Origin of the sequence: Rhizobium sp. BK512, assembly GCF_014194915.1 — a bacterium.
Lineage (GTDB): Bacteria > Pseudomonadota > Alphaproteobacteria > Rhizobiales > Rhizobiaceae > Rhizobium.
Window position 1 is genome coordinate 1 of record NZ_JACIAS010000009.1, and the last position, 57,671, is coordinate 57,671.

47 protein-coding genes and 8 pseudogenes (1 of these 55 running past the window's edge) are annotated in these 57,671 nt (G+C 59.2%); 30 read left to right on the forward strand and 25 right to left on the reverse strand.

Annotated features, from left to right (window positions below; all coding sequences use genetic code 11):
* Positions 1 to 95: 95 nt before the first annotated feature.
* From FHX06_RS27490 to FHX06_RS27500, 3 genes and pseudogenes are all read left to right on the forward strand, one after another.
* A pseudogene (locus tag FHX06_RS27490) lies at positions 96 to 578 on the forward strand (chloride channel protein); the annotation flags it as partial.
* Positions 579 to 596: 18 nt separating this feature from the next.
* Complete coding sequence (locus FHX06_RS27495) at positions 597 to 794, forward strand: hypothetical protein (protein WP_183881486.1); 198 nt, start codon at positions 597 to 599, stop codon at positions 792 to 794.
* Positions 795 to 851: 57 nt separating this feature from the next.
* Entirely contained in the window at positions 852 to 1,238 is a 387-nt protein-coding gene (locus FHX06_RS27500) for a GFA family protein (protein WP_183881753.1), read from the forward strand.
* Positions 1,239 to 2,081: 843 nt separating this feature from the next.
* On the opposite strand, the gene FHX06_RS27505 is transcribed toward FHX06_RS27500, so the two are convergent.
* Positions 2,082 to 3,353 (reverse strand): DUF2254 domain-containing protein, encoded by a 1,272-nt coding sequence (locus tag FHX06_RS27505; RefSeq protein ID WP_183881488.1) that lies wholly within the window; start codon positions 3,351 to 3,353, stop codon positions 2,082 to 2,084.
* A 99-nt stretch (positions 3,354 to 3,452) separates the two neighbouring features.
* Entirely contained in the window at positions 3,453 to 3,698 is a 246-nt protein-coding gene (locus FHX06_RS27510) for a hypothetical protein (RefSeq protein ID WP_210300649.1), read from the reverse strand.
* Positions 3,699 to 3,863: 165 nt separating this feature from the next.
* On the opposite strand from FHX06_RS27510, the gene FHX06_RS27515 reads away from it, so the two are divergent.
* Both FHX06_RS27515 and FHX06_RS27520 read left to right on the forward strand, forming a co-directional pair.
* On the forward strand, positions 3,864 to 4,304 hold the full coding sequence (locus tag FHX06_RS27515) for a MarR family winged helix-turn-helix transcriptional regulator (RefSeq protein WP_183881490.1): 441 nt from the start codon (positions 3,864 to 3,866) through the stop codon (positions 4,302 to 4,304).
* An 88-nt stretch (positions 4,305 to 4,392) separates the two neighbouring features.
* Positions 4,393 to 4,809: a hypothetical protein gene (locus FHX06_RS27520; protein WP_183881492.1), complete on the forward strand. Its 417-nt coding sequence runs from the start codon at positions 4,393 to 4,395 to the stop codon at positions 4,807 to 4,809.
* Between the two features lie 326 nt (positions 4,810 to 5,135).
* Here the strand turns inward: FHX06_RS27520 and FHX06_RS27525 are convergent, their stop codons facing one another.
* Positions 5,136 to 5,624, reverse strand: coding sequence for an invasion associated locus B family protein (locus FHX06_RS27525; protein ID WP_183881494.1), 489 nt, complete (start codon positions 5,622 to 5,624; stop codon positions 5,136 to 5,138).
* Between the two features lie 635 nt (positions 5,625 to 6,259).
* Here FHX06_RS27525 and FHX06_RS27530 point away from each other — a divergent pair.
* Both FHX06_RS27530 and FHX06_RS27535 read left to right on the forward strand, forming a co-directional pair.
* The gene (locus tag FHX06_RS27530) at positions 6,260 to 8,161 is read left to right on the forward strand and encodes a potassium transporter Kup (RefSeq protein ID WP_183881496.1); all 1,902 of its coding nucleotides are present in this window, start codon (positions 6,260 to 6,262) and stop codon (positions 8,159 to 8,161) included.
* A gap of 45 nt (positions 8,162 to 8,206) precedes the next feature.
* Positions 8,207 to 9,456 (forward strand): annotated as a pseudogene (locus tag FHX06_RS27535) (cation:proton antiporter).
* A gap of 735 nt (positions 9,457 to 10,191) precedes the next feature.
* Here FHX06_RS27535 and FHX06_RS27540 read toward each other — a convergent pair.
* Together FHX06_RS27540 and FHX06_RS27545 are read right to left on the reverse strand one after the other, a co-directional pair.
* Positions 10,192 to 10,491 carry a hypothetical protein gene (locus FHX06_RS27540; protein WP_183881497.1) on the reverse strand — a complete coding sequence of 100 codons (300 nt, stop codon included), beginning with the start codon at positions 10,489 to 10,491 and terminating at the stop codon, positions 10,192 to 10,194.
* Positions 10,492 to 10,515: 24 nt separating this feature from the next.
* Complete coding sequence (locus tag FHX06_RS27545) at positions 10,516 to 10,917, reverse strand: response regulator (protein ID WP_183881499.1); 402 nt, start codon at positions 10,915 to 10,917, stop codon at positions 10,516 to 10,518.
* Positions 10,918 to 11,007: 90 nt separating this feature from the next.
* On the opposite strand from FHX06_RS27545, the gene FHX06_RS36090 reads away from it, so the two are divergent.
* Together FHX06_RS36090 and FHX06_RS27550 are read left to right on the forward strand one after the other, a co-directional pair.
* Entirely contained in the window at positions 11,008 to 11,139 is a 132-nt protein-coding gene (locus FHX06_RS36090; RefSeq protein WP_281413453.1) for a hypothetical protein, read from the forward strand.
* A 417-nt stretch (positions 11,140 to 11,556) separates the two neighbouring features.
* A pseudogene (locus FHX06_RS27550) lies at positions 11,557 to 12,083 on the forward strand (glutaredoxin); the annotation flags it as partial.
* A gap of 27 nt (positions 12,084 to 12,110) precedes the next feature.
* Here FHX06_RS27550 and FHX06_RS27555 read toward each other — a convergent pair.
* The 5 genes and pseudogenes from FHX06_RS27555 to FHX06_RS27575 all read right to left on the reverse strand — a co-directional run bounded on the left by FHX06_RS27555 (position 12,111) and on the right by FHX06_RS27575 (position 15,309).
* On the reverse strand, positions 12,111 to 12,275 hold the full coding sequence (locus FHX06_RS27555; RefSeq protein ID WP_183881503.1) for a hypothetical protein: 165 nt from the start codon (positions 12,273 to 12,275) through the stop codon (positions 12,111 to 12,113).
* Positions 12,276 to 12,420: 145 nt separating this feature from the next.
* A complete protein-coding gene (locus tag FHX06_RS27560) occupies positions 12,421 to 13,311 on the reverse strand; it encodes a LysR family transcriptional regulator (RefSeq protein ID WP_183881505.1) in 891 nt (296 codons plus the stop codon).
* 521 nt (positions 13,312 to 13,832) lie between these two features.
* A pseudogene (locus FHX06_RS27565) lies at positions 13,833 to 14,038 on the reverse strand (hypothetical protein).
* Positions 14,038 to 14,268 (reverse strand): type II toxin-antitoxin system VapB family antitoxin, encoded by a 231-nt coding sequence (gene vapB / locus FHX06_RS27570; RefSeq protein ID WP_183881507.1) that lies wholly within the window; start codon positions 14,266 to 14,268, stop codon positions 14,038 to 14,040. The pseudogene FHX06_RS27565 and the gene vapB overlap by 1 nt, the downstream one beginning before the upstream one ends.
* Before the next feature lie 351 nt (positions 14,269 to 14,619).
* Positions 14,620 to 15,309, reverse strand: coding sequence for a GntR family transcriptional regulator (locus FHX06_RS27575; protein ID WP_183881509.1), 690 nt, complete (start codon positions 15,307 to 15,309; stop codon positions 14,620 to 14,622).
* A gap of 175 nt (positions 15,310 to 15,484) precedes the next feature.
* On the opposite strand from FHX06_RS27575, the gene FHX06_RS27580 reads away from it, so the two are divergent.
* The 7 genes and pseudogenes from FHX06_RS27580 to FHX06_RS27610 form a co-directional block, all read left to right on the forward strand.
* Complete coding sequence (locus FHX06_RS27580) at positions 15,485 to 16,516, forward strand: 4-hydroxythreonine-4-phosphate dehydrogenase PdxA (protein WP_183881511.1); 1,032 nt, start codon at positions 15,485 to 15,487, stop codon at positions 16,514 to 16,516.
* Between the two features lie 70 nt (positions 16,517 to 16,586).
* Complete coding sequence (locus FHX06_RS27585) at positions 16,587 to 17,576, forward strand: tripartite tricarboxylate transporter substrate binding protein (RefSeq protein ID WP_183881513.1); 990 nt, start codon at positions 16,587 to 16,589, stop codon at positions 17,574 to 17,576.
* Positions 17,577 to 17,641: 65 nt separating this feature from the next.
* On the forward strand, positions 17,642 to 18,142 hold the full coding sequence (locus FHX06_RS27590) for a tripartite tricarboxylate transporter TctB family protein (RefSeq protein WP_183881515.1): 501 nt from the start codon (positions 17,642 to 17,644) through the stop codon (positions 18,140 to 18,142).
* A gap of 33 nt (positions 18,143 to 18,175) precedes the next feature.
* Positions 18,176 to 19,723 carry a tripartite tricarboxylate transporter permease gene (locus FHX06_RS27595; RefSeq protein ID WP_246715651.1) on the forward strand — a complete coding sequence of 516 codons (1,548 nt, stop codon included), beginning with the start codon at positions 18,176 to 18,178 and terminating at the stop codon, positions 19,721 to 19,723.
* 50 nt (positions 19,724 to 19,773) lie between these two features.
* The gene (locus FHX06_RS27600; RefSeq protein ID WP_183881517.1) at positions 19,774 to 20,727 is read left to right on the forward strand and encodes a sugar phosphate isomerase/epimerase family protein; all 954 of its coding nucleotides are present in this window, start codon (positions 19,774 to 19,776) and stop codon (positions 20,725 to 20,727) included.
* Positions 20,724 to 22,439 (forward strand): dihydroxyacetone kinase family protein, encoded by a 1,716-nt coding sequence (locus tag FHX06_RS27605; RefSeq protein WP_183881519.1) that lies wholly within the window; start codon positions 20,724 to 20,726, stop codon positions 22,437 to 22,439. The genes FHX06_RS27600 and FHX06_RS27605 overlap by 4 nt, the downstream gene beginning before the upstream one ends.
* A 124-nt stretch (positions 22,440 to 22,563) precedes the next feature.
* Positions 22,564 to 23,598, forward strand: a pseudogene (locus FHX06_RS27610) (methyl-accepting chemotaxis protein); the annotation flags it as partial.
* A 689-nt stretch (positions 23,599 to 24,287) separates the two neighbouring features.
* On the opposite strand, the pseudogene FHX06_RS27615 reads toward FHX06_RS27610, so the two are convergent.
* Positions 24,288 to 25,267, reverse strand: a pseudogene (locus FHX06_RS27615) (zinc-dependent alcohol dehydrogenase family protein).
* A gap of 131 nt (positions 25,268 to 25,398) precedes the next feature.
* Here FHX06_RS27615 and FHX06_RS27620 point away from each other — a divergent pair.
* The 5 genes and pseudogenes from FHX06_RS27620 to FHX06_RS27640 form a co-directional block, all read left to right on the forward strand.
* Positions 25,399 to 25,785 (forward strand): annotated as a pseudogene (locus FHX06_RS27620) (DUF4010 domain-containing protein); the annotation flags it as partial.
* Complete coding sequence (locus FHX06_RS27625; protein ID WP_246715652.1) at positions 25,782 to 26,327, forward strand: host attachment family protein; 546 nt, start codon at positions 25,782 to 25,784, stop codon at positions 26,325 to 26,327. The pseudogene FHX06_RS27620 and the gene FHX06_RS27625, both read left to right, overlap by 4 nt.
* 547 nt (positions 26,328 to 26,874) lie before the next feature.
* The gene (locus FHX06_RS27630) at positions 26,875 to 27,903 is read left to right on the forward strand and encodes an HlyD family secretion protein (protein WP_183881521.1); all 1,029 of its coding nucleotides are present in this window, start codon (positions 26,875 to 26,877) and stop codon (positions 27,901 to 27,903) included.
* Positions 27,900 to 30,614, forward strand: a complete 2,715-nt coding sequence (gene rbbA / locus FHX06_RS27635) for a ribosome-associated ATPase/putative transporter RbbA (RefSeq protein WP_183881523.1) — start codon at positions 27,900 to 27,902, stop codon at positions 30,612 to 30,614. Before FHX06_RS27630 ends, rbbA begins: the two co-directional genes overlap by 4 nt.
* Position 30,615: 1 nt before the next feature.
* Positions 30,616 to 31,737, forward strand: a complete 1,122-nt coding sequence (locus FHX06_RS27640) for an ABC transporter permease (RefSeq protein WP_183881525.1) — start codon at positions 30,616 to 30,618, stop codon at positions 31,735 to 31,737.
* A gap of 470 nt (positions 31,738 to 32,207) precedes the next feature.
* Here FHX06_RS27640 and FHX06_RS27645 read toward each other — a convergent pair whose 3' ends face one another.
* Both FHX06_RS27645 and FHX06_RS27650 read right to left on the reverse strand, forming a co-directional pair.
* Entirely contained in the window at positions 32,208 to 32,906 is a 699-nt protein-coding gene (locus tag FHX06_RS27645; protein WP_183881527.1) for a nucleotidyl transferase AbiEii/AbiGii toxin family protein, read from the reverse strand.
* Between the two features lie 11 nt (positions 32,907 to 32,917).
* Complete coding sequence (locus FHX06_RS27650) at positions 32,918 to 33,181, reverse strand: hypothetical protein (protein WP_029616580.1); 264 nt, start codon at positions 33,179 to 33,181, stop codon at positions 32,918 to 32,920.
* A gap of 619 nt (positions 33,182 to 33,800) precedes the next feature.
* On the opposite strand from FHX06_RS27650, the gene FHX06_RS27655 reads away from it, so the two are divergent.
* From FHX06_RS27655 to FHX06_RS27665, 3 genes are all read left to right on the forward strand, one after another.
* Positions 33,801 to 34,775, forward strand: a complete 975-nt coding sequence (locus tag FHX06_RS27655) for an alpha/beta fold hydrolase (protein ID WP_183881529.1) — start codon at positions 33,801 to 33,803, stop codon at positions 34,773 to 34,775.
* A 246-nt stretch (positions 34,776 to 35,021) separates the two neighbouring features.
* Positions 35,022 to 35,279 (forward strand): hypothetical protein, encoded by a 258-nt coding sequence (locus FHX06_RS35695; protein WP_246715653.1) that lies wholly within the window; start codon positions 35,022 to 35,024, stop codon positions 35,277 to 35,279.
* A 169-nt stretch (positions 35,280 to 35,448) separates the two neighbouring features.
* Positions 35,449 to 36,156, forward strand: a complete 708-nt coding sequence (locus FHX06_RS27665) for an isochorismatase family protein (RefSeq protein WP_183881531.1) — start codon at positions 35,449 to 35,451, stop codon at positions 36,154 to 36,156.
* A 28-nt stretch (positions 36,157 to 36,184) separates the two neighbouring features.
* Here the strand turns inward: FHX06_RS27665 and FHX06_RS27670 are convergent, their stop codons facing one another.
* The 8 genes from FHX06_RS27670 to paoA all read right to left on the reverse strand — a co-directional run bounded on the left by FHX06_RS27670 (position 36,185) and on the right by paoA (position 45,384).
* Positions 36,185 to 38,893 (reverse strand): ATP-binding protein, encoded by a 2,709-nt coding sequence (locus tag FHX06_RS27670; RefSeq protein ID WP_183881533.1) that lies wholly within the window; start codon positions 38,891 to 38,893, stop codon positions 36,185 to 36,187.
* Between the two features lie 161 nt (positions 38,894 to 39,054).
* The gene (locus FHX06_RS27675; protein ID WP_183881535.1) at positions 39,055 to 39,426 is read right to left on the reverse strand and encodes a hypothetical protein; all 372 of its coding nucleotides are present in this window, start codon (positions 39,424 to 39,426) and stop codon (positions 39,055 to 39,057) included.
* Positions 39,423 to 39,869: a hypothetical protein gene (locus tag FHX06_RS27680; protein WP_312866596.1), complete on the reverse strand. Its 447-nt coding sequence runs from the start codon at positions 39,867 to 39,869 to the stop codon at positions 39,423 to 39,425. The genes FHX06_RS27675 and FHX06_RS27680 overlap by 4 nt, the downstream gene beginning before the upstream one ends.
* A 169-nt stretch (positions 39,870 to 40,038) precedes the next feature.
* Positions 40,039 to 40,683, reverse strand: a complete 645-nt coding sequence (locus tag FHX06_RS27685; protein ID WP_183881537.1) for an NTP transferase domain-containing protein — start codon at positions 40,681 to 40,683, stop codon at positions 40,039 to 40,041.
* On the reverse strand, positions 40,680 to 41,588 hold the full coding sequence (locus FHX06_RS27690; protein ID WP_183881539.1) for an XdhC family protein: 909 nt from the start codon (positions 41,586 to 41,588) through the stop codon (positions 40,680 to 40,682). Before FHX06_RS27690 ends, FHX06_RS27685 begins: the two co-directional genes overlap by 4 nt.
* Before the next feature lie 9 nt (positions 41,589 to 41,597).
* Positions 41,598 to 43,796: an aldehyde oxidoreductase molybdenum-binding subunit PaoC gene (gene paoC / locus FHX06_RS27695; protein WP_183881541.1), complete on the reverse strand. Its 2,199-nt coding sequence runs from the start codon at positions 43,794 to 43,796 to the stop codon at positions 41,598 to 41,600.
* Between the two features lie 2 nt (positions 43,797 to 43,798).
* Positions 43,799 to 44,749: an FAD binding domain-containing protein gene (locus FHX06_RS27700; RefSeq protein ID WP_183881543.1), complete on the reverse strand. Its 951-nt coding sequence runs from the start codon at positions 44,747 to 44,749 to the stop codon at positions 43,799 to 43,801.
* Positions 44,746 to 45,384 (reverse strand): aldehyde dehydrogenase iron-sulfur subunit PaoA, encoded by a 639-nt coding sequence (gene paoA, locus FHX06_RS27705; RefSeq protein WP_029616577.1) that lies wholly within the window; start codon positions 45,382 to 45,384, stop codon positions 44,746 to 44,748. Before paoA ends, FHX06_RS27700 begins: the two co-directional genes overlap by 4 nt.
* A gap of 265 nt (positions 45,385 to 45,649) precedes the next feature.
* Between paoA and FHX06_RS27710 the strand changes: the two genes are divergently transcribed.
* Positions 45,650 to 46,090: an NAD(P)H-binding protein gene (locus FHX06_RS27710; RefSeq protein WP_183881545.1), complete on the forward strand. Its 441-nt coding sequence runs from the start codon at positions 45,650 to 45,652 to the stop codon at positions 46,088 to 46,090.
* A gap of 277 nt (positions 46,091 to 46,367) precedes the next feature.
* Here FHX06_RS27710 and FHX06_RS27715 read toward each other — a convergent pair whose 3' ends face one another.
* From FHX06_RS27715 to FHX06_RS27725, 3 genes are all read right to left on the reverse strand, one after another.
* Positions 46,368 to 47,462, reverse strand: a complete 1,095-nt coding sequence (locus FHX06_RS27715) for a GSU2403 family nucleotidyltransferase fold protein (protein WP_183881548.1) — start codon at positions 47,460 to 47,462, stop codon at positions 46,368 to 46,370.
* Positions 47,463 to 47,646: 184 nt separating this feature from the next.
* Complete coding sequence (locus tag FHX06_RS27720) at positions 47,647 to 48,630, reverse strand: sensor histidine kinase (RefSeq protein ID WP_183881550.1); 984 nt, start codon at positions 48,628 to 48,630, stop codon at positions 47,647 to 47,649.
* 421 nt (positions 48,631 to 49,051) lie between these two features.
* Positions 49,052 to 49,396, reverse strand: coding sequence for a hypothetical protein (locus tag FHX06_RS27725; protein ID WP_183881552.1), 345 nt, complete (start codon positions 49,394 to 49,396; stop codon positions 49,052 to 49,054).
* Between the two features lie 541 nt (positions 49,397 to 49,937).
* Between FHX06_RS27725 and FHX06_RS27735 the strand changes: the two are divergent.
* A pseudogene (locus FHX06_RS27735) lies at positions 49,938 to 50,012 on the forward strand (NIPSNAP family protein); the annotation flags it as partial.
* Between the two features lie 488 nt (positions 50,013 to 50,500).
* Positions 50,501 to 50,917, forward strand: a complete 417-nt coding sequence (locus FHX06_RS27740; protein ID WP_183881554.1) for a DUF4112 domain-containing protein — start codon at positions 50,501 to 50,503, stop codon at positions 50,915 to 50,917.
* A gap of 438 nt (positions 50,918 to 51,355) precedes the next feature.
* On the opposite strand, the gene FHX06_RS27745 is transcribed toward FHX06_RS27740, so the two are convergent.
* A complete protein-coding gene (locus tag FHX06_RS27745) occupies positions 51,356 to 52,246 on the reverse strand; it encodes a LysR family transcriptional regulator (protein ID WP_183881556.1) in 891 nt (296 codons plus the stop codon).
* Between the two features lie 118 nt (positions 52,247 to 52,364).
* Between FHX06_RS27745 and FHX06_RS27750 the strand changes: the two genes are divergently transcribed.
* From FHX06_RS27750 to FHX06_RS27760, 3 genes are all read left to right on the forward strand, one after another.
* Positions 52,365 to 52,613 (forward strand): helix-turn-helix transcriptional regulator, encoded by a 249-nt coding sequence (locus FHX06_RS27750; RefSeq protein WP_183881558.1) that lies wholly within the window; start codon positions 52,365 to 52,367, stop codon positions 52,611 to 52,613.
* A 1,983-nt stretch (positions 52,614 to 54,596) separates the two neighbouring features.
* Positions 54,597 to 55,589 carry a hypothetical protein gene (locus FHX06_RS27755; RefSeq protein ID WP_183881560.1) on the forward strand — a complete coding sequence of 331 codons (993 nt, stop codon included), beginning with the start codon at positions 54,597 to 54,599 and terminating at the stop codon, positions 55,587 to 55,589.
* Positions 55,590 to 55,592: 3 nt separating this feature from the next.
* Positions 55,593 to 57,671: the 5' portion of a hypothetical protein gene (locus FHX06_RS27760; RefSeq protein WP_183881562.1), read on the forward strand. Its footprint extends 951 nt past the window's final position; only the first 2,079 of its 3,030 coding nucleotides appear in the window; the start codon lies at positions 55,593 to 55,595; its stop codon lies beyond the right edge, outside the window.

Consider the following 57,671-nt stretch of genomic DNA (forward strand, 5'->3'; position numbering starts at 1 on the left):
GCCCCCGCTGAAACCACAGGGGATGATTGAAACATGGGTCAATTCTCAGTGATATTTTCCCGCAATCCCGGGTCAGCTCTCAGTGCAAATCAACAGCAGTCATCGGCGTCGCATCCGGCGGCACGACCTTCGGCACCGGCTACGAGCAGGCCCGAGGTGCGGTCGAAGGCAACGCCCTGCCCATGCTGTTTTTTGTGGAGAAGCTTGCGGCCAGCTTCCTGTCGATGTTGTCAGGCATTCCGGGCGGCATCTTCGCGCCGTCGCTTGCCGTCGGCGCCGGTTTCGGCAGCACGGTCGGCTCTCTGCTCGGCACCAGCATTGCGCTCGCCGCGATCCTGGGCATGGCAGGCTATTTCGCGGGCGTGGTGCAGGCGCCGATGACGGCCTTCGTCATCATTCTCGAAATGACAGGCGACCACCAGGCCGTCATCCCGATCATGGCGGTCTCGATGATCGGCTACGTGACCTCTCGTATCCTTTCACGCGAGCCGCTTTACCACGGTCTGTCACGGGTCTTCATCGCAGCGGCGATCCGGGCGCGCCGTGCCGCGGAAAAGCCGGACTTAACTCGAACCTGACACAGACGATCCACGCCCATGCGCGACTATCTCACTGACCGGTATTCTACTCGCCGCGAGCATGACGGCTCCTGGACAATCTTCGATCTGTTCACCGGGCTCACCGCGGAGTATCAAGGACGTCCGACAATCCTGATGGACGATGACGGATCGAAGTCCCTGTGCATCGTCATGAATGCCCTCGACAAGCAACGACGGCGACAGACCTCGAAATAGTGCTCGCAGTGGATTAGGAGCGACGCAGGCCATATGGAGGAGCACACCATAGCGACAGTGAAACGAGACGCATGGTGTTCCTGCGGCCAGCTTTCTATCACGTCCAACGGAGACCCGATCAAGATCTCCGCCTGCCACTGCCGGGAATGCCAGCGACGCACGGGCAGTGCATTCGGGGTGGCGGTCTTCTTCGATAGGGAAAAGGTATCAGCTTCCGGAACCTCGAATAGTTACACAAGAACTGGCGACAGCGGGAAATCGATCCAGTTCAGGTTCTGTCCTGACTGCGGGTCGACGGTTTTCTGGATGCCGGAGTTCCGGGAAGATCTCGTCGCGGTCGCACTGGGTTGTTTTAACGATCCGTCCTCCCTTGTTCCGACGCAAAGCGTCTACGAGGAAAGTCGAATGAGTTGGGTGGGGCTCGATCTGCGCGTTGGAGGCTGACACTCCAGCGAGCCTTAACCGATGCTTTCACCTGCCCAGCTTCCCGGCAGCACACACCGCTCGCGGGATTGTCACTTCCCCCACGTCCAAAAATAAGTTAATATCACAACATGATATTTTCCGCCGCAGCGTTAGGCCTGAAGGTCATTGGGTTTGTAAGCCCCGCCTTCCATCGTCGACCGGGCGCCCAAAGGACGGACGCCCGTGAGCTGGTGGCTGTGAGCCTTCTGCTTGACCAGTGGTGCATGCAATCGGCGGTCAACCGAAGCGATCCGATGGCTTACGCCACAATTGCAAGGATCGTGGCGCTCCGAAAGTCCGGCAAAACCATCGAAGAGGTGTGGTCCGAAATCGCTTCGGACGCTGCGAGGGGCGCCGAAAACAGCGACAAGGGGGAATGAATGCATAGATTAGACCTGGTGGATAGGCGAACCGCATCGTCTTATCCGGGGCACGTCATAGTCGTCGCGGGCGACGATGTCAGGACAACCGGCGAACTCGCAATCAGAGGCCAACCTCATCAAGGCGAAGCCGAACCACTCGAAGCTGCAATCCATCACGCCCTCCTGGTACGGCAGCGAGACGGGTTGCCGGTTGCGGTGCAAGACGATCTGGGACTGTGGCCTTCAAGGCTCGGAGAACTTGTTCCCTGGACGCCTTAGCAATGTAGGCGGTGCCGCTCAAAACGGACCGGCTTGCGAGATGACGCCCGTCAGTGAACCGTCGCCGAGAGGCGCGCTCGTCGTGCTCGACTGCGTAATAGCACGATCGGTCGATGGCGCTCGACAGTAGCAGGAAATATCATGTCTCGCTCTCAAGTTCCAACCTCCCTTGCTCCGCCACTCAACTGTATTTACCGTCAGCGGTGATTTTTGCAGCAGCGGCCCGCAGCCTCTCCATGTCGGCCTCAACCTGCATCACCCTCCCCGCACGATCGAGCGCCTCCTTCGAATGGCGTACGGCGTTTGCATGAAACTCCGGGCCCAGCGTTGAAAGAGTTGCTAAAGTCTTCTGGAGTCGAAGCCCGACCTCGACGAGGCCGGCGCCGTCGCGGGCAATCGGCGTGAACAGGTCGTCGAACAGGTCGGCTGCCTCAAGTGTCGCGACATGGAGCCGGGGATAGGGGATTTCGTCAGGCTCTTCGCTGCCCGAGTCATGCCAGCAGAAAAGAATTCGCATCGCGCGGGAGATCACGTCGATGGCGGTTCCCGGATCGTTGACAGCAGGAGACAGGGCGCGCGATGCGATCTCAGTCAATACCGACGCTCCGAACCGCGGGTCCTGATCGAAGGAGCGGACGTCGCCGATCGAAAAGCAGGCCGCGGCCCGATTGAGAACGTCCTCGCCAACAGCTCCACGCAGCCATCCGAGCGGTCCGGCGGGCGAGGCCAGCTTGCCAGGTATCGCCACGATCACCAGATCGCAATCCTTCTCCTCGACAATTTTCGCCAATGCCGACGCGTCGACATGCTGCACGTAGCCGATCTCGTCTGAGAAAAACGGCGTATCGGCGGTCCTGGGCGCGAGGCTGTCTCGGTCGAGCGCCTTCCCGCCGAAGTTCGGGGATTTCCGCCAGGCTTTGACGGCGTCGAGCGTCGCCTCCTCCACACGGCGCGTCGTCTCTGTCACCCGTCCTAGCCGGGACAGGTGGTCGATCCAACTCAAAAGCGTCACCACGATGAGCACGATGACGCCGATCGTAACGACGAAGAGCACCAGCCGCCCCTGCTCGCCATAGGCCCCCGTCGTCAGGGCGACGATGCCGACAAGACTGAACAGAAACGAGCCGACGAAAGTCGCCAGCACGTTCTGCGTCGTGCTGTCCTCCATGACAAGACGGGTCGCGCGCGGCGTTACGTTGCTCGTTGCTGCAGAGTAAGCCGAGACCATCGTGCTGAGCGAGAAGGTCGTGACGGTGAGCATGCTCGAAGCGATGATGCCGAGGATATTGTCGACGGAGTCGGCGCCGATCTTCGTCGACAAGTCCGCCGGGATGTAGGGCGTAACGACGATCGCCAGCAGGGCGGTAGCAACCGCTGCGATGGAGAACAGGGTCGCCCTGAACCAGATGCGCCGCGCCAGAACCGATATCGACCAAATCAAGCGCGAGCTCATGGCGTCCCCTTCTTCCGAGACAGGGTCAGATAGCTTCAGAAGATCGAAAGACAATCGCTCGGATACTTCGGGCCTGAAATTGAGCTGGAAAGAACCATTTCAGCGGCGCGGCGTTGCGCGGCGGCGCTTATCCAAGGCGTTTACGACGTCGCAGAGGCTATCGGCGACGCCCTTGTCCAACCCATCGAGAAAACGTCCGACATAATCTGCCGGCCAGCCGGTGAAGACGTCGGACACCGTCCAGGTGCCATCCCCTTCGACCCGTATGCCGAAACGATCGGTCTCGTATGGCTGTGTTCCAGACCTGCTCTTGCCAACCACGATGTAATTTTTTCTCGACGTCACGAAATAGGCACAGTCTTTTTGCCACCATCAGGAGAATATGGTCCGCGAGTGATCGTTCGACGCCGGTGCTTTGCACCGTCTCCCGCATCGGTCGCACTCGCAAACCGCTCTTCTGGCGTGGTTTGTCATTTATATCACATCATGACATTTTGGAAGGACTAATGAATGCCCCGATCGGGACGCCGGACTTCCGGCCTGGCTGACGAAGTCTATGAAGGACTTGCAGGCTTCCGGCTTGCCATGCGGCGGTTCCTGTCGTTCAGCGAGGCGGCGCTCGCCGAGGCTGGCGTGACCTCCCAACAGTATCAGGTTCTTCTTGTCGTCCGGACGGCGCCCGGCCGCCAGATCAAGCTTCGCGATCTCGCAGAACAGATGCTGATGCATCACCATGGCGCGGTGCAGCTCGTTGACCGCATGTGTTCGGCGGGTCTTGCGGAGCGGATACCCGCCGAGGACGACAAGCGAAGCGTGCTGATTGGCATGACGACGAAAGGAGAGAAGGTTCTTGAAGCTCTGGCGAAGGTCCATGTCGACGGCATGCTCAAGAATGAACCGCTTCTGGCCGAATCCCTCTCGCGACTGCGACAGGTGACCGAGCTCGCTTGACCGTGGTCACCATTTTTTGATTGTGGCGTGATTGACCTCCGCCCTCAACTTTGTATCATTCCGTGATATAAACCAGAGGAGAACAGCTATGGAAAATGGCGAAAGTGGCTGGTCGGGATACCGGCCTTCCAAGACTCTTTGGGGTTGGTCGATTGTTGGCGCTTCGGCGTTGACGATGGTGCTCGGCTTCACCTGGGGCGGCTGGACGACATCAGGCAGGGCGAACGTCATGACCGAGATTGCCGTCCGCAACGCCAAGGCGGATCTGGTCGCAAGCATCTGCGTCCATAACTTTGTTACTGCGAACGACGCTGAGCACAATCTTAAAGCGCTCCAGACAAAGTCCTCATGGCAGCGCGACGACTTCATCACCGAAGGTGGCTGGGCGAAGATCGCGGGGATCGACGGAACCGTCGCGAACGCGGCCGACGCTTGCGCCGACCAGCTCGTAAAAATGAAGGAACTGCCGCAGTCGGGAGGAGATGCGCCAGTCACCGACAGCTAGAGCTCAGGTCGGACGTGATGAGATGTCCGGTCCGCGCGAGGCCCGCCCGAAATGATTTCGGGCGGGCCACTTTTTTGAGAGAACGCCTACCTTTCGGCGACTATAGCCTCTTGCAGCACGAACAGTATATTCAATCCGGCTACGATGTCAGGAGCCTGCGGTGACCCTACGGTGTCGGCCGACACGAAGCAGAGCGCCTTGGCAGTTCGGGAACTTCAAGCACGAACTGGACCTGCTATTTTCGGGCAAGGGTAACCTCGTCGCCCGTCCTGGCGAACTCGCGATTCCCGATAACGAAGCAGCGTTCGGGATCGGTTGGCCCTGCTTCACTTGCAGCGAGCGACCCGCTCCAAAGCAGCCGTGACCCCTGACAGAGAATAGTCGTAGGTGGTGAGCGTTCCTCTTGCAGACGTCGCCTGCAAGGTCATCCGGCTCCCGGATCGAAGGGCGTCGATGAGGACAGGTTCCCGCGCGGCGTCGGCAACCCAGGCGGTATTGTCCTTTACGAACATCTTGAACGTCTTCTCGCCGACTGAAACCCGCACCGGCGAACCGGCCTGCACTGCGTAGCCGAAGATCGCCTCTGGCTCGTTGCCGCCGCCTTTCTCCGCTGGCGCGATCAGGAAGTAGTTTTTCCTGTGATCGACGTCGGAGGGTCTGGCTTCCTTGGGCACCGACAGCGCGTAGCAGACGGGCTTTCCATCTCTTTTGAAGGAGTAGACACCCCAGTCGCCTGTCTGGGAGACCATTTTCGCCGCAGCGTGGGCGGAAAGAGGGATCGACATTGCGACAAAGAGGCCGGCGAGCGTCTTCATTGTTTTCCTTTCCTCAAGTCAAATCAGGATTCGCGGCGAACCATCGATGGAGGGCTGCTCGCTCGCTTTCCACGCAGAAACCGGACCTCTTCGGAGGTGACGCTCCCATTCAGGATGACCCCTTCCCAGATCCTATTGCCGAGCTGGCAGGTGACCAGTAACCCGTCGCTCCCGACCGCGTCCGCGGTGGAAACTGAAACGAGGTTCTGCAGGCGATATCGCTGGAACTCCTTGGTGGAGAGGCCCAGGCGATCCGCTAGGATCTCATCACTCGGCAGATGCCGGGGTATGATTGGATCTGACACCAAGGCGGCAAGCTCCGGTCACAGCAATATCATGTCGTGATATAAATCAAAGAGCGCCAGCGGTTCAACCCCTTTTACCACAACTGGTTCCAATAACCCCCTGCGCACAGCGAGCACCGCGATTGCTAAGTCGGAAAGTCCTATTTAAACATCATGCCATGATGCTAATCATGTCAGGGCGATGCTTGCTCAGCGAGGGAATTCCGTTTTCCACCCGGCCTTTTGGAACCCGCGACTGGGACTTGCAGTTGATTCGAGATCGAAGAGCTTCGACTACTTCGCCGGAGCGTCGCCTCTTTCCCTTCCTCCATATACTCGAGAGCACAGCCTTTGACACACGCTCAACTGCGATCCGACGATCCTGAACTGGAGCACCAAAGCAGCAGCGGCTTGCCCGCGCTCGTGCTTGCCGCCTTGGGTGTCGTCTACGGCGACATCGGAACCAGCCCGCTTTACGCCTTCCGGGAAGCGTTGCATGCCACGGCAGGACAAGGCACGCACCACGACAACGTGCTTGGCATTCTCTCGCTGATCGTCTGGGCGCTGACGATCGTCGTAACCATCAAGTACGTCACCTTCGTGCTAAAGGCCGACAACCGTGGCGAAGGTGGAACGCTTTCCCTCATGACGCTGGCGCGCGAAAGCCTGCGTGGCCGGCCGGTCTGGGTTCTCGTGCTGGGGGTCGCCGGGGCGTCCCTCTTCCTGGGCGACGCGATCATAACACCGGCGATCTCGGTTCTCTCGGCGGTGGAAGGCATACAAGTCGTCGCTCCAGCACTCTCGTCGTGGATCGTTTCCATCACATTGACGATCATCGCGGTTCTGTTTTTCGTCCAACGATTTGGCACAGGTGGCGTGGCGGCCGTCTTCGGCCCGGTCATGGCCCTATGGTTCGTCGTCCTGGGCATCAGCGGCGCCATTCACATCCTGGACGAACCCGCGATCCTTTGGGCGGTGAACCCCGCGCATGCGCTGCGCTATGCAGCGAGCAACGTTGGAATAACTGTTACGGTTCTGGGCGCGGTCTTCCTCGCCGTCACGGGCGCGGAGGCCCTGTATGTCGATCTCGGTCACTTCGGCCGTAGACCGATCGTCACTGCGTGGTTTGTGCTCGTCTTTCCGTGTTTGCTTCTTAACTACTTCGGGCAAGGCGCGTTCGTGCTCGCCAATCCAGAGATGGCAGAACATCCTTTCTTCGGAATGCACCCCGACTGGGCAAAGGTGCCGATGGTCTGTCTTGCGACCGCAGCAACGGTCATTGCGAGCCAGGCAGTGATTTCGGGGGCCTATTCGCTTGTACGTCAGGCAATGCACCTCAATCTGCTGCCCCGCCTCCAAATCCTGCATACGTCGGAGACCCATTCCGGCCAGATCTTCATGCCGCAGGTGAACGCCTTCCTCTTCGTGTTCGTGGTCGCGCTCGTCCTCTACTTCCGCAGCTCAAGCGGCCTCTCCGCAGCCTATGGGATAGCCGTGACAGGCGAGATACTCATCACGTCGGTGCTTCTTTATGTCGTGATGCTGCGCATCTGGGGCTGGACGCCGGTGCGTGCCGCGGCGGTCACCGTGCCACTGTTCCTGATCGACGCCGGTTTCTTTGCGTCCAACGTCGCCAAGTTTGCGGACGGGGGCTGGGTGCCGGTAACTGTCGCCTGTACTATGGGACTGGTCATGCAGACCTGGATGTCGGGCCGTCGGCTTCTGACCGCTCGCACGAAGGCAGACGAAATACCGCTGGCATCGATCATCGACAGTCTGGCACGCAAGAAGCCGCCGACCGTTCCGGGAACGGCGATCTTTCTGACCAGCGATGTCGAGGGGGCTCCGACCGCACTGCTCCATAGTCTGAAACATTACAAGGTGCTGCACGAGCAGAACGTGATATTGAGCGTCGTCACGGCCACCACGCCCTTCGTCCCCGACGACGAGAAGATCTTCCTGGAAAGCTTCAATCCGCTGTTCAGCCGGCTGATTATCACTTTCGGCTTCATGGAGACGCCGAACATACCGAAAGCGCTCGTGCTCGTCAGGAAGCTGGGACTGAAATTCGACATCATGTCGACGTCGTTCTTCCTGTCCAGACGCACGATCCTTCCTTCGAGGAAGGGCGGCATGCCGTTCTGGCAGGATCGGCTGTTCATCGCCCTTGCCCAGAACGCTGGAAATGCGACAGACTATTTCAGCCTCCCGACCGGCCGGGTCGTCGAACTCGGCCTTCAAACGACGATCTGACGCCGTCGCACAGCTTTGTCGCCAACCTGAGAAAGCTCACATCCTTTGTCCGTGTTTGATCTTATTTCATTGCTGATGGTCCTGACGGCCGGCTTCTCTTGGATTAATAGGCGCTATCTTGGCCTGCCTCCTTCGATCGGCGTCCTCGTCATGGGACTGGCGGCTTCCACCGTGCTCGTGCTGCTGGAACTCGCCCTTCCGACTGTGGAGCTTTACGAACAGCTAGGCGACCTGGTCAGGAGGGTCGACTTCCAGACGACGGTCATGAACGGTATGTTGGCGTTCTTGCTTTTTGCCGGATCGCTTCATGTCGACTTCGCCGCTCTTCGTTCGCGCCTCGCGGTCGTGGGCGCGATGGCGGTCGCCGGCACGATGGTCTCGACCGCTATCGTCGGCGCCTGCGTCTGGGGACTAGCCCGAGCGACTGGGACCGACCTTCCTCTCGTATGGGCGCTCGTATTTGGCGCGCTCGTCAGCCCGACCGACCCTGTCGCTGTGCTGGCGACGCTCAAGGCGGCGAAGGTTCCGCCGGAGCTGGAAACGGACATGGCCGGCGAGTCCTTGTTCAACGACGGCGTCGGTGTCGTGCTGTTTACCGCCTTGCTGACAATTGCGTCCAACGGTGCAGGCGAGGAGATCGGCGCGGCGAAGGTTTCCGAGCTCTTTCTCGTGGAAGCCGTCGGCGGCGGCCTGCTGGGGCTGGTCTGCGGCTACGCGGGATATCGCGCCATGCGGGCGATCGACGACTTTCCCGTCGAAGTTCTTATCTCTATCGCGCTGGCGATGGGGTGCTATTCACTTGCGACAGCGCTCTATATGAGCGGACCAATCGCCGTCGTGGTTGCCGGGATTCTCGTCGGAACCGCGGCCCGAAGGATGCCCTGAGCGACACGACCCAGCGCTACCTGTTCGGCTTCTGGACCCTGGTCGATCAAATGCTCAATTCAATCCTCTTCCTGTTGATCGGCCTCGAAGTTGTCGTGCTTCGCTTCGATCCGACGTACCTTCCGGTTTCGCTCCTGGCGATCCCGGTTGCCGTCGGCGCGCGGTTCGTCGCCACGGGATCGGCGGTCGCAACACTCAAGCGCTGGTACAGTTTCCAGCGCGGCACGATCGCGGTGCTGGTCTGGGGTGGCCTGCGCGGAGGCATATCCATCGCGCTGGCACTTTCGCTTCCAGAGACTGAATGGAAGCCGCTCCTTCTTTCCGCAACCTATTGCGTGGTCGTCTTCTCGATACTTTTTCAGGGCCTTACGCTAGGGCGCCTGGCGAAGCACGTGCTGAAGCGGGACTAGGTGAACGGCTTGGCGACTTTCGACCTGGCGATCGCAGCCGAGCGAGTGGCGACTGTCTCCAAGCGCCCGCCGTGATAAGGCTGGCTAGGCAACTCCGGTAGGCCGCCCGCCCAGGGAACTTGCAGAACTCTTGATGGGCAAATCAATTATTGAAGACATTCGTTTGCCAGGCGCCGACGTCCCACGCAACGGTGGTGAAGACACCTGAAAAGTTGGCAGCGATTAAAACTTGACCAGTATTCGACCATCCAATACATCACGGGATGACATTTCTACGGACCCAATCGTGCAGAGAGATACTCGCATTGTTTTGGCGGCGGTTATTGGAACCGTGCTGGTCTGTGGCATCTGTTTCGTCTTTTGGATCTGGCACGAACCGTATCGTCTGAACTGGGACTTACCAGCGGAGACGCGCTCGAATGAATGAGCGCAGAATGCCGCAAATTTCGTCCGGTCAATCCTAGATTTCTCGATCGATTGGCGTCATGCGATGCCTGTATAGCGTTCATCACTACTCGAGCGGGCTGCTTATTGTCGCGAGCAGTTTTTTGGTGATCATCTCTTTCGCTACTCTTCTCGGCGTATGGTTAGGTCGCTCGGGCACGGCTGGCCAGTGAGGTAACGACGCATGAACCGCGAAACGGACTATGGCACGATCGGCATTGCCGCGATCCTTGGGACCGGTGTCCTCGTATGGATCGTGGCAATGACATTTTGAACGAGCGAGGCTTCCGTCTATCGTTCGGATTCCAAGCGCTGCAACACGTTCAAGACCTCCTTCGCCATAAGATGTGCCGCCACTAGGACTGCGGTCGAGAGCGGCCGTCCGTCGCGCGCATCGCGCGAAATCCTCAGGAGACCGATCAACTCGATCGGATTGTCTATGAAGCCGTCGAGAATCTCCTCTATCTCCTGCGGAAACGAAGGACCCATCCCGACGGCGAGCTGTCCCTTTTCATCGAGCACTCCCCGATCGATGAGTATGGTTTCGATCCGACCGACCCAAAGGCCTAGTTCGGCGCGCATGTCTTTCATCGGCCTACCCCCGCCCTTGTCAGCTCAGTCGAACAGCCGCAATCCCCCGGGGGGAATGCCACGACCGCCTTTTCGGAAGTCCTGGAGATAGGTCAGGACCTTGCCTATCATCGGCGGATGAACTGGCTTGGATATCACGCCCACGACGCCCGGAAGTCCAGCTTTAAGGACCTCGGGATTGCCCGTCACCATCACGACCGCCAACCCGAACTCGCTTGCCAGATAATGTCCAACTCTGGGACCCGTCGCACCGTCTCGAAGATTGACATCGACAAGCGCGATGTCGCTGAACGGGGCGAGCGCCCGAGCGGTCTCGAAACTATCGGCGACGCCGGACGTCTCGTAGCCGAAGCTCGTCACTATGTCGCGAAGATCGGCGGCCAGGATGGCGTCGTCCTCCACGATCAGTATTTTGTCGGCTGTCATCGCCCCTCCTTCTTTTGTTCAGCCTGCATTCAGGATTGACAATATGGTCGAACCGTTAAAGAATGTCATCACATGATACAAAAGGATGACATGATGACCAAGACGGCTTTGATTTCGATGCTATTCGCAGGCTACGTCGCCATCATGTTCGCCGTTGCGTCGATCCCCGGAGAAGCGCCCGGGGTCGTTTCACAAATGCAGACCCAGCACGCGGTCAATTGAGGCCGACGGGATGGACGTAAAGCTTTTTCTCACCGGAGCAGCCATCATGTGTGCGGGCATCTATGGCGGATCGGTTTATGTCCTGTTCTATCTGTGAGCCATCTTCATCATAACGTGATATAAATTTTGCGGATCGCGGAACCGCAAAGGCGCCTCTCCATTATCTCTTGATAACGGGAGTACGGAGATGCAGCCTACCCTCATCAGGCAGAACCATTCCTACGTCGCGCGTGGCGGATGCAATTGCAGATATGTCGCGAGGATCGATCGCGGGGTCGTCGACTACACCATGAGAGTCATCGGCGTTTCCTTTACCCGGTCGGAGACTTTGGATGAGTTCGCGCGATGGGCCTACGAAGATGCGGAACTTTTGATCCAACGTAAGTCGACCCGTAGCATGGGGACGTCATGATGCTCATGGCGACGCCGGTCAAGAAGGCTGTCATCTACCGCATGGTTATGAAGGATCACATCTGTCCGTTCGGTCTCAAGTCGCTCGACCTGCTGCAACGCGAAGGATACCAGGTCGAGGACCACTGGCTCAGGACCCGTGAAGAAACGGTTCGTTTCCAGGCCGACCAGGGCGTCGATACCACCCCGCAGACTTTCATCGACGGCAGACGCGTCGGTGGGTACGATGACCTTCGAGGTTTCTTCGGTGATCCTTTGCAAGATCCGGACGCCACTTCCTACGTGCCAGTCGTGGCAGTGTTTGCGATGACCGCGTTGATGGCGACGACCGCAGGCTACGCTGCCGGGACGCTGGTATCGTTTCGCACGGTCGAGTGGTTCGTCGCCTTCAGCATGTGCGTGTTGGCTGCGCTGAAGCTCCGCGACCTGGAGAGTTCACGAACATGTTCCTCGGCTACGACCTCCTGGCTCGGCGCTGGGTTCGCTATGCCTATCTCTGCTCCTACGTTGTGCACGCTGCTCTGGCTGGCCTACCCCTTGCGTCGGCAAACTGAGCCAGACTAGTGCTTTCGTTGGTCGCCGTCGCGCGCCGCTTGCAGCAGGTTCTCGGCCTGACGGATTGCCTCGTCGATGCGTTCGACCACCCTGCCATGCACCGGGTTTTTCTCGGCAATCGGTCGCGCAGACCTCAAATACTGAAGAATGAGTTCCAATCGTTCCTGCATGTCATCTCCATGCGAATGGAAACCGGATTGGAGCGTAGCATTTCGGTGCATTACATTGACCCTATGCTTTCGAGGGTGCCGCCAGTATCATGCACACCCAATTGGGCAGTCAAAAAACGAATCGCCTGCATAGTGGTCGCCGCCCTCACCTGCCCGGCCGCACCAGCGACCGCGCGATGTCGATGATGTCGTCACGCGACGCGGTCGGATCTTCCCGGTTCCAGGCAACACCGAGCCCGATCTTGAAGTCGACACCCCTCACCTTCTTCAGCTCAAAGCCGCGGTTCGGCAGATCCTGCGTCCATTCCGGCACGAAGCCGATCCCAAGACCGGCTGAGACCAGCGACACCAGCGAGAAGGTGTCGTCGCAGGTGTAGGTAACATTGTCGGTCAGATCGTGCTCTTCGAACTTCTCGGCGAAATACTGTTCGCTGTAGGAACGGTTCTGGCGGGAAAATGAGATTATCTTCTCCCCTCTCAGATCCTCAAGATCGATCTCGCTCTTCAACGACAGCGCGCTCTCCTTGGCCACTGCCAGCAGATAGCGCTCATGGGCAATCGAGAAGAAGCGCAGCGAGCCGATATTCTCGACTGGCCGGATGAAGCCGAGATTGATGCGGCCTGCCTCGATATGTCGAATGATGTCATCGGTGGTGCCGCTTTCGATATGCATGCGGATATCGGGATACTTCCTGCCGATGCGCGACAGAAAGGATGGCAGCACGCCGATCGTTGCCGGATAGACCGTGCCGATCGCAATCTTGCGCGTCATCTTGCCGGCGATCGATCGCACGATCTCCTTCGACAGTTCCAGCTCGCTGATCATCCTGACCGAGCGCTCGTAGAAGGAGGCCCCTGCCCGCGTCAGCTCCACCCGCCTGGTCGTTCGAAGCAACAGCTGCACTCCAAGCTCCTTCTCGAGCGCCAGGATCGCATCCGACAGGCCTGACTGGGTGATGTTCACCTTGGCTGCCGCACGACCGAAATGCAGCTCTTCGGCCACCGCGACGAAGTAGGATAGCTGGCGTAGTTCCATGCAATTCACTCCGACGGTGGCTAAAGGCATAGATCAACAAACCGGACGCAATACGCCCAGTGAGCCACGCGATCATTGATGGAATCACGAATACAGTGTATCTATAACAATACAGGCGATACGTCAATACCCTGTATCGAAATAAATATGAGGTCTTCGTGAATCCTGCTCAAGCCAGAGCTGCGCGTGCGATGCTAAAGCTTGGCGTCCGGGAAGTCGCCGAGTTAGCGAAGGTAACCGCCAATACGGTGAGCCGCGTCGAGCAGGACGACATGGGGCCGCGCGGTCCACAGCCAGTGACGATCGAGGCCATTAAACGAGTCTATCAAGAGCGCGGCATCATATTTCTCGATGAGGGAGCGTCTCCTGACGGCGGCAGAGGGGTACGCCTCGAAAAGTAGGCTCTCGATTGTAGGGATGGCCCCTTGAAGAGATGTGAGCCGGAAACCCGCTAATCTTCTCTGATATTCGGACGCATCAGTTCGCGCGCTTATTGGGGCGCACAACGACATATTACCAACCTAGGCTGTCCAATCCTCAACACGCAGACCGGGTACGCGGTCAAACTCGCGCCTGTTATTTGTCACGGTGATCAGTCCGCGAGAGCGTGCGAAATTGAGCTTATGCACAGCTGACCGTGATGGCGATTGAACGCATCTCGCACCTGCTGCGGCTTGTTCTTGATGGTGAAAATACAGATGTTGGTATCAAGCATGTATCTAAGCATTAGAATGATTCACGCTCTTGCCGGGCCGGCTGATCACGTTCACCCATAAAATCGGATGTCACCTCGGCTCCTTCGAACCAACTATCCCAGATTTCACCAGCAGGCGCTATGATCCGGGTGCGTCCAACCGCTACGATATCGACACGCTTAACATCATCAGGCAGTGCAACTGCTTTTGGCAACCGAATGGCTTGGCTACGATTGCTTTGAAATACCGCACCCTGTTCCATCAAATCCTTCTACGGAATATACGTCTGGCATATCCCGCAGAGTATCTTTCGGAATTGGATATGTCAATGGGATATACACAGAGATGACTACAGAGAGTGTGTCCCCTCTCGCCTTGATGCGATCTGAACTACCGGCCCGTGACCGAACTCAGGCAAGTGGTTGATAGAGTGCGTTTGGTGCAGAGGAGGTTTTACTTAGGGAAATATGGCAACTCAGGAATACTCCTGTGAACGACATCAACGTATGGCGATCAAGCTGCACATACCGGACCTGTCTCAATCAAATCGAGATCGGCGTAGCATCGTCGCTGGCGGACGCCAGTCAGGGTGATTGCCACCGTCAGCACACGGCTAAAGCACGTCCCGCACCCTATCCCATGCATTGAAGAGGTGCCGGCCTAGCACTTCCGACAGACGACTCTGATCGCGGGCTTCCAGCGCTTTTATCATTTCCTCATGCTCGCCGACGGCAGAAGCCCATTTTTCGGGGCCCTCATGGCCGATGAAACGAATGCGCTTCAGCCGGGTCTGCAGCATGATATGAATATCCGCCAGCGAGGCGTTTTGCGACAGCTTGACGATCGCCGAGTGGATATCCTGATTGAGCTTGTAATATCGTAGCCGATCGCCAGCCTTGTAACAATCGATCATCTCGTCATGGAGGGCGCGGACGCCGGCGATATCGTTGTCGCTGGCCACCTCGCAGGCGAGCTTGCCGGCAAGCTCTTCCAGGGAGCGGAGAACGGTCAGCATATCCTTCACATCCTTCGCGCTGAACCGCTTGACAACGGCGCCACGGCTCGGAACCAGCTCAACCAGGCCCTCGCTCGCCAGATATTTGATCGCTTCGCGCAGGGGCGTGCGGGAAACGCCGAGCTGCTCTCCGAGCTGACCCTCATGCAGGCGCGTGCCCGGCTCCAGATCACCCTCGATGATCATGTCGCGCAGACGGTTGACGAGCGTGTCGTGCAGCGCCGTGCGGGGGATCGGGCCGGATGCGGAACCGTCTGGCCGGCGTTGCAAAGCTGAAGTCTCGTCCATGTCTCTAAAACCTGTCCCTTCCCGGATCCGCGCTGAATCGGCGCAGTTGAAGAACCATGAGCCCTGGCCGGATTAGGGTCAACAAAAAATGCTGCATACAAAATACAAAAGACTTGATGCAGAATTTTGAATGGCCTATGACAGATTTCGAGATAGCAAGCGGAGGACTTTACCAATGAATCAGAGCGCCGACGACGTGCGCCCCGTAATCGCGTTGGCCATGGGGGACCCGGCCGGCATCAGCCCCGAACTGACGGCACGCCTTCTCGCCATGGACGACATTCGCGATGCAGCCCATCTCGTCGTCATTGGCGATCGCCGGATTCTCGACGAGGGTGCCGCTTGCGCTGGTCTGGAGCTTCGTCTGGCATCCGCGTCGCTTGAGAATTTCGAACGCTCCGGAACGGAGCGGCATGTGTTCATCGATCTCGGCCATCTCGACCCGGCCGATGTTCAGCGCGGCGAGGCAACGCTTGCCGGCGGTACCTTCGCCACCCGCAACTTCCGCACCGCCCTCGAACTTGCAAATGCAGGCCGCGCCGAAGCCGTTTGTTTCACGCCCTTCAACAAGCAGGCGATGCGCTACGCTTATCCGGGTTATGACGACGAAATCCGCTTTGTTGCCGATGTCATCAACTTCACCGGCAAGGTTCGTGAGTTCAACGTTCTGGAAAAAGTCTGGAACGCCCGCGTTTCCTCGCACATCCCGCTGAAGGACGTCGCGGCGCATCTCTCGGTTGACGGCATTCTCGCTGAAATCGAGCTGACCCGTCAGTGCCTGATCGCAGCCGGCCATACCAGCCCGCGTATCGCCGTCGCAGGCCTCAACCCGCATGCCGGCGACGGCGGTAGTTTCGGCATGGAAGAAATCGATATCATCGAGCCGGCCGTGCAGTTCGCTCGCCAGCGTGGTTGGGAAGTCGAGGGCCCGTTCCCGGCCGACACCGTTTTCCTGCGTGCGCTCAAGGAAGGTTATCACGCCGTCCTCACCATGTATCACGACCAAGGCCAGATCGCGATGAAACTCATGGGCTTCGACAAGGGCGTCACCATGATGGGCGGCCTGCCCTTCGCGCTCTGCACCCCTGCCCATGGCACTGCCTATGACATCGCCGGCAAGGGCATCGCCGATGCCGGCGCAAGCCGCGAAGCCGTGCTGCTTGCAGCTCGCATGGCGAAGAGGAGTGCGGCTCAGGCTGCAGCCTGAATTCTATCGATTTCTGTCGCTGCCGGCGTGGTTGAGGGCCGCGCCGTTCATTCAAAACGGAGGAGTGAAAATGAAAAGCCCACTATCCATCGCGTGCATCATGGCGGCCGCTTTCGGCATTGCCGCCCCGGCCATGGCTTTCGAGCCGAACCGTCCCGTCGAATTTGTTGTCACAGCTGGCCCAGGCGGCGGCACGGACATCTTTGCCCGCACCATCCAAGCGATCATCGGCAAGTATGAGCTGATGAAGGCTCCGGTCGTTGTCACGAACAAGGGCAGCGCCGGCGGCGCCGAAGGGTTCGTCTATACTGCCGGTTACAATGGCGATGCCTATAAGCTCGCATTTGGAACCAACAATGCCTACCTGCTGCCGATCCGCGCGAAGGTCCCCTACAAGTCTGAAAACCTGGTCCCGGTCGCCTCACTCGCTGCCGACGAATTCATCCTCTGGGTAAACGGCAAGTCCGAATTCAAAACGGCCGCCGATTTCGTCGCAAAGGCCAAGGAAACGGCCGACATGAAAGTTGGCGGTAGCCAGTCCAAGGACGTCGACCAGATCCTCACCTCGATGATCAACGACGCAACCGGCACCAAGCTCGGCTACATCCCCTTCAAGAGCGGCGGCGAGGCAGCCGTCCAGCTCGCCGGCGAACACATTGCCGCCAACGTCAACAACCCGAGTGAAAACCTCGGCCAGTGGCAGGCCGGCATGGTCAAGCCGCTCTGCGTCTTCAAGGCTGAAAAGCTAAAGAGCGACGCCAAGGTTGCCGGTGACAAGGGGTGGAGCGATATCGCCACCTGCAAGGACAGCGGTATCGCAATCGACAATTACTCCATGCCCCGCACCGTCTGGCTGCCCGAAGGCGTCGATCAGGACGTCATCGATTTCTACGCCGGCGTGCTGAAGAAGGTTTCCGAGACACCGGAGTGGGCAAAATACCTCGCCGACTCCTCCCAGTCCGCAAACTTCATGAGCGGAACCCAGTTGACGGACTTCATCAAGAAGGACGAGGCTTCGGTTTCGCAAGTTCTGAAGCGCGAAGGCTGGCTGGCAAACTGAACCTCCTCCCAAGGTTCTGCGGGCGCCATGACGGCGCCCGCTTCCCCATCGGAAAGGGTTGAACGATGAGCGAGAGCAGCAACACGGGCGTGACCCGCTTCTCCATGGAAATTGCCGTCGCGCTTCTGACTGGCGCCTTCGGCGTCGCCGTCTGCGTCGGCTCGCGCGAAGCCGGCATGGGCTGGACGGAAATGGGGCCGGATGCGGGTTACTTCCCGTTCTACATCGGCCTCCTGATCATTCTCGGCAGCGTCGCCAATCTGGTGAGTGCTTTCCTCAAGCATCGCGGCACGGGCACCATCTTCGTGGAGACGGCCCGCTTCAAGGCTGTTCTTAGCTTTCTTCTTCCGCTTGTCGCCTTCGCGGCGATCTCCACGTTTCTTGGCCTCTATATCGGCACAGCGCTCTACATAGCCGGCGCCATGACGCTGCAGGGCAAATACAAATGGTGGATCGGCCTACCGACTGGCGTTGCAGTCTCGGCTCTCTTCTTCGTCATCTTCGAAATCGGCTTCAAGGTCCCGCTCCTGAAAGGTCCGGTCGAAGCGTGGTTCGGGATTTACTGATCCCGCCGGCTTCAAGTCTTTAGGAGGAAAGACATGGAAAACATTGGTCTCCTGATGGACGGCTTCGGCCACATCCTCAGCTTCAATCACATTCTTCTGATGATGCTCGGCGTTACGCTCGGAATTCTCGTCGGCGTGCTGCCCGGTTTGGGCGCTCCGAATGGCGTTTCGCTGCTTCTGCCCCTCACCTTTTCAATGGACCCCATCTCGGCGATCATCCTTCTTTCGTGCATGTATTGGGGAGCGCTTTTCGGCGGCTCGACCACGTCGATCCTCTTCAATATCCCGGGCGAGCCGTCGTCCGTCGCGACGACCTTCGACGGGTATCCGATGGCCAAATCCGGCCAGGCGAGCCGTGCGCTAACGCTTGCCTTCGTTTCCGCCGGCATCGGCGCTCTGGCTGGCGTGGTGATGATTACTCTGCTCTCCGGCTGGGTTGCGAATTTCGCGCTGCGCTTTTCCTCGCCCGAATATTTCGCAGTCTATTTCCTGGCTTTCTCAAGCTTTATTTCCATGGGCGCTCAGTCGCCCTTCAAGACCCTCGTCTCCATGATGATCGGCTTTGCACTGGCATCCGTCGGCATGGACACTATTTCGGGAAACCTGCGGCTCACCTTCGACATCCCCGAGTTGATCAAGGGCGTTTCCTTCCTGATCGCGGTCATGGGTCTTTTCGGCATCGGCGAGCTGTTGCTGACGACGGAAGAGGGCTTGCGTTTCGACGGCATCAAGGCACGTGTCAGACTTTCCGAGATCGGCCGGACGCTGATTGAAATGCCCCGATACTGGTTCACTATCCTGCGCTCGACAATCATCGGCATCTGGATGGGCATCACGCCTGCCGGCCCGACCGCCGCATCGTTCATGAGCTATGGCGTGGCCAGCCGCTCGGCACGCGACAAGTCGAGGTTCGGGAAGGGCGACCCGCGTGGTATCGTCGCTCCGGAAACCGCAGACCATTCCGCCGGAACCTCGGCACTGCTGCCGATGCTGGCGCTCGGTGTACCCGGTTCGGCCACAGCTGCGGTCATGATGGGCGGTCTGATGATTTGGGGCCTGACCCCCGGACCGACGCTGTTTACCGATCGGCCGGATTTCGTCTGGGGTCTGATCGCATCCATGTATCTCGGCAACATCGTTGCCGTCATCCTGGTGATCGCCACTGTCCCGCTCTACGCATCGATCCTGCGTGTTCCCTTCTCCATCATCGGCCCGATCATTGTCGCCGTCATCTTCTCTGGTGCCTATCAGGTCGCCAATAACATCATCGATGTGTGGCTGGTCATCGGCTTCGGCATTCTTGGATATGTTTTCAAGAAGCTGGACTATCCGCTCGCTCCTCTGGTGCTAGCGATGGTTCTTGGCGACAAAGCCGAAGACGCCTTCCGCCAGTCAATGCTGATGTCCAACGGCAACCTCTCGATCTTCTGGTCGAACGGGCTGGTGACCAGTCTGATGTTGCTCGGTCTGGCGCTGCTTCTATCGCCAGCAATCATGTGGCTGGTGGCGAGCGCTCGCCCTCGATCGGCCGCGATTGCTCACTCCGGGACTGACGACCACGATCGGAAGACAGCGGCGTGACGCCGCTCTCTAAGCCAAGCCTTCCCACCCACATCTTGCGAGGATGCATCATGACCACCAAGCCTCAACGGTGGACGAGAGACAATTGGCCGATAGCTGCCGCGATGATTCAGTACCCCAACCTGCTCGATGACGGACGTTCCGTCCAAGACCAATCCGTGGAGGAGTGGGCCAACACGGTATCGGATGTTGTCGATGCCGGTTTTACCGAGCTTGATCCAACCGACAGTTGGCTGAGGCTTGCCGATCTGACGCCCGCCCGGCTTGAGAGCTTCATGAGCCTCGTTGCCTCGCTTGGCCTGACCATTCCTGCGATTTCTACGTCTCGGCGTAGTGTCATCGACGCGCGGCATGGAGATTATCACCTGACATACAGCCACCGTGTCATTGACGCGGCCAAGGCAATTGGCGCCGGCTCGGTTTCGTTTGGCTTCTTCGAGCCATTGACCGATGCACAAATGAAAGCACTTTGGTTCTGGACCGTTGAAGGCCACAAGAACCCCGACGACGCGGCGGTTTGGACGAAGGCCGTGCGACGCATTCGAGAGCTTGGCCGCCATGCCGAAGATCTCGGCATCGAGATTTCACTGGAGATGTACGAGGACACTTACCTTGGCACCGCCGAAAGCGCCGTTCGTTTTGTCGAAGAGGTGGGTTTGCCGAACGTCGGCATCAATGCCGATCTCGGTAATCTCATCCGCCTGCATCGGCCGATGCAGCACTGGCAGGAGATGATGACGAAGGTCGCGCCTTACGCCAAATACTGGCACGTCAAGAATTACACGCGCACGGAAGATCCTGCTTCGGGCGTCATCGTGACCCACCCGGCGCCGCTCGAATCCGGCATTATCAATTATCGGGCTGCCATCCGCATTGCGCTGGCCCATGGCTTTTCGAGCCCGTTTCTTTGTGAACATTACGGCGGCGACGGGCTTTCCGTCTGCGCTTCGAACCGAGACTATCTGAGGCGCATCTTGCCTCGCGATGAAGGACAAAAGCCATGACCACGACTTTCGACGCTCCGGAGGAATTTGCAAGCACGGCCCTCAAAGGCTTTGCCGCCATCTACAGTCGCTATGTCCGGCATGTGAAGGGAGGCGTCGTGCGCGCAACGAAGGTACCGAAGGGCAAGGTTTCCGTGGTGATCGGCGGCGGGTCCGGCCATTATCCGGCCTTTGCCGGTTACGTCGGCCCGGGCCTTGCGGATGCCGCTGTCGCCGGTGACGTCTTCGCTTCACCATCGACCGCAGCGGTCGCCCGTGTCTGCCGTCTGGCGGATCAGGGTGGTGGTATCCTGCTTGGCTTTGGCAACTATGCTGGCGACGTCCTGAACTTCGGCGTGGCCGCCGAGCGCCTTCGCGCCGAAGGTATCGACGTGCGCATCGTTCCTGTAACGGATGACGTGGCAAGTGCACCGGCCGAGACAGCAGCAAAACGGCGCGGCATTGCCGGCGACCTGATGGTCTTCAAGATCGCCGGGGCTGCTGCCGAAGCCGGCCTCGACCTCGATGAAGTCGAGCGCCTGACCCGCCATGCCAATGAGCGCACAGTCTCCTTCGGCGTCGCCTTCAAGGGCTGCACGCTGCCGGGAGCATCCAGTCCACTCTTTACCGTGCCGAAGGGCCAGATGGCGCTCGGCCTCGGCATCCATGGCGAACCCGGCATCAGCGAGGAAGACATCGCTTCGGCGACCGACCTTGCCGCCCTGCTCGTGGACAAGCTGCTTCCCGAACGCCCGGCGGGAACAAAGCGTGCAGGCGTCGTGCTTAACGGTCTGGGTGCAACGAAATACGAAGAGCTTTTTGTGCTTTGGACGGCGGTCGCCGCACGGCTTGAGGCTGCCGGCCTCGAATCCGTTCTGCCGGAGGCCGGCGAATTCGTCACCAGCCTCGACATGCAGGGTTGCTCGCTGACGCTGCTCTGGCTAGACGATGAGCTGGAGCCGCTCTGGACGGCTGCCTGCGATACGCCGGTGCTGCGCCGCGGCGCGACCTTCACGACCGAACCTGCCATGGACGCGCTCGACGACGAAAACACACTCGCGAACTTTGCCGAAGCCAGCGACGTCTCCAGGGCCGACGGCAAATGCGTAGCCGGCGTGATCGAGAAGATCGCACTTACACTGAAGGACGCGGAAGAAGAACTCGGTCGCATCGACGCCGTTGCCGGTGACGGTGACCATGGTCAGGGCATGCGCCGCGGCTCGGCCGCGGCTCTCGATGCCGCCAGGGGAGCCGTTGCGGTTGGCGCGGGCGCAGCCAGCGTTCTGGCCGTTGCAGGCGACGCCTGGGCCGATCGTGCCGGCGGCACCTCCGGCGCCATCTGGGGTTTGCTGCTGCGCGCGTGGAGCAATGCCTTTAGCGATACGGCTGCAATCGAAAAGCATGCGGTCGTCAGCGGCGCCCGTCTGGCGCTAGACGGCGTGACCCGTCTTGGCCGCGCTCGCCCGGGGGACAAAACCCTCGTTGACGCACTCGTGCCCTTCGTCGAAACGCTGGAGAAGGAAGCTGCTGCCGGCAAGTCGCTGTTCGAGGCATGGTCTGCTGCGGCAGATGCGGCAAAGGCTGCCGCCGATGCGACTGCAAGGTTGGCTCCAAAACTCGGTCGCGCCCGGCCGCTTGCCGAAAAGAGCATCGGTCATCCTGATGCTGGTGCAGTCTCTTTGGCGCTGGTGTCGCGGGTAGCCGGGACATACATCGCAAATAGGAAAGGTTAGGCCCGAGCACCGACGATTTGACCTTGCGCTCCAACCGCAGGTTAAGGTCGTTTCGGCCCGCCGAAAGCGGCTGACGACAGAAGCGGAATTTGCACGCGAATTCCCGTTGATGGCGCTTGTGAAGCTACGCATGGAGGTGACGGCCCTGGCGCAGGGCGATCTGGAGATCGACGTGACCGGTGTCGAACGCCGTGACGAAATTGGTAAAATGGCCGGCTCCGTCGAGGTCTTCCAGCAGGCTGCTATCCGCAATAAGGCACTTGAGGAGCAAGCTACGGAGGCACGTGTCTCCGCCGAGCGCGAGCGCATCGAGTTGCAGCGGCGCACCGAGGCCGAAGCGGAAGAACGCCTCATGCAGGCTACAGGTTCGCTCGCCGCAGGCCTGCGCCGACTCGCTGCCGGCGACCTCGTCTGTGAAATCGATACGGCTCTCGCGCCGCAGTTCGAGGCGCTCCGCCACGACTTCAACACTTCGGTCAGCCAGCTTCGCGGCGCCATGCAGGGCGTCGGTCAGGCTGCGTCACTGGTCAGCAGCGGGAGCTTCGAGATCTCGCAAGCGTCCGACAACCTCTCCAAGCGGACCGAGCAGCAAGCCGCTTCGCTCGAGGAAACTGCCGCTGCACTGGAAGAGGTCACCGCCAACGTGCGATCGACCTCTCAGCGTGCCGGCGACGCCCGCGATCTCGTGCGCGGTGCCCGCTCTCGCGCAGAAAATTCAAGCCAGGTCGTCAACAATGCGGTTACCGCGATGGGCAAGATCGAGCACTCGTCCAGGCAGATCAGCCAGATCATCGGCGTCATTGACGAGATCGCTTTCCAGACCAATCTGCTGGCCCTGAATGCCGGCGTGGAAGCTGCCCGTGCCGGTGAAGCCGGCAAGGGCTTCGCCGCCGTCGCGCAGGAAGTGCGCGAGCTGGCGCAGCGCTCCGCCAATGCCGCAAAGGAGATTAAAAGCCTGATCGGTAATTCCGAGGTCGCGGTGAGCGAGGGTGTACGCCTGGTCAACGACACCGGCGAAGGCCTTACTGCGATTGCTGAACTTGTACAGCAGATCAACCAGCACATGGACGCTGTCGCCACCGCCGCCCAAGAACAATCCATGGGGCTGTCGGAGATTAACAGCGCGGTCAACCATATGGACCTGGCGACGCAGCAAAATCGATGACATTGGCGCCGGTCAAAGTGCGAATGCCCGTCATGACCGCTCTTTGAGATCGATCAACGACGACGAACCGCGAACAATTTAAGTTAAAGGTTGAAGGGATTGGCTGACACAGCGCATTCACCGTCGTGAATTTCGTTGTTCTTTCGAGGGAGATTGAAATGCAAATGGATAATATAGCCCGCATGCCAGCTCAAAGGGTTTACAAAATTACCGAGCTCGCCCGCACACTGCACATTCGCGATGAACAGGAACGAAAGCTGAAGACACTGTTTGGCGATTTCGTTACGAGGCAGGAATTCCTCGCAAATGTCGAGCTGCCACCGCGATTTCGGTGACTTCCCGTCGACGCCGATGCGGCTGGTGCCCGCGCAGTGGCCTGACGTTGCCCGTCGCGAGCAGACAGAACCTGCCTAACTTCCTGTTAGCTGGCACTTCCCGTCCGCTCCCCTTTAATCGCGCCTACCTAGTGGCCTGCTCGGTCCTTCGCATTTTACCGTCGCCATCGAACGTGCCAAAACGCTCGCCACGAAAGGCCCGGATGATGCCGCTCGCCTTTTGCCGAAATTGATGGTGATCAAAACGGCAGGCAGCGGCTGTTAAAGCTCCTGCGATTAGCTCGAATCCCGCTGCGCATGAAGGCGCTCGAAACCGGATCAGGTATCGTCACTTCCGAATAGCGCTATTCAAGGCTTCAGGACCGCTGCACCGCTCAGGCGGCTGGCGCGTAAATCGTCGAGCGCCGCATTGGCTTCCATAAGCGGATAGGTTTTCGTGTGGGTTAGGACACCAGCCTGATAGGCAACGGGAAAGAACTCCTCGGCGTCTCTCCTGGTCAGGTTGGCGACAGAGACCACGCTTCGCTCGCCCCAGATCAGGGCATAAGGCATTGCGGGCAGGTCGCTCATGTGGATGCCCCCACAAACGACCCGGCCTCCCTTCCGCACCGCCTTCAATGCCGTCGGCACGAGTTCGCCGACGGGTGCAAAGATGATCGCCGAATCGAGCGGGACGGGCGGCCGCTCATCCGAACCTCCTGCCCAGACAGCGCCGAGTTCTAGCGCGAAGCGTTCCGCTGCCTCATCCCCCGGGCGCGAAAACGCATAGACCTCGCGGCCCTGCCAGCGGCAGATCTGCGTGATGATATGCGCGGCTGCACCGAACCCGTAGAGCCCTATCTTCCTGCCGTCGCCTTCTTCAGCGAACGCCAACCGATGAGGCCGGCGCAGAAGAGCGGAGCAAGGGCAACGGGATCGGCCGCGCTGTCGAGCACAAAGGCATAATCGGCATCCGCAACGACATGAGTGGCAAAGCCCCCGTCGCGCGTGTAGCCGGTAAACTGCGGCTCATCGCAGAGGTTTTCCTCCCCGCTCCTGCAGAAGGAGCAGCAACCGCATGTGTGACCGAGCCAGGGCACGCCGACTCTTTGCCCAATGCGCGACGGCGCAATCCCCTCCCCGACCGCCTCGACGATACCGACGATCTCACGCCCGGGAACAAGCGGAAGCTTCGGGTTCGGAAGATCGCCATCGCAGACGTGAAGGTCCGTCCTGCACACCGCGCAAGCCTCCACCTTCAACATCAACTGCCCCGCCGCCGGCACCGGATCAGGCCGCACCATTGCACGCAGGGGCATCCCGATCGCTTCCAGGACCATTGCCTTCATGCGCCGCTCCTCATCGTCACGAGCCATAATCCTGAAATCAGGGCAAACGGTCATTGACGGGTGTCAAAGACAGGTCATGCCCACGTTTCTCGCAAGGAAATTTGATCCGGCGCAGTGAGCCGCTTAGAGCACTTCGGCGTCCGGAACACAGCCCCACCTTCTCACCGCGAAACCCGCTCGAGCTCATGGTGGCAGTGCGTTTCGCCCTTGTCCTTGCTGGCGTGACAATCCTGACGCGGGTGACCTTGGTCGTGTTCGGCACCAACTCGCTGCCGACCCTTGCCATCATAACTGGCCTGGGCGATCTCGACGCGATAACGCATTCCGTTGCAAAACTCGCGTCAATCAAGCTTCTGCGGACGCGGCCGCCCATGCCATAGCGGTCGCGGCGTTCGCTAATCTTCTTGCGAAAGCGGTGCTTGCAGCTAGCACCGGTAGTTTTCGCCTTTGCAGTCCGACTGGCTATCGCAACGACCGTCGCCGCTCTTGCCGGAATGGCCGGCTTTCTTTTGGCATGAGCGCGAGCGCGGACCTTGCGGCCGGTTTCTCTCGCAACGCGCAATTGACGCATATCAAAGCCGATCCGACAATCTGGTGCATCCTGACGCTGGCTGACCGAGCGAAGCCTCTCATCAATATTCAAGCGGAGAAAGAAATGATTGTCCCAAATGATACTGTCGTTGCTGTCGTCGACGGCGAGAAGCTCCGGCTTTTTCGTAACAAGGGACACGAGCCGCACCTCAATTTGATCGCACTTGAAGAGCCCGCGCTCGACCCAGCAAATGCAGGCTCCGGCACTCATCATCGCAGCAGTCTGGCCAATCCAGACAGCCGGCGATTGTCGGAAGATGATTTTGTCGCGGCCGCCGCCTCCTATCTCAACGGAGAGGTCCTTCAAGGCCGCGTCAGGCGACTCGTCGTCATCGCCGACCCTCGTTCACTCGGGGAACTGCGTCGCCATTTCCATCCCGCTCTGATCGAGCGGCTGCTTGCTGAGATCGACAGCGACCTGGCCGGGCAATCTGTTAACGAGATTCAGGCGGCATTGGCTCTCCCTTGAGAACCCACATCCGGGCCGATGATCGAACGTTCAATCAAGATGTTGGCCTCCCAAGAACATCGCGATCATGATCAATGGGCAAGGGGAACGAGTTCCGGCACTTCAATTACTGCTCTCGAAGCTGAAGTCGAAGAACCCGGGGCCGCAAAGGATCCGGGCGTTTGCGAGGCTAAGTGGGCGGCCCAATCTGTTCAAGTACCATCGCTGTCATGTTTCCCTCCACTCCCGGGGCCAGCCTCCCCGCGCAACTTGATTTCGATCAATAATAAACTTATGGTTGTCAAAGCTTGACGCCGCCGGCCCGATGGCCTCACTGGACATTGACCCCACGACCCCATCCAAACGAGACGGACACGCGCGAAAAAAAAGACCACCGCCACCACAATTCCTCCGGTGGAGGAAACATCTGCCGACTTAGTTCTCGATCGTTGAAGGTGTGGGCCAATGTCGAAACCCGGACATGACATAAGTCAAGGATGGACACCGGAACCACCGATAGAAGGGTCTGCATGGACAAGACCCGCAATATTCGACCGGAGGCCCAGTCTTGATAAGGCGACAGCTTGGTATTTTGATTTCGGCCGCAACCCTTCTCGGCTCCAGCCCGCCTCTCCTGGCCCAAGATGGCGCCGCGGCTCTTGCCAGCCGCTTCGAAGCCTTGTGGAACAAGGTAACCGGGCAGCGCCTGCCGGCGAATATTTCTATGTCCAACGGCCGCATCGAGGCCCAGCAGATCCTGATTTCGGCAAAGCTTGCCGGCCGTCTTGCCGAGGTCATGGTCAATGAGGGCGACGTCATCGATGCCGGTACTCCTATTGCCAGGCTCGATACCGCCGATCTCGATGCCCAGCTTGCAGGTGCCAGGGCGCAGGTGCGCCGCAGCGAGACGAGCCAGGTCGAAGCCGCCGCCTCGATCGCACAACGCGAGAGCGAGCTGACGCTTGCCCGCCAGGAGCTACAGCGCGCGCAGTCGATGAGCGATACGGGTAGCGGCACCAAGCAGCAGTTCGAATTGCGGCGCAGCCAGCTCAATGTCGCGGAAGCCGCCGAGCGGGCGGCATTGGCGAGCCGCGACGAGGCGGAAGCTGCGACCGAGGCTGCGAGAGCCGAGGTCGTGCGAATTCAATCGCTGCTCGATGATGCCGTGCTGAAGGCGCCACGCCGTGGCCGCGTTGAATACAAACTGGCGCAAACCGGAGAGGTTGTCGCGGCCGGCGCACCGGTGGCGACGCTGCTCGACCTGTCGGACGTTTCCATGACGATCTTCCTGCCGGCAAGTGCTGCTGGCCGCCTGGCGATCGGCGACGAAGCCCGGATCATCCTCGATCCCGCGCCGCAATATGTCGTACCGGCAACCGTTTCCTTTGTCGCCTCGGAAGCGCAGTTCACGCCAAAGACAGTCGAGACGCAGGATGAGCGCGAGAAGCTGGTTTTCCGGGTGAAGCTCAGGATCGCGCCGGACCTGCTCAAAGGGTATGAATCGCGCATTAAGACGGGCGTGAGGGGGATTGGCTATGTGCGCACCGATCCCGCGGCGGGTTGGCCGTCCGAGCTGCAAGTGAAGCTGCCGCAATGAATGAACCTGCCGTTCGCCTTGCCGGGGTGACACATCATTACGGTCACCAGGTCGCGCTCGATGACGTCGATCTCGCCGTTCCCGCCGGCTGCATAGTCGGATTGATCGGGCCTGACGGTGTCGGCAAGTCGACCTTGCTCGGCCTTGCCGCGGGCATCACCCGCATCCAGAAGGGACAGATCGAGGTGCTTGGCGGCGACATGGCCGGCGCACGCCATCGCCGCGCCGTCTGCGCCCGCATCGCTTTCATGCCGCAGGGCCTTGGGCGCAATCTCTATCCGACGCTCAGCGTTGCCGAAAACCTCGATTTCTTCGGTCGTCTCTTCGGACAGGGTGGCCAGCAGCGCCGGCAGCGCATGGACGAGCTGTTGCGCATGACCGGGCTTCTGCCCTTTCGTGATCGCCCGGCCGGCAAGCTCTCGGGTGGCATGAAGCAGAAGCTCGGTATCTGCGCCTCACTGCTGCACGATCCCGAGCTCCTCATCCTCGACGAGCCGACGACCGGTATCGACCCGCTCTCGCGCCGCCAGTTCTGGGAGCTCATCGACCGCATCCGCGAGCGGCGGCCGCAGATTAGCGTCATCGTCGCCACTGCCTATATGGAGGAGGCCGAGCGCTTTGACTGGCTCGCCGCATTGCATGCAGGCAAGCTGATTGCCACCGGCAGTCCCGCCGAAATCATGCGGCATGCGGGTCAAAAGACGCTTGAGGCTGCCTTCACGGCGCTGATGCCGAATGCGGACAAGGCGGGCCTCGGCCCGCTGGCAGTCACTCCGCGCGTGATTGTCGACGGACCGCCGGCGATCGAGGCGGAAGGGCTGACCTGCCGCTTCGGCGATTTCGTTGCTGTCGATCATGTCAGTTTTCGAATTCGGAAAGGCGAAATCTTCGGTTTCCTCGGCTCCAACGGCAGCGGCAAGAGCACGACGATGAAGATGCTGACCGGGCTGCTGCCGGCAAGCGAGGGCACGGCGAGGCTTTTCGGCCAGTCGCTGAAGGCCGGCGATATCGAAACCCGCAAGCGCGTCGGCTACATGTCGCAGGCTTTTTCGCTCTATGGCGAGCTGACGGTGCGACAGAACCTGATGCTGCACGCTCGCCTCTTCGCTTTGCCTTCCAACAAGATCGAGCCGCGCGTGGCCGAGATGCTCGCCGAATACGATCTTGCCGACGTCGCCGACCAGCGCTCGGAGGATCTGCCGCTCGGCATGCGCCAGCGCCTGCAGCTTGCCGCAGCCGTCATCCACAAACCGGAGATTCTCATCCTCGACGAGCCCACGTCCGGCGTCGACCCGGTGGCCCGCGATGCCTTCTGGCGTTCGCTGATCACGCTGTCGCGGGGCGATGGCGTGACCATTTTCCTGTCGACGCATTTCATGAACGAGGCCGAGCGTTGCGACCGCATCTCGCTGATGCATGCCGGCAAGGTGCTGGCGATCGGCAGCCCTGCGGAACTCTGCGCCGAGCGCGGCAAGGCGACATTGGAGGAAACCTTCATCGAGGTGCTGACCGAAGCTGGAATGGGCGAGGGCGCCGATGCCGGCGTCGAGGATACGGTGCCAGAGACTGCCCGGCCCATTCGGCGCTTCGATCCCGGCCGGCTCTGGGCCTATGCGCGACGGGAGACGCTGGAGATCCTGCGCGACCGGGCGCGGCTCGTCTTTGCACTGCTCGGGCCGGCCCTGCTGATGTTGACATTCGGATATGGCATTTCCTTCGATGTCGAGCATCTGCCTTTCGCTGTCTTCGACCAGGATCAGTCGGCGGAAAGCCGGCAGCTGGTGGAGAGCCTGCAGGGCTTGCGTTACTTCCAGGAGCGCTCGCCGATCACATCGTCGCGGGAACTGCAGGACCGATTGCAGAATGGTGAGTTGATGGTGGCAATCGAGATTCCGCCCGATTTCGGCCGCGACCTGTTGCGGCAGGAGACACCGGAAGTCTCCATATGGCTTGACGGGGCCATGCCATTCCGTGCCGAGACGGCGCGGGGCTATGTCACCGGTCTCGTCTCCTCCTATCTTGCCGATGCTTCTGCGCAGCGGACAGGCCGTTTCGTTTCACCCTATCCCGTCGATATCGAGAGCCGCTTTCGCTACAATCAGGATTTCAAAAGCGCCAATGCGATCGTTCCGAGCGTCATCATGCTGATGCTTGTCCTGATCCCTTCGATCATGACGGCGCTCGGCATCGTCAAGGAGAAGGAGACGGGCTCGATCGCCAACTTCCAGGCGACACCGGTAAGCCGCATCGAATTCCTGCTCGGCAAGCAGCTTCCCTATGTGGTGATAGCCTTCGTCAGTTTTCTGATGCTGGTGATGATGATGCGCTTTGTCTTTGGCGTGCCCGTCAAGGGCTCCATCGGCCTGCTCACAGCCGGCTCGATCCTCTATATCCTGTCGACCACGGCTTTCGGCCTTTTCGTGTCGAGTTTCGTGCGCAGCCAGGTGGCGGCGATCTTTGCGACGGCGATCGTTGCCGTCATTCCGGCGGTTAATTTTTCCGGACTGATGGTGCCGGTCTCATCGCTCTCGGGCGGCGGACGGTTCATCGGGCTGCTCTTCCCGTCGGCCTGGTATCAGCCTTTGAGCGTCGGCATCATCACCAAGGGGCTCGGTCTTGCCGAGCTCTGGCCCAACCTGATTGCCCTTGCGGGTTTCGGGGTTGTCTTTGTCGGCGCTGCACTTGTTGCGCTCAGGAAGCGGAGCGCCTGACATGTGGGGCAAGCTCAACCGGATCTTCCGTCTCGGCATCAAGGAACTCTACAGCCTGAAGGCCGACCCAGTGATGATGGTCCTCATCATCTATACTTTCACGATTGCCGTTTATACCGTCTCGACCGGTGCCAAGCTGGAGGTCGAAAATGCCTCGGTCGCTGTCGTCGACGAGGACCGCTCGATGCTCTCGGCACGACTGCGGGATGCGATGCTGAAGCCCTTCTTCAAGGAGCCTGTGCTGATCGGCGCGGATGAGGTGGATGCGGCGATGAATGCCGGCCGTTTCGTCTTCGTCCTGGAGATCCCCCCGAAATTCGAGGAGGATGCGATCGCCGGCCGCCAACCATCGCTGCAGCTCGATATCGATGCGACGGCTATGTCCCAGGCCGGCAATGGCGCCTCCTATGTCCAGAACATCATCCTGCAGGAAGTGCAAACGGCGCTGCCGAACAGGGGGCGCGCGCCGCCGATCAACCTCGTCGTCAGCGCGCGCTTCAATCCCAATCTTCAGTCGACCTGGTTCACGGCGGTCATGCAGGTCATCAACAATGTGACGATGCTCTCGGTCATCCTGACCGGTGCGGCGCTGATCCGCGAGCGGGAGCACGGCACGATCGAACATCTCCTCGTCATGCCGGTCACCCCGGCGGAAATCATGATATCGAAGGTCTGGGCGAACGGGCTCGTCATCGTCCTGGCCGCGGTGCTGTCGCTGACGGTGGTGGTCGAGCGGCTGCTTTCGGTGCCGATCGCCGGTTCGATCGGCCTCTTCGTCTTCTGCGCGCTGCTCTACCAGTTCTCCGTCACCTCGCTCGGCATCCTGATCGCGACGGCCTCGAGTTCGATGGCGCAGTTCGGCCTGATTTCGATGCCGATCCTGATCACGATGAATCTGCTCTCCGGCAGCACGACCTCGATGGATAGCATGCCGCTCTGGCTGCAATACGCGATGGTCATTTCGCCCACGCCGCATTTCGTTTCGTTGTCGCAGGCCATCCTCTATCGCGGTGCAGATTGGGAGGCGATCTGGCGACAGGCTGTCGCTCTCGGCGTGATCGGCGCGCTTTTCTTCACGATAGCCCTTGTCCGCTTCCGCCGGGCACTGGCGGATGCCCGGTAAGTCTTCCTTCGCGGACAAGAGATCGCCGGCTGAGACGGATTTGATGCCAACTTGCTTTACGTCAATGTTCTGGCGGCCCAGCACGTCATCATTCCTGACGAAGTTCAACTGAAGCAAACCTGGAGCGCGTCTCGATCTCTCAAATCGAGCGGAAGCAAATCAACATTGGGATCGACTCGCTCGGAAAAATCGCCGGCGTCCTCGATTGCAAGGTTTACGAACTCCTTGCCGAGCCTACTGAAGGAGAACAGCCTCCTGAAAATCTGCGCCCTGTTCGTCGGGGCTAGCACCGTCCACCGGACAGCTTGGCCCCCTTGAAAGGAGTCGAACCCTAGACCCCTCGCCTGCGGTTGGCTAAACATGTGCAACACAATTCATTGCAGACGCCGGCGTAACTTGGTTTTGCTGGCTAACGGAATGACGCCCATCTAAAGGAATCGACCGAACGGCACCACCAAGTTGCTGAGAAATCAGTGCGGAAACGGACAGGAAGGTGCCGCGGATAACGCTGGCTTATGGTCGCACACCGCTTTCAAAAGCGAGATTGTCGTCGCCTGAGCAGTTTTCGAAATATCCGCATATCCTTCGCTATGCTGAAGCTTCCCCATGACTGTGCTAGCGAGGCCTGCATCCATTCTCTCGGCGACTGCCAATGCAGCGGCAGCCCTGGTCTTGAATGGCAAGAGAGCTTCGAGAACGTATCCATCGCCGAGTGCCTTGGCAATGCACGCGATATCGAACATGTCACGTGGTTGAAGAGAGGATCCTCGATAGTGAACCTTCTTCGCGATGATTTCGCCCGGGGTCTCAAGGTCAACTTCGGTTCCACGTACTGCGATAAGGGATGTGGGATCGTTGGTCAGACTTGGAGCGCAAATGAAGTCGATTTCACCGATACCCGCGAACACGATTTTCAAAGCATGCGTCCCGTCCGAAACATATTCATCAGGGTTCACCTGTAGGGTATAGCCCTGTGTTTTCGGGTTCAGATATGGGAGGACCTGCGGATCATCGATGAAAATGTCGATATCGAAGCTTTCACGATGGTTTATCTGGAGCATAAGGGCGGTGCCACCTCCGAAAGTCCAGCTATCGAGGAGCTTAAAAGAAGAGTTCGCCTGATTTATAATTGACACAGCCTGATCGAAAAGGCTTTCCCAATGGCTCATCAGGACAGCCCTCAGGCGGCCAGGGCGAGGGGATATCCAGCCAGCTGCGAGAATTTCTGGGCAATTTCGAATGCGGTACCGTGATCAATCTCCATCTCATCGAGAAACTGGTGCTGGAGCTCGGCTTTCACTTCGGAATAGAATGAAAATGCGGAAGCATCAAAGTTCTTAACGCTCGCAAAATCCGAAATCTTCGAAGCGAGTTGCTCAGCCGATAGGTTCGTCCCGTAAGGGGCGTTCACCGTCGACAGTACCTTAATCGCAACGCTAGACATCGTTATCACCACCGTTTTTCAATAAGTTATATAATACATAGCCGCCGAAAACGCAATAAACACAGCAGACGCAGGCATGCAACGGGCGATTGATCCGGCTTATTCCAGTTCTTCTGACAAGAGCAGACGAAGCAGTGGCTTTTTTCTTCCCGGTGCATGTCAATCACACCGGGAATAGGCATTTTGCGGCTCAGAGGCCTGCACGTGCCAGACCATGCTCGACGAGCCTGTCGACCTCGGGCTATTCAGTCGTTCCGTTCACGTTCTGTCCGGCAACTGTTGCGCAAGCCGTTCGCCTTGAAGGGAAACGAACCGTCGACACGGTGATCTTTTCCTCACTCTTCCCTCAACTCTGCAGCAAGACCGTTCGTTTTAGGGGAGGCTAATTATCAGCAAGCGCAGGGGATACGATTAAAAGGATCGAAATAGTTCGCTAGATCATCGGTTTGAGGGGCTGGCACGTTTGTTCATCGGCAAACTCAAGTAGCTCATTGTGCATTCGGCCAGCCCGGATCTTACAACTATTTACCCTTATTTATCCCGGGGCCGAAGGCTGCCGGTGGTAGTCCTTTTCTCCAGAGGCGCAGATTTCCTGCACCCGTTTGAAGAGGAAAAGGTCATGAAAAAACATCTCGCTAGCGCCATTGCACTACTGGTCGCCGCCGCTCCGTTTGCCGCCGAAGCCCGTTGCCTCCCACAAACCGCGATCACCGCCTCCGTCAGGGCAATTCCCGTCATTCACTACAAGAGCACGTCGATCGACGGCGTGAACGTCTTCTACCGCGAGGCCGGCCCCAGGGACGCACCGGTCATCCTGCTCCTGCACGGCTTTCCGACCTCGTCGCACATGTTCCGCAACCTCATACCGCTGCTTGCGGACCGCTACCGCGTGATCGCGCCCGACTATCCCGGCTATGGTCAGAGCGACGCGCCCGACCATACCAGGTTCCAGTACACATTCGCGCATCTGACTGATATCGTCGAGAAACTGACCGACAAGGTCGGCGCCCACCGGTACAGCATGTATGTTATGGACTACGGCGCGCCGATTGGATACCGGCTCGCGCTCAAGCATCCCGAGCGGGTCGAATCCCTGATCGTGCAGAACGGAAATGCTTATACCGAGGGCCTGGCCGCCTTCTGGGATCCGATCAAGGCCTACTGGGCCGAAAAGACACCGCAACGCCGGGAAGCACTCGCCGGCCTGGTGACGCTCGAAACTACGAAGTTCCAATACACCGATGGAATGGGCGATATCGCGCGGATCAGCCCAGACAACTGGGACGTCGATCAGGCCCTGCTCGATCGGCCGGGCAACAAGGATATTCAGCTCGATCTCCTGGGCGACTACGGCAGCAATGTTCCGCTCTACCCGGAGTTCCAGGCCTTCTTCCGCGAGCGCAAGCCGCCCACGCTGATAGTCTGGGGCAAGAACGACAAGATCTTCCCGGAATCGGGCGCGCATCCCTATCTCCGCGATCTCCCCGACGCCGAAATGCATATTCTCGACAGCGGACATTTCGCCCTCGAGGACAAGCTCGACGTCATGGCGCCGCTGATCCACGACTTCCTCGACCGCAAGGTTTGCAAGTGATGCGTCCCGCAGGGCCGGCGGCCCTGCGGTCTTTCTCCCTCGACAACACCTTAAAAGGAAGAGACATGCCCCATGTCGTTTCGGGCGCCCGGGCAGTCGGCGCGCCGTCCCTCTCGATCGTCTCGTGCACGGCGCCTTCGTCGACGGCTCCGGCTGGCAACAGGTCCATGGCGAGCTTGCCGGCTTCGGTTTCGAAGTCCTCGTCGCTCCGCGCCTGCTGGGCCGACAGCGGCGAACCGCGATGCGATGCTGCCCTTCCTGTCGCTGGAGGGCACGCGCTTCCAATATCTCGCTGGCACGAGGGACGAGGCCTGCATCGATCCCGCCGCATGGCTGTACGATCAGCTCTTCCTCGACCGCCCGGGCGGCAAGGAAATCCAGCTGGACATCATCTACGACTCACGCACCAACGTCGCGCTCTATCCCGCCTTTCTCGCCTATTTCCGCGCGCATCAGCCGGCGGCGTTGATCCTATGGACGAGAATGATCCGATCTTCCTGTTAAAAGGCGCTCACGCCTTCCTTCGCGACCTGCCCGGCGCCGAACCTCATTTCTTCGACACCGGACATTTCGCCCTCGAAGACAAGGCGCACGAGATGATCCCCCGTCATGCGCGACTTCCTCGCGCGAACCCTTTTGCCCGCTAACCGGAACTCAGAGATAGACAGCGACTATGTATAACAGCAAATCCAAGTCGAGCGTGCTTGCGACGGGCGGCGGCATGAGCCTCATCGATCCCTCCGACGTGCTGATTCTGCTTCTCGATCACCAGTCGGGCCTGTTCCAGACGGTCAGGGACATATCGGTCTCCGATCTGCGCCGGAATGTGGAGATGATCGCCAGGCTTGCCACGCTTTTGGATATCCCGGTCGTCACGACCGCCTCGGAACCTGCCGGCCCCAACGGCTCGCTGATGCCGGAGATCCATGAATATGCGCCACACGCGGTTTATGTGCCGCGCAATGGCGAGGTAAACGCCTGGGACAATGACGATTTCGTCGCCACTGTCTGCGCGACCGGCCGCAAGACGCTCGTCATGGCGGGCGTCTGGACCAGCGTCTGCGTCATGTTTCCGGCGCTCGACGCCCGCGCCGCCGGCTATGACGTCTACGCCGTACTCGATGCCTCGGGGGACCCGAGCGAAATGGCCTCGCGCATTTCGCTCGCCCGCTTCGTCCAGGGCGGCGTCAAACCCACATCTGCCAACGCCCTTCTGTCCGAGCTTCATCGCAGCTGGGCGCGGCCCGAGGCGGCCGAACTCGCAAAACTCTACGGGCTTGCCGCGCCAAACTATGCGGCGGTCGCCGAAAGTTATGCCGGTGCCCGGCAGGCAGCCAGCGAGGCAAGCCAGGCGCAGAGCCATCCGGTGCCTGCGATATGATAGATGCGCTTAGTTCGGCAACCGGAGATCAGGCGAGGCCCGCCATGAGACGCTCCGTCCGCCGGACCGCGGCGCCCGCACCCGTGGCGCGGGCGCACTTCAGAGACTTCTCGAAACAGCGTGTCGCCCTATCCGGTCGTCCGTTGCGGGCTTCGATCATTCCCGCGACGCGCCACAGATCCGGATGCCACCAGCGCTCCTCGCGAATCCCGATTTCGGTCAGCACGGCGCGCATGCTGTCTTCCGCAAGGCGCATCTCGCCCGCGCCAATATAGGCTTCCGCCAAAAGGCTGCGGTAGAAAGGCACACGATTGCGCCAGCCGCCCCGGAGCAATCCGGCAATGCTGTCCTGCATCCCGGTGAAGCCGGCTGCGTCGCCTCGAGCCGCCTGAATAGCGCCGGCGAAGAACAGGGCGGTGCCCTCGTAGATGCCGACATTCTCGCGTCGTGCGACGTCATCCAGCTGCCGCTGAAGCCGGGACGCGGTTTCGAGCTCGCCCTCCACGAAGGCGATCGGAAGCGCCGCAAGCGAGATCGCATTGCCGAGCGATATCATGTGATCAAGATCCGCGGCCCGATCGATGGCATGGCCGGCCAGACGGGCGGCGCGATCAGGCTCTCCCTGCAACCACGACAGAAGCGCCTGCGACAGGCGAATTCCGGTAGGCAGATCGACCTGGAATCGTGACAATCCGTGCCCGTCCTCCAGATCGCCCCATTCGTCCATCAGTGCCTTAAGATGGGTCGATGCCGAATCCAGTTCGCCGGCATAGATCTCGATATGGGCGAGCAGCCGCTTGCCGTCGGGCGCGCTCGACCAGTTGAGCCCCTTTTCCGCGGCGAAATCCCGCATGCGGCGCAAAGCCGTGCGCGGCCGGCCGGAATAGGCGAAGAAGACCGCCTGTCCGCAGACTGAGCGCATTTCAAGTTCGGCATTGCGCGATTTGCTCGCATGAAAGCGGCTCTCGCGCCAGGCTTTGTCGGTTTGCGGATGCATGTGGCGGGCAAGCGTCATCGCCCAGGCCCGCGCCGTGAACAGCTTCGCCCGTCCCAGCGGCGGAAGCTTCAGGAGCGCCGCGCTGTTTTTTCCTGCAAGGTCGATGGCTGCCAGCATTTCCCGGAACGCCGAAAGCTCCTGCCATAGCGGCAGTGCGGCCACGACCAGCTCGATGCCCAGTTCGGCGTCGCCGGCGGGATCGAAGGCCCAGTCGATGGCAGCCCGGACATCGTCGATCGTCCGGCGATATTTCCGCAGCCATTCGCGAGACGTCTGCGAAGACCATTCCCGTTCGGCGATCTGCAGCTTGTCCCGCAGCCGGATCGCAACCTGTCGCCTCGCCTGCTGCCGATGGCCTGAGCCGAAAAGACGCTGCGCCGCATAGGCGCCGGTGCTTTCGGCCAGCCTGTAATGCACTGTCCCGCCGTCATAGTCCGTCGAGACGAGCGATTTCGCCACGAGCTGGGACAGCGCATCGCGTCCCGTCACGGGGTCGAGTGCGCCGGCGGAATAGAGGGCCTCCGCGTCGTCGGCAGTGAACCGGCCCGAAAACACCGAAAGCAGGCCGAGCAGGACGGCCTCGCGGTCGGGAAGAAGCCGGTAGCTCCAGTCGAGCGCGGCTTCGAGCGTCTGGTGGCGCAAAGGCGCGTCCCGTTCTCCCCGGCTCATCGAACCGAACCCGTCCCTGAAGAGATCGTCGGGCGCGGCAGGCGCAAGCGCACGGACCGTGCCGGCGGCAAGCTCGATGGCGAGCGCCAAGCCCTCCAGCCTTGCGCAGATCGAGACGACACTGCGGACAAAGTCCTCCGTCGGTTCGGCCGTGCCGCAGCCTTGAGACCTGGAGATGAAGAGCTGGACAGCCGGAAACTGCAATGCCTCGCTCGCCGGAAGCGCGATCGTCGGGTCCGGATGGGCGAGACCGGAGAGGAAATGGATCTGCTCGTGCCGCGTGCGCAAGGGTTCGCGGCTGGTTGCGAGGATAAAGGCGGCGGGAACCTCGGACGATATCCGCTCGACGACTGTCGCCGCCATAGCGATGACATGCTCGCAATTATCGATGATCAGCAGCGGTGTCTTCTCCCGGAGCACGGCGATCACGCCCCCGACCGGGTCGTCGAGCCCGAGCGAGATGCCGAGAGCGGAGGCGATCGCGGGGACGACGAAGCGCGGATCGCCGATCGTCGAGAGATCGATGAAGGCAATGGCGTCGTCTCCGGCGCGGTAATGCCGGGCCGCCGTGACCGCAAGCGAGGTTTTCCCGGCGCCGCCGGGCCCGACGATGGTGACATAACCGGCTTGATCGAGCTGGCCGCAGATCTGCCGGATCGCCTCATCGCGGCCGAGCAGCTTCGGCACGTCGTGCGGCGCTGCGTAGTGAAGACTTGCGGGGGAAGAAACGGGCCGCACCGGTGCCGGGAGATCGCTCTCCACCGCGCCGACGAACTTGTAGCCGCGGCCGGCTATCGTCGCGATATAGTCCGCGGCCGGATCGCAGTCGGTGAGCGAGCGCCGCAGGTTACCGACATTGACCTTCAGATTATGGTCGTGGACGATATAGCTGGGCCATACGTGGGCAAACAGGTCGGCCTTGCTGACCACTTCACCGGCCCGCTCTACCAGCAGGGTGAGGATATCGAAACCCCGCCCGCCGAGCGCAACCGGCCTTCCCTTGTGCAGGAGCGACTGGGCCTCCGGCAACAGCCGGAAATCGCCGAATAGATAGGCGTTCTGCTTCGCCAAGGCTTAGGACCCGCCCTCGTTCAACACTTTTTCCCCTTAGAGCCATGGAGGCTAGAGGTTACACCGCACGAGCCGGTTTGCAAGTCATGCAGGAGTTGCAGCATGCTGGTCGGGCGATGCGAGGTATCCCGCCCTGATTGGAATATCAAGCTGATTACCCATTAGGCCGAGAACCAGTGGATCTCGCTCACGAGTGGACTGTTGGGAAGCCCGAGCGCGACGAAGATCGATTTCGAGACGAAAAGACTCGTAACAAGGACGATCAGCATGTTTAGGATCAGCGCCAGATGGAAAGCGACGATCAGTGTCCTGCGGACACCATAGCGGCCCCTGGCAAGATTCCGAAACCAGTTCCTCTTCGTATGAACATGCCATCCAAGCAGAACGAACATAGCCGTCCCGAATAGCTCATGCGGCAGATTGTCGAGCCACCAGTAGCCGAGAGCGAGAAGGAGAAGCGCCGCCATCACGGCGGCGACTGCCAGTCGAAGCCCGAAACACCGCCGAGCTTGCACGACGACGCATTTGTTCACGATCCGAACGCCTGCGCTTCGGGCAGTGAACATGAACTGACTGTCTGACCAGAGCGATGGCACGAGTAGCACCGCGAGGTATTCTCATCGACCTTGATCGAGCGGTCGGGATGAAACCATTGGAACGCCCATTCGTCGGCATCCTCCCCCATCTTTTGAGAGACGAAGTAGCGGAACACGTTTCCTTCGCGGTAGTCCACCAGCACCATATGCGTGCCGACTGGAACCGGTGTACCGGCCTTAAGAGCGGCCAATGCCTCGCGACTGGTCATCATGTGTTCGGTGGAGACGCCGCGCTCGACGGTCGTGTAGTGCTCGAACTCTTCGACCGGAGGAAACGTAACGGCGTTCGAGGTCTCTTTTCCAAGAAGGATAAGTGTCGCGAGCAACAGGAAAAGGGCGGCGCCAGCCGATGCGATAGCGGCTTGAACCAGCTTCTTCACACGGAATCCTTTCAATGGCTCAGGCCTCCCCGGCAACGGGGTAGCTTCCTGAGCGTCACGGTAACAGTCCGCAGAGGCCGGGATTAGACAGACAGACCGGCATGTTGTCATGAACCTCATTCATGGGTGGGGGATAATCGGACCGTAGGCTTCTAGCTGAAAGCCGCGTTCATGCCAGGAACTGTCGGTCGAAAATTCCGCCTTCCGCCAGCATCTCCTCCGCCGTGTCCACGTCGGCAAGAGCGGCCTCGCCTATTTCAACGTCAAGGACCGGAACGTCTCCCATTTCGATCAGCGAACGAGCGCCGACATCTCCGGTCAGATTTTGAAGATCGTTGTAAAGGTCGTGAGGGAAGATGACGGGATTGCCTGGCGATCCGCTTCCAACGGCGCGCGCGATGACCCTCCCTTGGCCGCAACGGAAGGCCGCGATCAATGTATCAATATGGCCAGTTGAAAGCCTCGGCATGTCGGCGAGCATGATCATGATACCGCCGGGACAGCCCTTCGATGCCGCCTTCACGCCGGTCCGCAATGAACCGGCAATGCCTGATGCATATTCGGCGTTGTGTATGACCTCGCACGGCAGGTCGCGAACCTGCGCGGCAATTTCGGTACTTCGATGACCAGTGACCACGACCACCCTCCCGCAATCGGAGGCCAGAGCCGTGCTCACCGACCTCCGAACCAGCGACTGACCATCGAATAGGGCCAGGAGCTTGTGGCGCCGACCTTCGACCATTCGGCTCGAGCGCCCTGCGGCAAGAACCACTATTGCAACGGAAATCCTTGGATCGATCACCTTTCTCCTCATGGGTGAGCGGCAAGCCGCGCGGCTGCGACGTCAGCCAGCACCGACAGGGCGAGCGAGCTAGCGTCCCTCGTAGGGCTGAAGAACCCAATCGGCGCCTTTATCCGGTTAATGTCCGAATTCGCCCAGCCATGCTGTCGCAGGCGCTCTTTGCGGCGGCGGTGCGTGCGGGTGCTGCCGAGGGCGCCCACATAGAATGCAGGCGACGCTAGCGCGCGTTCCAGCACCTTGTCCTCGGCGTCGAGATCATGATGGAGGATCACGACGGCCGTGGCGTCGTCGATGGCGCACTTGACGCTCTGATCATCCAACACCACGTCGTAACCGGAGGCCTGCGCAACCGCAGCGACCGCCCGGGCCTCCAGGTTCCTCCCGGAGATCAGAAGCCTTGTTCGTGGCCGGTAGACGCTTATGAATTCCTCGTCGTGCCATGCGGACCCTTCCAAAGCGGCTACTACTGCAAGACGGTGCAGCGTCGGCGAATAGCGAAGCGCGGCGGAGCGTCGCTGACATAGACTGTCGATGGTCGCTCGTATCGCTCGGCCATCAAGCAGGACATGAATTGCGACCGTGATCCCGCCGCCGCACGGCAGCACGATATCGAAGAATGGCGATCCGTCGCCATAGCTGACCAGGCGGTCGCGCCCTTCGGCGATGGCGGCTACAGCTTCCGAAGCGACGGCCGCCTCGACGCATCCGCCGGATACGTAGCCGCAGTATCGCCCATCCCTCGAGATCGCCACGTGCGATCCGAGGGCACGGGCGGCACCACCTCTGATTTCGACAAGGGTCGCAAGTGCAGCGCCACCCTTGTCGAAGGCGTCGGCGGCGAAGGTCAGGATCTCGACAGGATCGTCCGTTAAAGCCGAGCGAACCGGGGCCTGAATGACATTGCCAATCTGGTCCATCCCAACCTCCTAGGCCACGTCCGGCAATTCACCGATCAGCTTGTCGAGCGTGATCGGGTAGTGCCTGACGCGGACGCCGGTCGCGTTGTAGATCGCGTTGGCGATGGCCGCGGACACGCCGCAGAGGCCGAGCTCGCCGACGCCCTTCGCCTTCATCGGCGACGACATCGGATCGGTCTCGTCCAGGAAGATTACTTCTTGATGCGGGATGTCAGCATGAACTGGGACCTCGTAGCCAGCCAGATCGTGATTGACGAAGAAACCTCGACGCGTATCCACGGCCAGTTCCTCGCAGAGCGCACCGCCCGCTCCCATGGTCATCGCGCCAATGACCTGGCTTCGGGCAGTGATCGGATTGAGGATGCGACCAGCCGCACAGACAGCGAGCATTCGACGGATGCGCGTCTCTCCCGTGAAGGCGTCGACGCCGACTTCGACGAAATGGGCGCCGAAAGTCGACTGCTGGTGGGTCTTGGTCAGATCGCCCCATTCTATCGTGTCCTCGCCGACAAGGCCCTCATCGCCTGCGGCATCTGCAAGCGGAACTGACCGGTTGCCGGAGCGCACCTGCCCGTTCTCAAATACCGCATCCTCCGAGTTGAAGCCGAGCTTGGCCGCCACGGCCTCCCGGAGCTTTACGCAGGCCGCGTAGACGCCAGAGGTCGAAGAGTTGGCGCCAAACTGCCCGCCGGAACCTGCAGATACAGGAAAGCGAGAGTCACCGAGCTGAACTGCCACCTTGTCGATACCGACGCCCATCATCTCGGCGGCAGTCTGCGCAATGATGGTGTAGCTTCCGGTGCCGATGTCGGTCATGTCTGTCTCGACGGTAACGACGCCATCCTTGCCAAGCTTCACCCGCGCGCCGGAGGGCATCACGAGGTTGTCACGGAAGGCTGCCGCCATCCCCATGCCGATCAGCCAGTCGCCCTCCCTGCGCGACGCCGTCTTCGGTCGCTCGCTCCAGCGAAACTTCTCCGCTCCGAGCTTGAGGCAGCCGATCAGATTGCGCAGCGAGAACGGACGTTCGGGGTTTTCGGGATCGACCTGCGTGTCGTTGAGGATACGGAACTGGATCGGGTCCATCCCGACCTTTTCCGCAATTTCGTCGATGGCGATTTCCAGCGCCATGAGGCCTGGAGCCTCGCCAGGCGCGCGCATGGCATTGCCTTCCGGAAGATCGAGCGTCGCGAGGTGCATCGCCGTCATCCGGTTTGCCCCGGCATACAGAAGCCGGGTCTGGTTGACGGCGGTCTCTGGTCCGCCGCCTTCAAGGTCGCCCGACCAGCTCTCATGACCAATCGCGGTGATTTTGCCATCCGGTTCGGCACCGATCCGGATTCGCTGGATGGTGGCCGGGCGATGCGTGGTGTTGTTTGGCATAAGCGGACGCGGAAGGGCGACCTTGACCGGACGGCCGGCTGCCTTTGAACCGAAGGCTGCAAGCACGGCGTCGGCCCGCAGGAAGAGCTTGCCGCCGAAGCCTCCGCCGATGAAGGGCGACATCAGATGCACCTTCTCCTTGTCGACCCCAAGTGTCGTGGCCAGATCGGTGCGCCACCAGTCGATCATCTGGCTCGACGTCCAGACGGTCACTTCGTCACCGTCCCATACGGCGATTGAGGCGTGCGGCTCCATCATCGAATGAGACTGGTCAGGAGTAGTATAGGTCTCCTCCAAGGTTACGGCGGCGGACTTGAACGCACGCTCGAAGTCGCCGACCGCGGTTTCAGGCTTGGTCGATTCATCAGGCTTCTTCGCGGACGCCATGGCGGCGCGGAGATCGTAGGTGCCGTCCTCAGCCTCGTAGTCCACCTTGATCAGCCCGGCGGCGGCCCGCGCCTGTTCGAAGGTCTCGGCAACGACCACGGCGACGGCTTGATGGTAGTGCTGGATCTCGGACCCGCCGAACAACTTTGCAGTGTTGAACTTGCCTTTCTCGAGGTCGCCGACGTCGAGCGTGGTCACCACGGCGAGAACGCCGGGTGACTTCTTGGCTGCGGCGGTGTCGATCGACTTCACCTGGCCTTTGGCGATCGCCGAGCCTACGGGATAGCCGTAGACGTACGGCAGGTTCTTGTCGTGCCATTCGTAGGCGTATATCGCCCGGCCGGTGGTTTTCAGCTCGCCGTCGATGCGGTGGATGGGCTTGCCCACCACTTTGAGCTGGTCGATGGAGTTTATAGTCGCTGGCTTGTCGAACTGCATGATTAACCCCTTGCCTCTGCGATCACGGCCCTGAGCGTGCGCTCGACGAGGTCGACCTTGAAACGGTTCTGCTCCGTCGGCCGGGCGTCAGCCATGAGGACGGCTGCCGCAGCTTTTGCGCCATTTTCAAGTTCGGCGTCCGCCTGACCGATACGCCAAGGCTTGTGCGCAACGCCGCCAACCGCGACCCGGCCCTTGCCGTCCGGTTGGATGACAGCACCGACAGACACGAGTGCAAACGCATAGGACGCGCGGTCCCTCACCTTCTTGTAGATGTGCTTGCCACCGATCGGCGGGGGCAGCACCACTGAGGTGATGAATTCGCCTTGATCGAGGGCGGTCTCGATATGAGGGGTTTTTCCTGGAAGCTTATGGAAGTCCGCGATCGGGATCGATCGTCGGGACCCGTCTGCCTTAACCGTCTCCACGACAGCGTCGAGGACACGCATGGCGATCGCCATGTCACTTGGATGGGTGGCGATACAAGCGTCGCTCACTCCCACGACGCCGAGTTGGCGCGTGACGCCGCCGATGGCCGAGCACCCGCTGCCGGGCTGACGCTTGTTGCACGGCTGGTTTCGATCATAAAAGTACGGACAGCGCGTGCGCTGAAGCAAATTGCCTGCCGTCGTCGCCTTGTTCCGGAGCTGGCCAGAAGCGCCTGCCACCAGTGCTCGCGACAAGAGCCCGTAGTCTCGACGCACAGTTTCGTTGGCTGCCAGGGCAGTATTGCGTACGAGGGCGCCAATTCTCAGGCCTCCATCGCTTGTCGCCTCGATCGTGTCCAGGCCGAGACCGTTTACATCGATCAGATGCGCGGGCCGCTCGATCTCGAGCTTCATCAGATCGAGGAGGTTCGTGCCGCCGGCGATGAATTTTGCTTCCGGGTTCGAGGTCGCGGCCTGGGCTGCCGCCTCGATCGATTGCGCACGCTCGTAGGTGAAGGCTCTCATGCTTCGATCCCTCCCGCTTCAGAAATAGCTTCGAGGATGTTCGAATAGGCTCCGCACCGACAGATATTCCCGCTCATGCGTTCGCGCACTTCCGCCGCCGTCAGCTTTGCCGCTTCTGTCAGGTCACCGGTAACGTGGCTCGGAATGTTCGCCCTGATTTCTTCAAGAACCGCGATGGAGGAACAGATCTGGCCGGGGGTGCAGTAGCCGCACTGGAAGCCGTCGTGTTTGACGAAGGCCGCCTGCATCGGATGCAGTTTGCCGGGCTGACCCAGTCCTTCGATCGTCGTGATCTCGCCGTCTTCGTGCATGACGGCGAGCGACAGACAGGAGTTGATCCGCTGGCCGTCGACCATCACGGTGCATGCACCGCATTGGCCGTGGTCGCAGCCCTTTTTCGTACCGGTCAGATGCAGGTGCTCACGGAGAGCGTCGAGAAGCGTCGTCCTGTTGTCGACATCCAGCTCCCGGCGCTCGCCGTTGACGGTGAACGCCACAGGCGTCGTAAATTTCATATCGTCTCCAGATGACTGGGCGGCCGCGCTCCCTGTGGCGGTCCCCGTGACCACGACCGTGGCGGCTGACGATATAAGGAGCTCCCGTCGAGAAAGTTCCAGTTGGTTGAAGTCCGACATTCTTCGCTCTCCTTACGTTGGCGCGTTTGCGGAACGAAGACGGAGGTGCCTTCGATCCGTTCGGGCGAGATAGGATTTTCGATAACGCAGATTAGATGCTCTAGTTCGCATGCAGTCATCGCTGCAGTTCATAAATGCTTGCCGCAGGCGCCGCCCGTTCCCGCTCGCATCTATGAACTACTGATATAAGCGCATGCCATTCATCTCGACTAATCAGATCAATCCGACGGCGTTGTCTTCGTCACGTTGAATGAGGATGGCTTTGATGAGGCAATTTAAGATTCTGGTGATCGGGGGAACGGGAAGCGTCGGTCGGCTCGTTGTGTCCGAAGCTCTTGCGAAAGGTCATAAGGTTCGAGCGCTTGTTCGCAATGCCGCCCGCGCCAGCCGTCTGCCAGCCGTCGAGACCGCGGTCGGCGACGTGACCAAGCCCGAGACGCTCGCGGCCGCACTCGAAGGGATCGACGCCGTCGTCCTCACCGTCAACGCCGACGGCCAGGGCAGGCAAGCGGCAGAAGCCGTCTACTACCGCGGCGTACGCGACCTCATTGCATCGATTGGCGGCCGTCCGGTTCGGATCGCCCTGATGACCACGATCGGCGTCACCGAGCGCCGTGGCAGCTACAATCGCACGAACGAAGGGCACGACTGGAAGCGTCGAAATAGGAGATCTATTTTGTATCAAGTCTGGGAGGCCGCTGCTTAAGCGTCAGGAGAACCTCTGGCGGAAAAGCCATCGTCAGCCTGCTTCTGATATAAAAGGCCGTTCGCTCGCGCCTTTATCGTATTGTTTTCCTTGATGTCGTGTTTGATGGAAGTCGCGATTCTGACAAAACCATGATAAAAATGTAATCAGCCACGCTCTAGTTTTTTACGAGGTTGCGGGCAACGGATCAGTGCCTTCACTGAGGATCGCCAGATACCGCCTATAGATGAAGACACGTCCTCGCTTCCGGCCGGTCAACTTTCGAGTGACGGATGGCCTATGCACCAAACGGAAGTTCAATTTCTTCGCGGTTTCTTTTTGCGCCCTCGAGCAGGACCGTGTTGAGCCGCTCGGCATCTTGTGCCGGCAGCATTCCCGCCCCGGTTCGAATACCTTCCTGCCACGCAGGTCCGCGCTCCCATGCTTCGCTGTAGGCGAGCGCCAAGTCGGCAGATCGCCTTGTCTGCTGCAGGGCTTCAAAGAGCAGCGCAGCTTGACGAACGTCCTTGTCTCGCTTCACCGGCCCCTGCCCGTCAGTGTTTCGACGGCTGGCGACTATGAGCTTGTGGACCGCATACCGGGACGGATCAGGGACGACGACTGAGACCCCGCTTCGGTGGAGCAGCATTGTCCTGACGGGTTCTCTTATGAGGAAGTCGAGAAAGCGCAGTGGATCCGCGCTGGCGCCACCAAGTGCGGGCATCTTCGCCGGCTGGTCGATGTAGTCATCCGAACCACGATTCGATGTCAGAAATTCAACCCTGTAACCATCAGCATTCTGAAACGCCGACGAGGCAGCGGATCCCGATCGATGTGGAACTGGCCGGAAGCTGGCGTCGACGCTCTGCAACAGCTCAACAATCGGAGGCAGACTGTCTTCTACCTCCCGACTGATGGCATAGTCCTGAGCGATATCCGCATCGCCGGTCAGGATCGCAGCCATGGGAAGGCGGACGCCTAGAAGTCCGGAATAGCACTGAAAGGCCACCGTGCCGACGAGAACACCTCGGAGACGAAAGAGACCGCCATCGGCAAGAGCCTCGACGATGTCACCCGACATCGCATCAGGGGCGATCATACCGCCTTCGCGGGTCAGGGTATTTACCAAGCGCCTGCGAGCGCGTAGATCGTCCTTGTCCCGCTTGTGATCAGCTACGCGCTGCGCGATAACCGGATCATCAGCAGAACCGACGTAACGACGTTTCGTACCACCATGTCCATCAGGGATGTCGAAATACCAGTATTTGCGCCCCTTGATGTTCGCCGGGGTGAACCGACCCTCTGGAGGGAAATCGGCCGTCCATGCGGCGTCGAGCGTGCGCTGACCTAGCTCAGCGAGCATCGTCTGATACATCAGGTCGATTGACTTCATAGCCTCGACTCCTGTGTTATACTGTTTTTCAAAAACAGTATAACGATCGAGGGGATAGGTCGCAAGGATAGGGGGATCGAAATCCCCGGCTAGTAGGCGCAGCAGGCGGATTCGCTCAAAGACCGCTGTGCGGGCCGTTGAAGAAGTCAGGTACTGCGGCTAGCTTGTCAGTTAAAAATTTACCTCACCCTGGGGCTGCAGTCGACCTTAGCCTCACGTCGACGCGACACCCTTTCTCAGAGGGCCTCCTGTTCACCTCACCGTCAAACTGGGATGCCATCAATTTCACGAGCTTTGATCCCACTCCTTCCCCAAGGTCTGGAGGGCAACCCGCGCCGTTGTCCTCGACCGTAACCAGGATGGCGTCTGCTTCGGCCACCAGCGTTATCTCTACGTTTCCGCCGTTGTCATCCGGGAAGGCATATTTGAAGGCGTTCGTGACCAGCTCGTTGACGATCAGACCTATGGACGACGCGTGGTTGGTGGGCAGAAGAAGATGAGGACACCTAACTCTGAGCGCGATCGGCCTGACATCGCGGAGTAGATCAGCCAGACCGTGTGTTAGCTCTCCCAGATAGTCGGCAATGTCGATAGAGGCTCCATTTTCGTGGCTAGCCTGAAGATGGCGGTGAACCTGCGCGATAACATTGAGGCGCGAAACGGACGCATCAAGGGCAGCACGAGCCGGCCCCTGCTCCAAGGTTCGAGCTTGAAGGCGCAGGAGCGAGGCGACGGTGGCCAGATCGTTCTTAGTGCGATGCCCTAGCTCTTCCAGCTGGACGGCCCTCGCCTTTTCCATGCGATCGAGCTTCGTCACCGCCCGCCTAAGGGCCTCGGTGATCATCGTTATTCCGCAACCAATCACAACGAACAGGACGACGGCGAACCATTGGTCGGCACCAATGGACAAGCTCCATTCGGGAGGAATGAAAATCCACGCGGCTATGATCGCGCTTAGGACGGTAGCGAGAAAGCCGGACCCTCGGTCGAACAATAGAGCTGCCAAGAAGACGGCAGGAACGAACAACAACAGAGGGTAGTTTTTGAGGGTTTCATCGAGGGCCATCCGCAGCAGAGCCGCCAACAGAACGATGCCAACGGTTATCGAATATCGAACGAGCGTCGACGACGGCGTTCTGGGGAGCACTGCAAGGAGGAGGTTTTCCATGACCACCTAAACTATCGCTCACGGCCAGGGTTCCAACGGGGAAGCCACCAGGGGGAACAAGCAACATATCCCATAGAGGCTTCCGATGTCCTTCAGGATTTGGACAAAACTACGCTACGACAGCTGGTTACACCATGTAGCACGGACTTAGGTCTGGTGCGCGTCCGTACGGACGATGTTCAAACAGTTTTGTCACCGTTTACCCTTGTACGGCTGGAGGTCTGCGAGCAGCGCAGCGCATGCGAGTGCTACGGTCCGGTCCGAGCCATTATTCAGGAAACGGCTGATCGATTGCGGGCTGCGGCCTAAGAGAGCTCCGCATTGGCTCTTATTCAAGCCCTTGGCCGACCGCATGGCCTCGAGCCAGTAAAGGAAATCCTCAACAGTCATTCTGGCCTCAATACTTCAAGCGCAATAGAGCTCATACCTCGGTCCCCTTGTAGAATTCGATCTCGCCGCAATCACGCCAGCGGACGGCAAGCGGGCCCGATCCATCATCAACCAGATATTGAGCATTGCCCCCGGCTGTGAGCCTTGCGGCCATCACGATAACGTCCTTGCGGGACTTAGGATCGAAGGCAAGACGCGGGGTATCAAAGCGCTGAGGCTCATTGGCCGATCGCATGCGTCGCGATGCCACCACCATGTCGACAAAAGTGCATTTACCATATTGGCCGTTTCGTTCGATCACCTTGCCCTCTGACATCCGAAGCAGTTCATCGGGGGTGAAAATCTCGGCCAGTTCATTGCGCTTGTATTCGCGCACGTATTCAACTGCGCCGTTCTTTGGCGATGTCTCGGTGCAAAGCAGATGGATGTGTAGAATTGGCATGGGGGCACCGGCATTGTTTCAATGTCGTTATTTCTCATTTTGTGAAGGATTTTGCGAGATAACTGCCGTCAAAACGAGGCCCTACTTTTGACGACCCGGTATTGGATGTCGCGCAGGACAGGCTGACGAGGGCGCGCGAGGCTAGGCGCAACGAACCCAACGCCTTCGGCTCGGCGGATACTGGACCCGCTTCGGGGAAGGAGGCTGGTTTCTTCACGGCGTCTTACAGGGCATATGGTACCGCGTGACGACCAAATCCGAGCGGGCGACCGAACTCGGTTTTCCCGACCAGGATATCGACGGCAGCTGCCTCGAATGGCTACGCTTTCGATGAAGGCAGTCATTCAAAATTCTGCTTTCGCTTCCACCACATCGACCGGGCGATTGCTAGCATGCGAAGGGTGGTGACGGCCAAAGGACCTCTCGCTTCTTTCAGCGCTAAACGATATGCACGATCTAACGGGAGGAGCATCCGATGATCCACGAATTGCGCATCTACACTTGTCTGCCGGGGAGGCTGCCGGCACTCCAGCAGCGTTTCGAGACGGCTGCCGAGAAGCTTCCGCTTTCCTCCGGTCGAGTATTCCCGTGGCTGCCCAAGCGTTCCCAGATCGCCAGCGTCGGCCGCCGTCGTCAAACACTTCGGCGACCACTACTACTCGAAACGTTCGTCTCCTGGTGAACCTAGATGGTAGTTTTTTGCGTGAAACAGCTTGGCACCGGCCCATTGATACGGTGTGGGCCGCTCGTTGCTCCCGTTGACGCAAATAATGTCGCACAATCTCCACCGCTAGCCAGCCCATTAAACAGACTTTGCTGCAGCGCAGTCATGCTAAGGGCGGCGACAGGGCCAGGTTGCGTATTCCGCGTCGATGGCCCTCCTGTCCAACCTATGGAAGTTGAGGTCGCGTGCTGTGTCACCTAACGTGACCGAGATGACGAAGGCGATGAGTTTTCCGGTTCCTCATCGCAGAGTACCGCGGCGGGCAAAGGTGAGTAGGCGATCAGACGTCTGAGCAAGGTGATGAAAACGGCGGCATGACAGACGACCGAGCGCATAGCCAATACACGAATTTCCGCAACGTTGACCGTTTAATCCGCCTTCGCCGCATGCGCGGGTTGGCGCGGCTCATGGACACCGCGCTGAGCGTTCCCGGAACACGCTTTTCGTTTGGGGCAGATTCGATCATCGGGTTGGTCCCGGGTATTGGTGACTTCGCCGGGGCTGCGATCAGTCTCTACATCGTCAATGAGGCCCGGCGGCTTGGCGTGCCGAATGACAAGCTTTTTAGGATGCTGGTCAATATCGGTTTCGATGCGGCGGCCGGGAGCGTTCCGTTGGTCGGGGACCTGTTTGACGTCTACTTCAAATCCAACCGCCGTAATCTCGACCTCGTTCTGGATCACTTCGGTCTTGACCATTCCGATCTCGATCGCAAACCTCCCGACAGGTGAGTGAACCGGCCTGTTCGGCCGGTACGCTCACTCAATATCCGTAGCGCCAATCAAGTTCATTGAGGACAGCCTGAACCTCATCGATGGAAACCGGCTCCGGTGCCCCTGGCATATGGCGGAACGCCGGCTTCGAGTCGCCCGCGTAGAAGTCCGAGGCCCATGACGCCAGGATCGTCCGTTTGTCGTCTGCGGAAAGTGCAGGCGCTGTTACCACCTCGAGCGGCCGCTCAATCTCCACGCCCTGAAGGAGGATCTTCGGACCCAGCAGCGGCGCTGCTTGCGGCCTGCCGCAACATCTCGTGCATACCGGCCTCCTTAGCGAACGTGCGGATCTTTGTCATGCCAGCGGCGGGAGGCGGCATGAAGACCCGCCCGAGCCACGAAACCTTGGCCGCGCCAATGGTATCGTGGTCGGGCGACGGTATACCGGCACACCCCTCATCTACCCGGCCGCACGAGAGACCGCGCAATATCGATGATGTCATCGCGTGCCGCCGTCGGATCCTCCCTGTTCCAGGCAACCCCGAGGCCGATCTTGAAATCGACGCCCCTCACCTTCTTCAGCTCGAACCCGCGGTTCGGCAGATCCTGCGTCCATTCCGGCACGAAGCCGATGCCAAGCCCGGCCGAGACCAGCGACACCAGCGAGAAGGTGTCGTCGCAGGTGTAGGCGACATTGTCGGTCAGATCATGCTCCTCGAACTTCTCGGCAAAATAGCGCTCGCTGTAGGAGAGGTTCTGACGGGAAAAGGAGATGATCTTCTCCGAGCGCAGATCCTCGAGATCGATCTCGCTCTTCAACGACAGCGGGCTCTGCTTGGCCACCGCCAGCAGATAGCGCTCATGGGCAATCGAGAAGAAGCGCAAGGAGCCGATATTCTCCACCGGCCGGATGAAGCCGAGATTGATGCGGCCCGCCTCGATATGACGGATGATGTCATCGGTGGTGCCGCTTTCGATATGCATGCGGATATCGGGATACTTCCTGCCGATACGCGAGAGGAATGCCGGCAGCACCCCGATCGTTGCCGGATAGACCGTGCCGATCGCAATCTTGCGTGTCGTATTGCCGGCGATTGAGCGGACGATCTCCTTCGACAGTTCCAGCTCGCTGATCATCCTGACCGAGCGCTCGTAGAAGGAGGCCCCTGCCCGCGTCAGTTCCACCCGCCTGGTCGTTCGCAGCAACAGCTGCACGCCGAGTTCCTTCTCGAGCGCCAGGATCGCATCCGACAGGCCTGACTGGGTGATGTTCACCTTGGCTGCCGCACGACCGAAATGCAGTTCCTCGGCCACCGCAACGAAGTAAGAAAGCTGGCGTAGTTCCACGGACTACCTCCGACGCGCGTGCCTAGATTGCAACCGCGCCTCGCAAAAGATAAGTTGGAGCTTCGTAACACAGTAAACTTTCGTTTTCAATATCAAACTTTCGGAAAAAGAAAGTTTTATGATCAGGCCACCGCAATGCCGCGCCGCGAGAGCGCTACTGAATTGGACCCAAGGCGATCTCGCCGAGCAGACGGCGATCAGCGCGGTGTCAATTCGTGCGTTCGAAAAAGGCGGCGAGATGCGAGAAAGCAACCTTCGGCTGATCAAGCTAACCTTCGAGTCCGCAGGCATCATCTTTCAGGATGAAGGAGAGATGATTCAAGGCGGAATCGGCGTTCGGCTCAAGTCGGTTTCAGAAGCAAGTTGATCTATTGCTTGTCAATGCACCCCTCTCTTGGCCGCCTTAAAGGAAGCTGAATGTGCCCTTTCAACTAGGGTTTCGGCCCCGCCGAAGTCTACTGCGCGGTATTATCCAGTTGTTGTCCTAAACATATCGTGCTCGTTTTCTCTCACTTTGTCTCACCGACATACCATCTCCAGGCCAGCTCGCGGGGAGACTTCTTCCCTCTGGCGACAGATTTGCGAGGAAAGATTCGCCCGTAGTGTCGCTCTACCGATAGACGCGAGGTCTGGAGAGGTCGAGAGGTCCCGGTGGGTTCGCTCGAAGCTCGGGAAGCCGCTCAAACATGTGCGGCGCGGTGACAGGCGGTTCAGCAAGCGAGAGCCAGGAGGCCCAGTTCCGCGCGGCGTTTTGAACGCTTTGGTCGAATCCTTGCGTTGAACCGCGGAACAGGACGCCGAAGGAACCTTTACAATGCGAATTGGCTGGAGGATCTGGTTGCGGGGGCCTGATGGCATGCAGACTTGTAGATTTGGGCGCCTTGATCAGATCAGAACCGACGACCCCGCTATTGATCGGCGATGAACACCCGGCCAGCGAGCAGAGACGCAGGTTCGAGAAGCCACTTTTCATCCAATCGATAGTCTCATCGAGCTATCATCGGAACTTCACGCCCCACACGTTCGTCCTACTCAGGCATCGGACGTAAGAAACCGACAGGAGACTGGGATGAAGGATAACCCAACGTCGGCCTTGCAAACGTCGCAAACACGATCGAGCAGCTCGCGAGACCTGAGTTGAAACCCAGAACTGATTGCGTTGTTTCGAGGAAAGTATCCCGGCTTGCCAAGAAAGAGATCTCACGTGCCGCGTTCTACGTGGTCATCGTCACCTCCGAACAGAAATCGGAATGTGTTTCCGAACTGCATCATCTGGCGTTGGAAACATCAAATAGTTAGCACGACACCAAGCTCAACCACCACCAAAAGGCGACGAGAGGTTGGCCGTCCAGCCGCGATCTCTTTCGGAACGCCATAGACTCTACGACGGTTCATCTGGTCACCCAACACACTCGAACGTTCCGGACTGCTCGTCTCAAGCAAACGTTGATCCAGAGGTTCCGACAACGCACAAGAATGCTGCGAGCATCAGGCGATATTGGAAAGCGCATCAATCGGAGCGGCGTTCAACAGTCTTCACCGCCATATGGCGAACCACTCCTACCGCTTCGTTATGGCCGTTATGCTTGGCGACAAAGTCTCGGCATAGGAACAACAGTCCCGCTCGTACCCTGGCCCGGTCCAACGTGGTCGCAGGTTTAGGGTGGTCTTTCCGGTAAATCGTGCTGAAGTCCCAAACAGCCCTCCTGAACTACAAGCTGGGAAGTAGATATCAAATGAGCAGCGGAAAGTGGAGTTGCAGCCAGCTGTTATCTCCCGGACTCGGTCAATTCACTGTGTTTGGCGTTGGAAGGTTTGGGCGTCTGGATTCAACCGGTCGTGACGAATGGCCGCCTTCTAATCAGAAGAAATGCTGCCAGTATCTTTAATCTATTCGCGACCAATGTACGTCTTTCTTAGTACGGTTGAGAAGACCGATAGTAAAAACTAAATTTATTGAACGGTTTCGAGTTGATTCTGGTTGAAAATAACAATGCAAACGAGTATTGTCTGCGATCATATATAAGCATGCATTTCGATGGCAATGCAGCCCGTAGGTTGAGGGAGAGCGAAGCTTTGTCCGCAAATGAGACAATTTCAACGAATTGAGCAAATTGCTCCGAGCGGTAGCGCCTCGTCCAGCGTTTGGGCGAACCGAAGCCAGACATAACTTGCCGACGCCAATTTGCTGAAATGAGTGGGGCGCTCCATGAGTCAAGAACTGCACTTTGATCTCTCACCCAATGACAGTGAAACTAAGTTGAGGTGGAAGACGACGGGACCTTATTCAAAGCCGCTGCGGTTGCCGTCGGCAACTCTCCGAGACCGTAGCCGGCGAGTACGGGAGGCCTTGAACGCACTAAATGAATACGTCCGACAAAATCCAACGATGGAGGAGGCGAGAGATCCAGGCTGGGGGCGGTATCGTGACGCCTTGCAGAATTTAAAGGAAAAGGGACGCATGTTGCGAAGCGCCATTTTCCGCGCTGATGCGGCAGGCGCTGAAGCTCTCGAAAGCGTAATCAAGGGCCTACCAGTTGGAACACCCCTCAATGTATTTTGCAACGATGGCGAAGTCACATTGCCCCTTGGCTTCTTGTTTGACGCCGAGATCTTGCCAACCGTTATAAACGGTAAGCCTTCTGTTCATGACTTTGCTGACTTCTGGCTCTTTCGTTTTAAGTTGACGATGTTCGTGGAAGGGGGAGGTTGCGAGGGCGAGTTAGGTGCCGACCCAAATGCCTTTAAAGCGCTTTACGCACTTCACGAAACAGCGCTCGGCAATGCCGCCAGCATTATGGAAGCTCAGTTACTAGAAGCAGAACTCCAGCATCTGAAAAGGCTGTTGAACGTAGATGTCGGCACGAAATTAGATTGGAATGAAACTGCCATCGCATGGCGTGACATCCGAGAAATGGACAACATTATTTTCGTTTTCGCGCATTCCGACGGCGATAGCATAGAACTTAGTAATTGTTCTCAAAAGGATTGCTTAACGATCGCCGAAATATTGGAAAAAGGCGGCAGCGAACATCCAACGCTTTTAATTTTGAATTGCTGTTTGTCGGCAAGCGGAAAGGAGGGTGCTTCCCTATTGTCGGTCATCGCCAGAAAAGGTTTCTGCGGCATGATCGGAACTGAAGCCGAAATCCTCAATACCTATGCACTTCGGTGTGGTACACGCCTTATGTGGGAACTCTGCGCGAATGGAGCGCGGTTGGGAGACGCATTCGAGTCGATGCGGTACGATCCTGATCTATTCCCACTAAATCTATTTTACACCTGCTATGCCGATCGACGATTCCACCTCACTCAGCCGCTGACTGAGTTGATGAGGGCATGAGCCATGGACCAGTTTTTCAGCGAGTGGCCGAAAAAACCCTATAAAGGTCTGGCTTACTACCGCGAGGTAGATGCACCCCTCTTTGGGGAACGAGAGCAACATGTTCGGGATTGCGCGGATCTCCTTTTAAGCTATGGCGTGAAAATAATCGTGCTTCAAGGCTCGAGCGGGGCGGGCAAATCATCGTTCCTACGCGCCGGACTCATCCCCTACCTAAAATCTAATTCGGGCATGGGCAGCGATGACCGAAAACACTGCTATTTCTTCAACTGTGGGGATAGCGTCATCCGATGCACATCGAATCCTATGCTTGAAATCGCTGGGACGATCTTGCGTGCCGTGGGTGAAGAGACTCCTCTCCTGGGTGGAACGGCGAGCGATGTGGGGATCGATGAAAAAAAGCGTCAGGTGATTACCAATCTGCTGAATGATGCTCAAATTATAGGACCGGCCGCACTGGTCGATAGGATTGTTGAGGCTCTTATCAAAATCGCTGCCGATCTCCCTGGAAAGCTTGTTTTAGTCTTGGATCAGGCAGAGGAGGTTCTCACGCGTACCACCGGTCAACTGGAGGGGAACCAATCATCGGCCGCCTTCTTTGGATTTCTCGAGAAAATTTACCTCCGGAACGCGGACCTGCGAATCTTGATTGCGATGCGCACGGAGTACTACGGCCGCTTTCGAGACGAACTCAAAATTGCAGACAATCGTTTAAGTGACCGACCACGAAGTGGCGGGATAGCGCCCTATTTGCTTCGGCCCGTAAGAGAGCGCGATGCACTGATCCGAGTAATTTTGGCCCCGACCCGCGCGGTCGGCATCAACGGAAAGTCAGTATATAATTTTGGGTTTGACCCCAATGTTGTAGAAACAATAGTGGCGGACTTGCTAGGGGAATTCCCCCACGCATCTGTTATGCCCGCATTGCAGGTAGTATGCTCGAGCCTTCATGAATGTCGGCGAAACGGCAATCGCAAAATTTCCCTTCGAGAATATACTGAAAAGGGTGGAGTCCGGGGAATTCTCCGCGCGTATTTTCAGCACGGCCTGGAATGCACTGGCGCCATCTCAGGCGCACAGACAGACAAGTGGTACCAGGTCCTCCATTCGCTTGTTAGCCGTCAGGGCGGAGGCACAATCGTTTCGCTAAACGAGACACTCGAGGACCTGGTTTTAAAAGCGAAGGTAAATGGGATAACAGGTGATATCCCACGGATCCTGAGAAAGCTGACGCAAGACCCTGCCCCTCTGTTAAGGGGAGAGCCTCCGGATAGGCCTCGCACATTCTCATTGAAGCACGATATGCTCGCTGTAGCGCTATCAAGGTGGCATGACGAGCGGCAGGGAGCGCTGAAAGTCCAAACCGAAGAGGCGGGGAAGCGCAAGCTTATTATTTACGCAGCGGCGTTCATGGTCGCCTTGCTGACCGCCATCGCTGCCGTGGTAGCATACGTCGCGTACGATAGAGCGGTTGCTTCGCTTAAGTCAAAAAATAAGGCGACGAACCTTACGAATGCATTTGCCGCACGCTCTCCCGCCGGTGACTTTCGGCTTAGTCTGCTCCTCTTAATCTCCAACCTAGATGCCACCACAAAGCCACCGCTGCTCGTGGAAAGGTTAGCCGGGGGAAATGGTGACATCGAACGGTCTACAATTGAGCAACTTCGTCAAGTGATGCTTCGCGTCCCATGGTTCTCTGGAAGCTACCGTGCCGTCGGGCTTGATCCTGGCGCCAATCGGGTAGCACTACTTGGAGATCGTAAGCTTCAGGTTTTACACTTTCCCAACGGACCCGAGATCCAATCCAATCCGAATTTCGGTGACGAAGGCTTCAACTTCGTGAAGCCGCAGGCAACCGGTTTTATCAGTTCGTCGACCGGTTTCGTTTCTGCACTTGGTCCGGTTGCGGTTCATCGGGGCGTCTTGTTCTTCAAGAACGCGGCCGGGGCTGTAGTTGAGCGAGATCTCTCGGGTAGTTTACCTGAGCGCCTGAAGGTGGGGTTCCCCCCTCGGTTCGATATTGTTAGCGGGCAACTACAGGGCACACGCCTGGCATTCGAGAACCAAAAGACCAGCATGCGT

Bases quoted from the DNA above. Each gene is read 5' to 3' on its own strand.
- FHX06_RS27495 (WP_183881486.1), top strand. From the start codon at position 597: ATGCGCGACTATCTCACTGACCGGTATTCTACTCGCCGCGAGCATGAC.
- FHX06_RS27505 (WP_183881488.1), bottom strand. From the start codon at position 3,353: ATGAGCTCGCGCTTGATTTGGTCGATATCGGTTCTGGCGCGGCGCATC.
- FHX06_RS27515 (WP_183881490.1), top strand. From the start codon at position 3,864: ATGCCCCGATCGGGACGCCGGACTTCCGGCCTGGCTGACGAAGTCTAT.
- FHX06_RS27520 (WP_183881492.1), top strand. From the start codon at position 4,393: ATGGAAAATGGCGAAAGTGGCTGGTCGGGATACCGGCCTTCCAAGACT.
- FHX06_RS27525 (WP_183881494.1), bottom strand. From the start codon at position 5,624: ATGAAGACGCTCGCCGGCCTCTTTGTCGCAATGTCGATCCCTCTTTCC.
- FHX06_RS27540 (WP_183881497.1), bottom strand. From the start codon at position 10,491: ATGAAAGACATGCGCGCCGAACTAGGCCTTTGGGTCGGTCGGATCGAA.
- FHX06_RS27545 (WP_183881499.1), bottom strand. From the start codon at position 10,917: ATGACAGCCGACAAAATACTGATCGTGGAGGACGACGCCATCCTGGCC.
- FHX06_RS36090 (WP_281413453.1), top strand. From the start codon at position 11,008: ATGATGACCAAGACGGCTTTGATTTCGATGCTATTCGCAGGCTACGTC.
- FHX06_RS27555 (WP_183881503.1), bottom strand. From the start codon at position 12,275: ATGCAGGAACGATTGGAACTCATTCTTCAGTATTTGAGGTCTGCGCGA.
- FHX06_RS27560 (WP_183881505.1), bottom strand. From the start codon at position 13,311: ATGGAACTACGCCAGCTATCCTACTTCGTCGCGGTGGCCGAAGAGCTG.
- vapB (WP_183881507.1), bottom strand. From the start codon at position 14,268: ATGGAACAGGGTGCGGTATTTCAAAGCAATCGTAGCCAAGCCATTCGG.
- FHX06_RS27575 (WP_183881509.1), bottom strand. From the start codon at position 15,309: ATGGACGAGACTTCAGCTTTGCAACGCCGGCCAGACGGTTCCGCATCC.
- FHX06_RS27580 (WP_183881511.1), top strand. From the start codon at position 15,485: ATGAATCAGAGCGCCGACGACGTGCGCCCCGTAATCGCGTTGGCCATG.
- FHX06_RS27585 (WP_183881513.1), top strand. From the start codon at position 16,587: ATGAAAAGCCCACTATCCATCGCGTGCATCATGGCGGCCGCTTTCGGC.
- FHX06_RS27590 (WP_183881515.1), top strand. From the start codon at position 17,642: ATGAGCGAGAGCAGCAACACGGGCGTGACCCGCTTCTCCATGGAAATT.
- FHX06_RS27595 (WP_246715651.1), top strand. From the start codon at position 18,176: ATGGAAAACATTGGTCTCCTGATGGACGGCTTCGGCCACATCCTCAGC.
- FHX06_RS27600 (WP_183881517.1), top strand. From the start codon at position 19,774: ATGACCACCAAGCCTCAACGGTGGACGAGAGACAATTGGCCGATAGCT.
- FHX06_RS27605 (WP_183881519.1), top strand. From the start codon at position 20,724: ATGACCACGACTTTCGACGCTCCGGAGGAATTTGCAAGCACGGCCCTC.
- FHX06_RS27625 (WP_246715652.1), top strand. From the start codon at position 25,782: ATGAGCGCGAGCGCGGACCTTGCGGCCGGTTTCTCTCGCAACGCGCAA.
- rbbA (WP_183881523.1), top strand. From the start codon at position 27,900: ATGAATGAACCTGCCGTTCGCCTTGCCGGGGTGACACATCATTACGGT.
- FHX06_RS27640 (WP_183881525.1), top strand. From the start codon at position 30,616: ATGTGGGGCAAGCTCAACCGGATCTTCCGTCTCGGCATCAAGGAACTC.
- FHX06_RS27645 (WP_183881527.1), bottom strand. From the start codon at position 32,906: ATGAGCCATTGGGAAAGCCTTTTCGATCAGGCTGTGTCAATTATAAAT.
- FHX06_RS27650 (WP_029616580.1), bottom strand. From the start codon at position 33,181: ATGTCTAGCGTTGCGATTAAGGTACTGTCGACGGTGAACGCCCCTTAC.
- FHX06_RS27655 (WP_183881529.1), top strand. From the start codon at position 33,801: ATGAAAAAACATCTCGCTAGCGCCATTGCACTACTGGTCGCCGCCGCT.
- FHX06_RS35695 (WP_246715653.1), top strand. From the start codon at position 35,022: ATGCTGCCCTTCCTGTCGCTGGAGGGCACGCGCTTCCAATATCTCGCT.
- FHX06_RS27665 (WP_183881531.1), top strand. From the start codon at position 35,449: ATGTATAACAGCAAATCCAAGTCGAGCGTGCTTGCGACGGGCGGCGGC.
- FHX06_RS27685 (WP_183881537.1), bottom strand. From the start codon at position 40,683: ATGAGGAGAAAGGTGATCGATCCAAGGATTTCCGTTGCAATAGTGGTT.
- FHX06_RS27690 (WP_183881539.1), bottom strand. From the start codon at position 41,588: ATGGACCAGATTGGCAATGTCATTCAGGCCCCGGTTCGCTCGGCTTTA.
- paoC (WP_183881541.1), bottom strand. From the start codon at position 43,796: ATGCAGTTCGACAAGCCAGCGACTATAAACTCCATCGACCAGCTCAAA.
- FHX06_RS27700 (WP_183881543.1), bottom strand. From the start codon at position 44,749: ATGAGAGCCTTCACCTACGAGCGTGCGCAATCGATCGAGGCGGCAGCC.
- paoA (WP_029616577.1), bottom strand. From the start codon at position 45,384: ATGTCGGACTTCAACCAACTGGAACTTTCTCGACGGGAGCTCCTTATA.
- FHX06_RS27710 (WP_183881545.1), top strand. From the start codon at position 45,650: ATGAGGCAATTTAAGATTCTGGTGATCGGGGGAACGGGAAGCGTCGGT.
- FHX06_RS27715 (WP_183881548.1), bottom strand. From the start codon at position 47,462: ATGAAGTCAATCGACCTGATGTATCAGACGATGCTCGCTGAGCTAGGT.
- FHX06_RS27720 (WP_183881550.1), bottom strand. From the start codon at position 48,630: ATGGAAAACCTCCTCCTTGCAGTGCTCCCCAGAACGCCGTCGTCGACG.
- FHX06_RS27740 (WP_183881554.1), top strand. From the start codon at position 50,501: ATGACAGACGACCGAGCGCATAGCCAATACACGAATTTCCGCAACGTT.
- FHX06_RS27750 (WP_183881558.1), top strand. From the start codon at position 52,365: ATGATCAGGCCACCGCAATGCCGCGCCGCGAGAGCGCTACTGAATTGG.